The sequence below is a fragment of the Pseudomonas sp. 2995-1 genome, from assembly GCF_002742505.1.
Classification (GTDB): domain Bacteria; phylum Pseudomonadota; class Gammaproteobacteria; order Pseudomonadales; family Pseudomonadaceae; genus Aquipseudomonas; species Aquipseudomonas sivasensis.
Window position 1 is genome coordinate 115343 of the sequence record NZ_LJSA01000332.1, and the last position, 57671, is coordinate 173013.

Below are 57671 nucleotides of genomic sequence, written 5' to 3' on the forward strand. Positions count from 1 at the left end.
CCAGGCCGTTGACGTTGCCGAGCTTGCCCTGGTCGGTGCCGAAGCCCAACGCGGTGTAGCGTTTGACGTGTTCCACCGACTCGAAACCTTCGCGGGTGGCGAGTTCGATGGCGGCGGCGGTGACGTCGTTCTGCAGGTCGACAAATTGCTTCGGCGCCCGTGCGGTAGCTTTCTCGTGAGGCACTTGGAACAGCGCCAGGGTTGGCTCTTCCAGACGGCTCAAGGCTTTTGGCAGCGTACCTTCCACCGGGGCAAAACCGGCTTCGCTGGCCGCGCGTACGCCGCCTTCAAAACCATCCGCCAGGGAATCGCCAAGGCCGTAGACGCCATTGATGCCACCGACGCACACACGTTTCTGCGGTGCTTCGCCCGGTACAAAACCGAGGATGTCTTCGCGCCAGGTCGGCTTGCCACCCAGGTGCGAGGCCAAGTGGACCACCGGGCTGTAGCCGCCGGAGCTGGCCACCAGGTCGCAGTCCAGCCACTCGCCGGGGCTGGTGACTTTATGCGCCTTGACGTCGATCGCGGCGATACGCGCAGCGGTCACGCGCTTGGTGCCACGAGCCTCGATCACGGCGCTGCCGGTGAGGATACGAATACCTTTGGCGCGAGCTTCTTCAACCAGCGCGCCGCGTGGGTTGTGGCGCACATCAGCCACCGCCACCACTTGCAGACCGGCATCGAGCCAGTCCAGCGCAACGCGGTAAGCGTGGTCGTTGTTGGTCGACAGCACCAGCTTTTTACCCGGCGCTACGCCATAGCGACGCACGTAGGTGGAAACCGCACCCGCGAGCATATTGCCCGGCACGTCGTTGTTGCCGTACACCAGCGGACGCTCGCAAGCACCGGTCGCCAGGACCACACGCTTGGCACGCACGCGGTGGATGCGCTGGCGCACCACACCAATCGGCGCACGGTCACCCAAGTGATCGGTGAGGCGCTCGTGAATGGTCAGGAAGTTATGGTCGTGGTAGCCGTTGACGGTGGCGCGGGGCAGCAGCACCACGTCCGGCAGGGATTTCAGTTCGGCAATGACACTCGCGACCCATTCAGTGGCCGGCTTGCCGTCGAGGCTTTCGCGGGAATCGAGCAGCGAACCGCCGAACTCTTCCTGCTCATCGGCGATGATCACGCGGGCACCGCTGCGCGCAGCAGCCAGTGCAGCAGCGAGGCCGGCGGGGCCTGCGCCGACCACCAGCACGTCGCAGTGACGGTTGAAGTTGTCGTAGGTGTCCGGGTCGTTCTCGGTCGGCGAGCGACCCAGCCCTGCGGCCTTACGGATGTACTTCTCGTAGGTCATCCAGAACGATTGCGGGTACATGAAGGTTTTGTAGTAGAAACCCGGCGGCATCAGCTTGCCGCCGACCTTGCCGAGAATGCCCATCATGTCGTTGTTGACGCTCGGCCAGCCGTTGGTGCTGGTGGCGACCAGGCCTTGGTACAGCGCCTGTTGCGTGGCGCGCACGTTAGGGATTTGCGTGGCTTCGGTGGCGCCGATCTGCAGCACCGCGTTTGGCTCTTCAGCGCCCGCAGCAAAGATGCCCCGTGGACGCGAGTACTTGAAGCTGCGGCCAATGATGTCGACGCCGTTGGCCAGCAATGCAGCGGCCAGGGTATCGCCTTCAAAGCCTTTGTAGCTCTGGCCGTTGAAGCTGAAGGTCAGGACTTTATTCCGGTCGATCCGGCCACCGTTGGACAGGCGATTGATCTGGCTCATACCTTCTCTCCAGAGGCCTTGGCGGTGAATTGCGGCTTCTCACCGATCTTGTAGGTTTCAAGAATTTCGTAGGTCACGGTGTCGCGGGTCGCGTTGAAATATTGGCGGCAACCGGCGGCATGGATCCACAGTTCGTGATGCAGGCCGCGCGGGTTGTCGCGGAAGAACATGTAGTCGCCCCACTGCTCGTCGGTGCAGGCATTCGGGTCCAGCGGGCGCGGGATGTGCGCTTGGCCGGACGCGTGGAATTCCTCTTCGGAGCGCAGTTCGCCACAGTGAGGACAGAAGATATGCAACATAGGAAATTTCTCCTGTTAGTGGGCGACGGCCGCAGCGCCGTGTTCGTCGATCAACGCACCGTTGTGGAAACGGTCGATGGAGAAAGGTGCAGCCAATGGGTGCATTTCACCCTTGGCGAGACTCGCGGCAAACACGTTGCCTGAGCCCGGCGTAGCCTTGAAGCCACCGGTGCCCCAACCGCAGTTGAAGAACATGTTCGGCACTGGGGTCTTGGAGATGATCGGGCAGGCGTCCGGCGTGGTGTCGACGATGCCGCCCCACTGACGGTTCATGCGCACGCGCGACAGCACCGGGAACATCTCGACGATGGCCTGGATGGTGTGTTCGATCACCGGGTACGAGCCGCGCTGGCCGTAGCCGTTGTAGCCGTCGATACCGGCGCCGATCACCAGGTCGCCCTTGTCGGACTGGCTGATGTAACCGTGCACGGCGTTGGACATGATCACGCTGTCGATAATCGGCTTGATCGGCTCCGACACCAACGCTTGCAGCGGGTGGGATTCGATCGGCAGGCGGAAACCCGCGAGCGAAGCCATGTGGCCGGAGTTACCCGCCGTCACCACACCGACGCGCTTGGCGCCGATAAAACCCTTGTTGGTTTCCACACCGATGCACACGCCGTTTTCCTTGCGGAAACCGATCACTTCGGTCTGCTGGATCAGGTCCACGCCGAGTGCGTCAGCGGCGCGGGCAAAGCCCCAGGCCACGGCATCGTGACGGGCCACGCCGCCGCGACGTTGCACGGTGGCGCCAAGCACCGGGTAGCGGGTGTTCTTGGAGCAATCCAGGTACGGAATCTCGTCGGCCACTTGCTTGGCATTGAGCAGTTCGCCGTCCACGCCGTTGAGGCGGTTGGCGCTCACTCGGCGCTCGGAATCACGGATGTCCTGCAGGGTGTGGCACAGGTTGTAGACGCCACGCTGAGAGAACATCACGTTGTAGTTCAGGTCCTGGGACAGGCCTTCCCACAGTTTCATCGCGTGTTCGTACAGGTGCGCCGACTCATCCCACAGGTAGTTGGAACGCACGATGGTGGTGTTGCGCGCGGTGTTACCACCGCCCAACCAACCTTTCTCGACCACGGCCACGTTGGTGATGCCGTGCTCTTTCGCCAAGTAGTAGGCGGTCGCCAGACCATGCCCGCCGCCGCCGACGATAACCACGTCGTAGACCTTTTTCGGGGTCGGCGTGCGCCACATCTTCTGCCAGTTTTCGTGGTGGCTGAGGGAGTGCTTGAAGAGGCCGAAGCCCGAGTAGCGTTGCATAGTCATTACTCCAAAACCGCGCTCAGCGATAAACCGGGAAATCAGCGCACAGGGCAGACACGTGCTTGGCCACGTTGGCCTCGACGTCGGCATCGCCGAGGTTGTCGAGGATGTCGCAGATCCAGCCGGCCAACTCAACACACTGCGCCACTTTGAAACCGCGCGTGGTCACCGCCGGGGTGCCGATGCGAAGGCCCGAGGTCACGAACGGCGACTGCGGGTCATTCGGCACGGCGTTTTTGTTGACGGTGATGTGGGCGCGACCGAGGGCGGCATCCGCCTCTTTGCCGGTGAGGCCCTGACGGATCAGGCTGACCAGGAACAAGTGGTTATCGGTGCCGCCGGACACTACATCGTAGCCGCGTTTGATAAACACGCCGGCCATGGCCTGGGCGTTGTCGATCACCTGCTGCTGGTAGACCTTGAAGCCTGGCTCCTGGGCTTCCTTGAAGCACACGGCCTTGCCGGCGATCACATGCATCAGCGGGCCGCCCTGGGCGCCAGGGAACACGGCGGCGTTGAGTTTCTTTTCAATTTCTTCGTTGGCCTTGGCCAGGATCAAACCGCCACGTGGACCGCGCAGGGTCTTGTGGGTAGTGGTGGTGACCACGTCTGCGTAGGGCAGCGGGTTCGGGTACAGGCCGGCGGCAACCAGGCCGGCGACGTGGGCCATGTCGACGAACAGCAGCGCGCCGACTTTGTCAGCGATGGCGCGAAAGCGTGGGAAATCCAGGGTCTTGGAGTAGGCAGAGAAACCGGCCACCACCATTTTCGGCTTGTGCTCGACGGCCAGGCGCTCGACTTCGTCGTAGTCGATCAAGCCGGTATCCGTGTTGATGCCGTACTGCACCGCGTTGTAGAGCTTGCCCGAGGACGACACTTTGGCGCCGTGGGTCAGGTGACCGCCGTGGGCCAGGCTCATGCCCAGGATGGTGTCGCCGGCATTGATCAACGCCAGGTACACAGCGCTGTTGGCAGACGAACCGGAGTGTGGCTGCACGTTGGCGTAATCGGCGCCGAACAGTTGCTTGGCGCGCTCGATGGCCAGGGCTTCAACCTTGTCCACGTGCTCGCAGCCGCCGTAGTAGCGCTTGCCTGGGTAGCCTTCGGCGTATTTGTTGGTGAGGCCGCTGCCTTGAGCTTCCATCACACGCTTGCTGGTGTAGTTCTCCGACGCGATCAGCTCGATATGATCTTCCTGACGCTGCTCTTCGGCATTCATGGCCGCCAGCAGTGCGTCGTCATATCCCTGGATCTGGTCTTGTTTGCTGAACATCGCGTCTCTCCCAGCCTTTCGTATTGTTGAGGCCCGTCGCAGGGCCCTTTGATGCGATGGTAGGGCTGGCGCAGACAGGCCAAATGCCTACGGACGCCACGCAAAGGTGCGTTTACGACATTGCCGGAACAACACAGAACAAATGTGGGAGGGGGCTTGCTCCCGATAGCGGTGTGTCAGCCACAGCATGTGCAAGCTGATCCACCGCTATCGGGAGCAAGCCCCCTCCCACAATGGGTCAGGTGATGAACTTGCGAAGGAGTAGCAGCAGCAGGAAATGCGCGGGATAGAGCACATACGCCCAACGACGCATGGCCGGGGGCCCGGCGCTATTGGCATGTCGCAATAAGACCAAGCCCGCCAATGGCGCAATCAGGCATGCAGCCAACCCCAACAGCGCCACCGGCGTGCCGCTATTGAGCAGGATCTGCCACTGGTTGGCCGCGACGCAGACCAGGCCCGGCAACACACTGAAATACCAAGGCCGACTAAACACCAGCAGCATCGCCAATGGCAGCAATACACCAAAGAAACCGAACATTAAGTGGGATGAAAATACGGCCGCTATCGTGGCGGCGATCAACGCCAATCCTCGATCAATAAGCGCCTTCTGCTGCCATCCTCGGGCAACCAGCAAGCCCAAGGCCAAGGTCGGCAGCACATTCAACGTATCGGCATCGTCGATAAACATCCGGTACGGCACTTCGCTGATCACACTGAACAGCAGCAGCCAGCCCAGGTAACGCCAATGCCCAGTCACCGGTGCGTTTGCGACGCGGTGCAGGTTCGCCGCAATCGCCAGGCAAAACCACGGGAACGCCAAGCGCCCCGGTACGTAGAGGCCATCGAGGCTCAAGCCGACATAACGCAGGTGGTCGAGCACCATGCTCAGCAGCGCCAGCCACTTGAGCAAATCCAAAGCGCCATCACGGACACGTCCGACAGGTATCGTTTCAGTACCGTGCATAATTCCCCAGTGACTTTGCATTTACAGAGCGTGCGTACGCCCGACAATCTTGGTTAAAGTGCGCACCAACATCGACCACAGGAATGGGCCATGACCGACAAGAGCCAACAATTCGCCAGTGACAACTATTCGGGCATTTGCCCGGAAGCCTGGGCCGCCATGGAACAAGCCAACCAAGGCCATCAGCGCGCGTATGGCGATGATGAATGGACCCACCGCGCCGCCGACGGTTTCCGCAACCTGTTCGAAACCGACTGCGAAGTGTTCTTCGCCTTCAACGGCACCGCCGCCAATTCACTGGCGCTGTCCTCCTTGTGCCAGAGCTACCATAGCGTGATTTGCTCGGAAACGGCCCACGTCGAAACCGACGAATGCGGCGCGCCAGAGTTTTTCTCCAACGGCTCCAAACTGCTCGTAGCCCGCACCGAAAACGGCAAGCTGACCCCGGAATCGATCCGCGAGATCGCGCTCAAACGCCAAGACATCCATTACCCCAAACCGCGCGTAGTCACCCTGACCCAAGCCACTGAAGTCGGCAGCGTGTACACCCCGGAAGAAATCCGCGCCATCAGCGCCACTTGCAAAGAACTGGGCCTGAACCTGCACATGGACGGCGCGCGCTTTTCCAACGCCTGCGCCTTCCTCGGCTGCTCGCCAGCAGACCTGACCTGGAAAGCCGGTGTGGACGTACTGTGCTTTGGCGGCACCAAGAACGGCATGGCCGTGGGGGAAGCGATCCTGTTCTTCAACCACAAGCTGGCCGAAGACTTCGACTACCGCTGCAAACAGGCCGGCCAGCTCGCGTCGAAGATGCGCTTCCTGTCGGCGCCATGGGTGGGGCTGCTGGAAAACGACGCCTGGCTCAAACATGCACGCCACGCCAACCACTGCGCACAACTGCTGAGCAGCCTGGTGGCGGATATTCCGGGCGTGGAATTGATGTTCCCGGTACAGGCCAACGGCGTATTCCTGCAACTCTCGGAACCGGCCATTGCCGCGTTGACCGCCAAGGGCTGGCGCTTCTACACCTTCATCGGTAAAGGCGGCGCGCGATTCATGTGCGCGTGGGATACCGAGGAAGAGCGCGTGCGCGAACTGGCCGCAGACATCCGCGAAGTCATGGGCGCCTGACAATCACTCACTGATGTGCATAAAAATGTGGGAGGGGGCTTGCTCCCGATGGCGGTGGGTCAGCTTGCACATGCAGTGACCGACACTCTGCTATCGGGAGCAAGCCCCCTCCCACATGTGGACTGTGTTGTGCCTGCAGGAAGAGCGCGTGCGCGAACTGGCCGCAGACATCCGCGAAGTCATGGGCGCCTGACAATCACTCACTGATGTGCATAAAAATGTGGGAGGGGGCTTGCTCCCGATGGCGGTGGGTCAGCTTGCACATGCAGTGACCGACACTCTGCTATCGGGAGCAAGCCCCCTCCCACATGTGGACTGTGTTGTGCCTGCAGGAAGAGCGCGTGCGCGAACTGGCCGCAGACATCCGCGAAGTCATGGGCGCCTGACAATCACTCACTGATGTGCATAAAAATGTGGGAGGGGGCTTGCTCCCGATGGCGGTGGGTCAGCTTGCACATGCAGTGACCGACACTCTGCTATCGGGAGCAAGCCCCCTCCCACATGTGGACTGTGTTGTGCCTGCAGGAAGAGCGCGTGCGCGAACTGGCCGCAGACATCCGCGAAGTCATGGGCGCCTGACAATCACTCACTGATGTGCATAAAAAATGTAGGAGGGGGCTTGCTCCCGATGGCGGTGGGTCAGCTTGCACATGCAGTGACTGACACCCTGCTATCGGGAGCAAGCCCCCTCCCACATTTGGACCGTGTTGTGCCTGGAGGAAGAGCGCGTGCGAACTGGCCGCAGACATCCGCGAAGTCATGGGTGCCTGACAATCACTCACTGATGTACATAAAAAAATGTGGGAGGGGGCTTGCTCCCGATGGCGGTGGGTCAGCTTGCACATGCAGTGGCTGACACTCTGCTATCGGGAGCAAGCCCCCTCCCACATTTGGACGGTGTTGTGCCTGCAGGAAGAGCGTGCGCGAACTGGCCGCAGACATCCGCGAAGTCATGGGTGCCTGACAATGACTCACTGATGTGCATAAAAAATGTGAGAGGGGGCTTGCTCCCGATGGCGGTGGGTCAGCTTGCACATGCAGTGACTGACACTCTGCTATCGGGAGCAAGCCTCCTCCCACATGTGGACTGTGTTGTGCCTGGAGGAAGAGCGTGCGCGAACTGGCCGCAGACATCCGCGAAGTCATGGGCGCCTGACAACGACTCACTGATGTACATAAAAAATGTGGGAGGGGGCTTGCTCCCGATGGCGGTGGGTCAGCTTGCACATGCAGTGACTGACACCCTGCTATCGGGAGCAAGCCCCCTCTCACATTTGGACTGCGTTGTGCCTGCTTGAGCAATCAGAACTCGATACGCACATCCCCCTTCGGCACGCTGCAGCACGACAGGATGTAACCGTCGGCTTCGTCTTCCTCGGTGATCCCGCCGTTGTGGTCCATCTCGACCTCCCCGCCCAGCTTCATCACCTTGCACGTTCCGCAAATACCCATGCCGCAAGCTTTCGGGATCAACAGCCCAAGCTTGGCCGCCGCTGCGTGCACGGTCTCGCCCGGCGCCACGCGGATGCTCTTGCCTGACGAAATGAATTCCACCTGATGCAGGTCTGCCAAATCGATTTCCGGCGCGTCGGCCGCTTGTTCGGCTTGTTCCACCGCGTCGGCACGAGCTTCCGGCGGCGTAGCACCGAAGGATTCCTCGTGATAGCGCGCCATGTCGAACCCGGCCACTTCCAGCAGGCGCTTGACCGCGTTCATGTACGGCGTCGGGCCGCAGCAGAACACTTCGCGCTCCAGGAAGTCGGGCACCATCAGTTCGAGCATCTTGTGGTTCAGGTAGCCCCGATAACCGGCCCAAGGCTCGCCCAGACCGTGCTTCTCACATATCAGGTGCAGGCTGAAGTTATCGATCCGCGACGCCATGTGCTCCAGCTCGCGGTGGTAAATGATGTCTTTGGGCGAGCGGGCGCTGTGGATAAAGGTCATGTCGACATTGGCGTTGGTGTCGTAGAACCAACGCGCCATGGACATCACGGGAGTAATCCCCACACCGCCGCTGAGGTACAAGACTTTGGGGCTTGGGAAGTCGATGGCGTTGAACAACCCCACCGGTCCGTGTACCGCCAGCTCCTGACCTTCGTGCAGCGTGTCGTGCAGCCAGTTGGACACCTTGCCGCCCGGCACACGCTTGATGGTCACCGAGAAGCTGTAAGGCACCGAGGGCGAGCTCGAAATCGTGTACGAGCGCATGATCGGCTGGCCTTCGATTTCCAGCTCCAGGGTGACAAATTGCCCCGGCTTGAAAAAGAACAGGATCGGCTGGTCGGCCATGAAGCAAAAGGTGCGCACGTCCCAGGTTTCCTGGATGACTTTGACGCAACGGACGATGTGCCGACCATTGGCCCAGGTCTGGGTAGTTACTGGATTCAGGAAACTGTTGGACATGCTGATTCTCCACTGCCGATATTCGGCTTTATGGTGGCGATTCTGCGTAACGCGAGAACCACCCATTTACCTATCTGCGACATTCACATACTTATCGCGACCAGCCCCCAACGACAGGGGGTTGCGCGTCGGGATCAGATTGGGCCATGTCGCCCATGGATAAGGATCGTCGCAACGCCGGCCCCACACTCGCACCCAACAACTACGCTTTCTTTACGCCTTGCATAGCATCAACCGTAGCCACTATTCGCCGGCCACACAGAATGGCCATGAGGACACACACGATGGACGTCACCGCAACCTTAAGCTTGGGCGATCCGCTGGAACCCGCACGCAAGGCCACCGCGCAAATGCTGCAAGAGCGCGAGCGCACGTTTTCGCTGCCGCAGCCGTTCTACTCTGATGACCGGCTGTTTGATATCGACATGCAGGAGATTTTCCAGAAAGAGTGGTTGATCGCTGGCATGACCTGCGAAATTCCCGCCAAGGGCAACTACCTGACCCTGCAAATCGGCAAGAACCCGATCATCGTGATTCGTGGCGCCGAAGGCGTGGTGCATGCGTTCCACAACGTCTGCCGCCATCGTGGTTCGCGCCTGTGCACCAGTGACAAGGGCAAGGTCGCCAAACTGGTGTGTCACTACCACCAGTGGACTTACGAGCTGGACGGCCGCCTGCTGTTTGCCGGTACCGAAATGGGCGCCGACTTCGACATGAAGCAGTACGGTTTGAAGCCGGTGAACGTGAAGACCGCCGGTGGCTACATCTTCATCAGCCTGGCCGAGAACCCGCCGGCCATTGATGACTTCCTGTCGACCCTGAACCACTACATGGAACCGTACGACATGGAGAACACCAAGGTGGCGGTGCAAACCACCTTGATGGAAAAAGCCAACTGGAAGCTGGTGCTGGAAAACAACCGCGAGTGCTACCACTGCAACGCCTCGCACCCGGAACTGCTCAAGACCCTGCTGGAATGGGACGATGTCACCGACCCGCGTGCCGACCAGGCGTTCAAGGACCACGTGGCCGCCTCCGCAGCCGCTTGGGACGCGGAAAAAATTCCTTACGCCCACGCCAGCTTCGGCCTGCGCAACCGCATCGTGCGCATGCCGCTGCTCAAGGGCACTGTGTCGATGACGCTGGACGGCAAGCAAGGCTGCGCCAAGCTGATGGGCCGCATCAAAAACCCCGATCTGGGCTCGATGCGCATCCTGCACCTGCCGCATTCCTGGAACCACTGCATGGGCGATCACATCATCGTGTTCACCGTGTGGCCAATCAGCGCCCAGGAAACCATGGTCACCACCAAGTGGATCGTGCACAAGGACGCCGTCGAAGGCGTGGACTACGACGTGGAGCGCATGCGCCAAGTGTGGGACGCCACCAACGACCAGGACCGTCGCTTGGCCGAAGAGAACCAGCGCGGGATCAACTCCACCGCTTACCAGCCAGGGCCGTACTCCAAGACCTATGAGTTCGGCGTGGTGAACTTTGTGGACTGGTACAGCGAGCGCCTGCTGAGCAATCTGGGCGCTGCACCGGCGCCTTACCTCAAAGGCGTGGCTGCACACGAATAATCGATACCCGCAGCTCAACAAGGTGGGAGGGGGACAAGCCCCCTCCCGCACTTGAACCTCACACTGCTCAATATTTGATCAAATCTCTCGCAAGCCTCTGCCAGCGCGCCCTCCAGCCTTTACCAAACAACTTATCCACAAAGCCACCCACAGTAATTGTGGGCAACTGGCTTACTTGTCCAAAATTAACTGAAGAAAATCCGTGACTTATTCAACTCCACGGGTTTCGCCCTGCTTTGATCAATTTATGATCAATAGCCTGCAAGCCACGTAATACAAAGCCCACAGCGGTACGCAAACACCTTATCCACAGATCCGCCAACAGACTTTGGGGGCAACTCTGGCGACGCTGTGGAAAACCGCCTCAACCCTTCATAAACCGGGGCATCTACCGGTTTATCGGAACAAATAGGCCGAATTGATCAAAATACAACCAACTCACTGAGAGCCGCTGTTTATATGGCCTGTAGCTGATAGCGAACATCTTATCCACAGAACCGCCAACAGAGTTTGGGGGCAAGTCGAGAATGGGCAGCGTCCTTATCCACATCAAAACGCCTGTAAAAACCGCCACTTAGCCTGGTTGTTTTTCGTACAGCGCGCTGTAGGCCTTGATTTACAAGCTCTGTGGACAACCACAAACACCTTATCCACAGGCACGTGCACAGTGATTGTGGGTAACCACCGCTTATCGGCCAACTGTACAAAAAATACTCAGATTCAAAGTTCATCTACACTCACTTTTGCAGTTATATCCATTGGCCTGGGTTAATGCAGAAGTCCTTGGCGCGATAGAGGGAGATAGATCAGTGATAGGGCGGGGTCATTCCAGCCATCACTGCGCCAAAGGTTTTACGCTGATTGAATTACTACTGACGCTGGCCTTACTGGCCACGCTTTCGACAGTGGCTTATCCGCTGACGGCGTTGATGGGTAAACGCGACAGGGAACTTGACCTGCAACGCTCGTTGCGGGAAATACGCCGTGGGATCGACGCCTACAAAGAAGCCAGCGACGACGGACGTATTGAAAAAAGTATCAGCGACAGCGGTTATCCACCCTCCCTCCAAGCATTAGTCGAGGGGGTCACGGACAAGACCGATCTCAAAGGCAAAAAACTCTTCTTCCTGCGCCGCATCCCCCGCGACCCCGTCTGCGAGTGTCCGGAACTGTTGCCCGCGCAAACCTGGCAACTGCGCAGTTACAAGAGCACCGCTGATAACCCACAAGAGGGGGAAGATGTATTCGACGTTTCGTCCCGCAGCACTCGGGAGAGTTTGAATGGAACGTCATACAGCCAGTGGTAATCGGGGTTTTACCCTGATCGAGTTGCTGGTGGTGATGGCTATCATCGCCACCCTCATGACCCTCGTGACACCCCAGTATTTTCGCCAGCACGCCAAGGCCCAGGAAACCGTGCTGCGCCATAACCTGTCTTCCATCCGCCAGGCCCTGGACCAATACCGTGAAGACCACGGCAACAATCCCGAGTCCCTGCAAGCCCTGGTCGACCGGCGCTATTTGCGCGAAATCCCCATGGACCCGCTCACCGGCAAGCGCGACACCTGGCAACTGCAACCCTCCGACGAACAAGGCCTGGGCGACGTGCGCAGCGGTGCGCCCGGCAGCGCCCACGACGGGAGCGCCTATGCAGACTGGTAAACACAGCCAGGACGGCTCGGTGTTCATGGGCATGTTGGTGACAGTGGCCGTGGTGGCGGTGATGTTGATGGAAACAGGCACGCTGTGGTCCAGCGTGTTGCAGCGCGAGCGTGAGTTGGAACTGCTGGCGCGAGGCAATGAGATTCGGCGGGCGATCGGCCTGTACTACGCCGCCGGTAATACGTTCCCCAAGTCCCTCGAAGATTTGGTGCTGGACCGCCGCCAACCGACCATCAAGCGCTACCTGCGCCGGGTCTATGACGACCCGCTGACCGGCACCGCCGATTGGGGCGTGGTCCCGGGGCCGGGTGAAACGATCATGGGCGTGTTCAGCAACGCCAGCGGCACGCCGTTCAAGCAAAGCAACTTTGCGGTGATCAATCAGAGTTTTACAGGGCAAGGCAGTTATCAAGGGTGGGTGTTTCTGTACGGCCCTGGACAGAGTAACCCTCCAATCCCCAGCGCTCCCCGTGGAGACCAGCCCAACCAATGATGCCCTTGCACACACACTGATCGTTCCAGCCGTTCGGAACTTTTCTATCTGAATTGAGGCGGACTACAACATGAATAACCTACAGCGCTACACAAGGAACTTGATTAACTGGGTGCTCGCACTGGCAATTCTGATGCCGGCGCTGGCGATAGCCCATGGCGGCGTGGATACACCCATCGCACGACAGATCCACTGCAGAATGCTTCCGGACTTTTGGTCAGGTAGCAATAGTGACGCGGGGTGCGCAGCACTGGACGAAATAAGTGGGAGGTATCCAGGTCAACAATGGAATGAAGTCGCGCATTTGATCCGGGCGCCCGGTTATGAGGACCTGGAGACCGTCAAGCGAGAAGTGCCGGACGGCAAACTGTGCTCGGCAGCCGACAGCGAAAAAGACGGCCTGAACCTGGTGGGGAACGAATCGCCGCCGAAGGCGAAATGGGATTGGCACCGCACCGACGTGACGCCCGAAAACGGCAAAATGGACGTGCGCATCATCGGCACGGCGCCCCACGTGCCCAGTTTTGCGCGGGTGTTCCTGACCAAACCAGGCGTTGACCCGACCCGCGCGCCCTTGACCTGGAATGACTTGACCCTTATCCACACCGAGCAATTCACGGTCGCGCAAACCAACTGGGGCAACAAGCCACCGGCTATTTCGGCCTCGGGATACTTCAAAATGTCAGTACCGGTTCCGGCACAGCAGTCCGGCAAGGCGACGCTCTTCGTGCAATGGCAGCGCATAGATCCGGCCGGGGAAGGGTTCTACAACTGCAGCGACATTAACATCGTCGGGGGCGGTATTCCGGAGCGCTGGCGCGAGCTTGGCCAGTTCATCGACGCCGTCATGGGCGCCCTCAAACCCGGTGACGCCGTGCGCTTCCGCATCCTCGACAACACCCCGCGAGCCCAAGAGGTCGTCGATATAACCCTGCCCATCACGGCGGCCAATCTGGACGCGAAAATCTGGGGCCAACAACTGGCCAGTCAGATCAATGCGAGCATCGCCAAAGTCGGGGAAAAGCACGGCAACGACATTGCGTTCAACTCAGCCGACCCAAGCGCCAACTCAGTGTTCGTCCAGAACGAGGGTTACTCCAAGGCGATGTCCATCATTCCGGGTGGGGAAACGCCTGTTAACCCAGCGCCACCGGTTGCCCGTATTACCGGCCCCACTTCGTTGAAGTCCGGACAGGCATTTACCTTCAGTGGCACGGGCTCGACCGGTAGCAACGGGCAACTGCTCTACCAATGGGCGGTGCCTGGGATGACCGGGGCGCAGAACGCCGCCAACGTCAGCGGTACTGCCTACACCGTCACAGAGGCGACCCCGTTCAAGGCACGCCTGAATGTGCGCGACCAGCAAAACGGCAAGACCAGCCAGGCGGAGTTCGACTTCACGGTGACTCCGGACAGCGGCGGCGGAGAGTATCCGGCCTACGTAGAGGGCACACCGTACAAAGCCGGGGACACCGTGAGCAACCGCGGCAAGAACTATCGCTGCAAACCGCATCCTTATACCGCTTGGTGTGCGGGCGCGGCATGGGCTTATGCACCGGGGACCGGCACTGCATGGGACCAGGCTTGGGATGAGATGAAATAAGCCGACGCGCATATTCATTAACTCGATAACCCCAAGAGCCAAACGTTATAGGGCGCCTCACGGCGCCTTATATCGACGAACGCTACAGTTGTAGAGGTGTAATTCGAATAGCGATGCAGTACTACCGGCGGTGCCCGCTCAAACGCGGGCCGGGAGATGGCTACACAACCGCCGTGCCTTGGCACTCCCACAGGGTATCTCCATGTACAGTCGCACCTTTTTCCGCACCCGCTCCTGCGGTTTCACCTTGCTTGAGCTGCTGGTAGTCCTGCTGATCATCGCCCTGCTCGCCAGCTACGTCGGGCCGAAGATGTTTGATCGATTGGAACTGGCCAAGGTGCAAACAGCCCAGGGGCAGATGAAGTCCCTTGCCGATGCCTTGCATCAGTACCGCTTGGACAATGGCACCTACCCCGACGAAACACTCGGCCTGAATGCGCTCACGACGCGCCCCGCCAACGCGAACAATTGGCAGGGGCCGTACCTCAAGTCACTGCCGCCAGACCCATGGGGCAACCCTTACCTTTTCAAGAACCCCGGCACTGCGCCCAACGACGCAGAGATCATCTGCCTGGGCCGAGACGGCAAAGCCGGCGGTGAGAACACCTACGCCGACATCGTCTACGGGCTGTGACCCACCATGCGCCGCCTGCCGCTTGCCTTAACCCTGTTGTGCTGCATGGGCGTCGCCCAGGCCAACTGCTGGCAGTTGGCGGCGAGCCGTTACCACGTTGACCCGCTTCTGCTGTACGCCATCGCCAAGGTCGAGTCCGGCCTCAACCCACACGCGCGTAACGTCAACAGTGACGGCAGCCAGGACATCGGCCTGATGCAAATCAACAGCCGTCACTTGCCTGCGCTCGCGCAATGGGGCATCACCGAACAACACCTGATTACCCAGCCCTGCACCAGCGTGATGGTCGGCGCGTGGATCCTCGCCGGGTTTATCCGCGAACAGGGCTATGGCTGGCAGGCAGTCGGCGCCTACAACGCCGGGGCCAAATCGGATCGCCAGGCGCAGCGCTCGCGCTACGCCCGGGCGGTGTGGCGCTACTACGGTGAGTTACTGCAACAACGCCAACAACTGGCGAGGCAGGCACCATGATCGACGTCGACGCACGCATCATCCGCGACGGCCATTTGCAGTCCCTGCAACTGCACGCCGTGGACCTCTCCCAGGCGCGCCGGCAACTGCAGGCCGAGGGTGTGCAAGTCATCTCGCTCAAAGCCCGCCGCCAACTCAAACTGCCGAGTCGCCGCAGCACGTTCGCCCTTGGCCTGTTTATCCAGGAACTGGTGGTGCTGCTGGACGCCGGACTGGTGCTGGTGGAAGCGGTGGAAACCCTGCGCGACAAGGCGCCGCCGGGCGTCAACCGACAGGTCATGAGCGATCTGCTCGCCTCCATGTATGAAGGCAACTCACTGTCCAAGGCGATGCAGCTCAAGCCACAGACGTTTCCTTCGCTGTTGATCGCCACCGTGGCGTCCTCCGAGCACAGCGGCCAATTGGCCGTGGCCCTGCGCCGCTACCATCATTTCGAAGCGCATTTGGAAACCGTCAAAAAGCGCGTCAGCGGCGCCCTGATGTACCCCTTGGTGGTGCTCAGCGTGGGCGCGTTGATCCTGCTGTTTCTGCTGTTTTTCGTGATCCCGCGCTTCGCCTCGGTATTCGATGCGGTCACCGACCTGCCAGCCACCGCGCGCTTCATGGTGTGGTGGGGCGCGCTGGTGGACGCCCATAGCCTGGAGATGCTGGTCGGCCTGGTGCTGGTCATCGCTGCACTGGTGCTGATGTTTCGCAGCGCCGGGTTCAAGCGTCGCGCAGCGGGCCTGTTCTGGAAAATCCCCAGCCTGGGAGCCCAGCGCACGCTGTTTGTGCTCGCGCGGTTTTATCGCACCGCAGGCATGTTGCTGATGGGCGGAATGCCGGTGGTCACGGCGGTGGAATTGTCCGGCGCGCTACTGCCCGTGGAACGCCAAGGCGCCTTGCGCCAAGCCATGACCGATATCCAGGCCGGCCAACCCCTCTCTACCGCCCTCGCCCGCCATCAACTGACCACCGCCGTCGCCGAACGCCTATTGCGGGTGGGCGAGCAAAGCGGCGAATTGGCGGCCATGTGTGAGCGCATCGCGCAGTTTCACGATGAGGCACTGGAGCGCGCCATTGAACTGTTCAGCAAGGTGTTCGAGCCACTGTTGATGCTGGTGGTGGGCGGGCTGATCGGCTTGATCGTGTTCATGCTGTACATGCCGATTTTCGAACTGGCGGGTTCCATTCAGGGGTAACGCGATGAGTGAGCAGACACTGCAATGGCAAGCGCTTGCGGCACAACGAGGCATCCCCTTGTCCGATTACCTGCGGGAGGTCCTGGAAAAAGCACCCGACCAATTAAGCACTATCGCCCAGCCCCTCGGCCTGCTTGCCATCGCCCCGCAAACCCTCAGTGAAAACTGGCGTTTTGATCTGCTGGCATTGCCTCAGGCACTGATCCATAACGCGCTGCCTGTGGATAACCACGGTGAGCCCTGCCTGGTACTGGGCGACCCGTTCACCCTGGCCAGCCGACACTGGTTGCAGTCCTCCAAAACCTTGCGCCAATTACCCCTCGCCATGAGCCTGCCCGGCGCGGTGAAAGCTCAATTGACTCTGGCCGAAGCCAGCCAACGGGTCATGCAACCCTTCGGCAGCGACGATGAAAGCGCCCGTGTCATCCAGGCCGCCCAGGAAATCTCATTGAGCAGCATCGCCCGCGACGACAACCCGGTGGTGCGCCTGGTCAACTCCATGTTGTTCGATGCGCTGCAAAGCCGCGCCAGTGACATCCATGTGGAAACCACGCCCCAGGGCCTGGTGATCAAATACCGTATCGACGGCGTGTTGCAGCAGATGGGCCAGGCCAGCGGCCTGGACATGGCCGAGCAGGCACTGTCGCGGATCAAGGTGCTGTCGGAGCTGGACATCGGCGAGCGGCGGGTGCCCCAGGACGGACGCTTCAAGATGAAGATCCAGGGCCGCGAGGTGGATTTTCGTGTGTCGATCATGCCCAGCATCCACGGCGAAGATGCGGTGCTGCGGATTCTCGACAAGTCCCAGCGCGGCGAATCCCTGAGCTTGGAAACCCTTGGCCTGAGCGCCGACACCATCGCGCGCATCCGCGTATTGGCCAGCGAACCCTATGGCATGTTGCTGGTGACCGGCCCCACCGGCAGCGGCAAATCCACCACGCTGTACGCCGCCCTGTCAGAGACCAATACCGGCGAGAAAAAGATCATCACCATCGAAGACCCGGTGGAATACGAACTGCCCGGCGTGCTGCAAATTCCGGTCAACGACAAGAAGGGCCTGACCTTCGCCCGTGGCCTGCGCTCGATCCTGCGCCACGACCCGGACACGATTCTGGTGGGGGAAATCCGCGACGGCGAAACCGCCGGTATCGCGGTGCAGGCGGCGCTGACCGGGCACCTGGTGCTGTCGTCGGTGCACGCCAACAGCGCGTTCAGTGTGCTGGAGCGCTTTACCTATATGGACGTGGACCCGGCCAGTTTTGTCGAAGCCCTCAACGGCGTGGTCGCCCAGCGCCTGGTGCGGCGCATCTGCCCGGACTGCGGCGTCGACGCCGAGCCCGACCCCGATATTGTCCGCCTCGCCCAACTGCCTGACGCCCAACTCAGACAGGGCCACTACCGTGTGGGCACAGGCTGCGAGACCTGTCGCCACACCGGCTATCGCGGCCGGCTCGCCCTAGCTGAAGTGCTGACGCTGACCGACAGCATCAAGGAGGGCCTGCTCAACCGCAATTCGGCCTCCAGCCTGCGTGAACTGGCGCGTGAAGCCGGCCACGTATTTATCCGCGATATCGCCCTGGCCCATGCCGCCCAGGGCGATACCACGCTCAAGGAGATCCACCGTGTCATTTCCCTTTATTGAGCATGTGGTGTGGCTGCACAGCACCGGTGCCGAGTGGGCCGCGCGCCCGCGCTGGCGCGGTGCGCCGGTGTGGCGCGCGCAACATGAAGGCGTGCCCTTGGCCGCCTGCGCCGAGCTGTTGGAACAGGCGCCGCGCGGCCGCGTAGGGTTCCTGGACCGCGCCACGGTGCTGCTGGGATTTCCCCATGTGCATTACCTGATGCTGGGGTGGCAAACCGGGTTGTACAGCGCAGACGATTGGCAAGGATTCGCCGAGGCCACGTTCAGCCAACAAGCCGGCATCGACCCTGAGCAGTGGCAGATACACGTGGCGGACAGCGCCTTCGGCCATGAACGCCTGGCGGTCGCGATGCATCGGGAGCTGCTGCACGACCTGCGTGAGCTATTCAAGCTGCGTCGCCTGCCGCTGGTGACGTGTATGCCATTGCTGACAGCGGTGGCGCAGCGGTATTGGCGGCACTTACCCGCCGACTGTGTGCTGGTGGTGCCCGAAACCGAAAGCCTCAGTTGCCTCTATCGACAACAGGGTGTGATCGATCAGGTCTGCGTCATACCCACCCCACGCGGCAGCACCTTGAGCGACAACCTGTTCACCGCCGACCTGCTGGTGGAGCGGCATGCCGCTGCCACCTTGGTGGTCACCAACACCCCGGCGGAAAACCGGTTGGGGCCGGTGCACCCCTGGCTGGAGGAGTCGTCTGCATGAAATCCAGGCTCGCGACTGTCTGGCAGCACCTGCGTACGCCTCAAGGGCCACACGTGGATTTCCTACGCGCCAGCGCCACCCGCCGGCCGTGGGTGACTGTCCTATGGCTGGGCGCGGCCGCCCTGCTGTTCAACACCTGGCAGCACTGGCAACGCATGGAGCAACAGCAACAACAGACCGACGCATTGGAGCAGCACTTCATCCAGCTGACTCGCCGTCAGGAGCAGTTGATACAGGCCGCCATTCGCCTGTCGCCCACGCAAAAACAGCAGCTGTCCACCTTCGCCCAACAAAAGGCCACCCCCTTCGCACTGATGGATGCCGTGGCTCAGGCCTGGTCCCGAGACATCGCCTTGACCCGCGTCGAGATCAACACACAGGCCCAACTGATTCATCTGGACCTGGAAGCCAAAGTGCTGGGCGACGCCTTTCGATTTGCCGAGCGACTCAAGGCGCAACCCGGTGTACAGGTGAACCTGCAACAAAGCGCCCGCAAGGCCAACGACCCGCAACACCCGGTGCAGGTCAAACTCACCGTTGGCGCGGGGTAATGCCCATGCATGCCCTTACTCGCCACCTGCCGCGCCTGCGCTGGCAACTGACCCAGTGGCAACAGCGCCTGGGATTTTGGGGCCTGCTGGCGGTGGGGGCCATGATGGCGGCGCTGGTGATCGAAGTGACGGTGATCTACCCGGCAGGCATCAGCGACAACCTGCGCCGCCAGGAACTGCAGGCCGGCATCGATGAACAGCCTCAGGATGTGCAAGTCACCGAACCGGCGGTGGTCGAGCGCTTACCCAGCGCGCAGGACTTTGCCCCCCGCCTGGAAACGCTGCTGGGTGTGCTCAGCCGCTACGGCTTTGCCATCGAACAGACCACGCTGGCCTACTCCGCGCCCGGCGACACAGGGCTGCAACGGCTGGACGTGGAGATCCCGCTCTCCGGCCCCTACGCCTTATTGCGCAATGCCCTGGTCGACCTCTCGAACGAGCCCGCCGTGCGCATCGAGCGCGTGACCCTGGAACGCAAAGACATCAGCAGCGGCATGCTGGACATCAACCTCAAGGTCAGTGTGCTGGGGGTGGTGGAATGAAGCTGCCACTGTATTTGCGCGTGCTCCTGTTATTGACCCTGATCAGCTTTGGCTGGCTGTTCTGGCAGGACACGGTGGACAGCCCTGCCCCTGCATCGTCACCCGTGACGACGACGCCGCAGATCAAACCCACAGCGCCAGGGTCACCCTCAGCGCCAACCTTGGCTGAGACGGTCGACCTGTTCCCCACCCAAACCTGGACACCTGCGCCGCCCCCCATTCCAGTCGACACCGCACCGCCCAAACCACCTGCGCTGCCCTTCAGCGTGAGCGCGCAGTGGCGTTATGAGAACCAATCGAAAATCGTCGTGCTGCGCGGTAACGATCGCCAATACACGCTGTGCAACCGCTGCTCGGTGCCGGGGCGCATCGTGCCCGGCAAGATGCTCGACTCGCACTACCGACTGGACAAGCTGACCGACACGACCGTGGTGCTGACCTACATGCCGCTCAAGCATGTCAGCACCTTGCGGCTTGACACTCACTGACCAGGGCGGGACACGATCATGGCGATACGTACATGGATTTATTTGAGCCTGACCCTGGCTCTGCTCAGCGCGTGCCAGACCCAACGCGCAATCAAAGAAAGCGATGAGTTGCGCCAAAAGGGCGACATCATCCGCTCGGTGGAAGTGCTCCAAGCCGAAGCCAAACAAGACCCGGACGACGTGCAACTGCGCACCGCCAATTTCAGCAAACTGGAGTTGCTGGTGGCGCAATACAGCCGCGAGGCCAGTACCGCACTGATGCGTGGTGACGACGCGGCCGCCATCCGCGCCCTGGAAACCATCCTCAAATACGACCCCAGCAACCTCGGCGCACGCCAGGAAATCCAGAGCATCCAGGCGATGAAACAACTGCGCCCACAACTGGCGCAGGCCTACGAAATGAAACGCGCAAACCCAGTGGAGGCGCTCAACCTGGTGCGCCGGATCATCGCGCAAAAGCCCAACTACCGAGAGGCCCTGGACTTTCGCAATGCCCTGACCCGCGAGCTGGTCAGCGCCGACTACCTCAGCGCCGACCTTTCCGAGGCCATGCGCAAACCCCTGAGCCTGGAGTTCAGCGCCCAGAGCCTGACCACGATTTTCGAGACCATCGCGCGACTCTCGGGGGTCAACTTCGTCATCGACAAAGACGTCAATCCCAGCGCCTCGGCAAGCATGACCGCCAGCAGAACCACCGCCGAAGATGCGCTGAACCTGCTGCTGACCACCCAAGGGCTGGACAAGAAAATCCTTAACGCCAACACCATCCTGGTTTACCCCCGCCGCCCGGACAAAGAACGTGAATACCGTGAGTTGGCCGTCCGCACCTTCTACCTCAGCCATGGCGACCCCAAGGTCATCGCTGCCGAGATCAAGCAGGTGCTCAAGCCCAAGGAGGTGTTGGTAGACGAGCGCCTGAATGCGGTGATTGTGCGCGATGGGTTGGACACCCTCAGCGCCGTGGAAAAACTGGTGGAGGCCATCGACATTGCGCAGTCGGAAGTGACCATCGATATCCAGGTGCTGGAGGTCAGCCTGACCGACGAATTGAACCTGGGCATCCAGTACCCGGAAGGTATCGGCTTGTCGGTAGGCAACCTGGCCAACGTGCCCGCCGGGCTTGCGGGTATCCCCATCAGCGCGTTGCGCGGGATCAACGGTGACAACATCCTGCTGGATTCGGGCAGCACATCGGCGCGTATCAATATGCTGCAGCGCAGCGGCAACACCGTGACCCTGGCCAACCCCAGGGTGCGGGTGCGCAATCGTGAAGAAGCCCAGGTGAATATCGGCGACAAGATCCCGGTGGTGACCACCACTACCGCCAACCAAATCACCACCTCATCGGTGTCTTATCAGGACGTGGGGCTGCAGATCTCCGTCAAGCCCAATATCAGCCTGAGCGATGAGGTGAACCTGGAGCTGAACGTGGAAATGAGCCACATCACCAAGCGCATTCCCGGCTCGGAAAACGTGCCAGCCACCTTCGAACTGGGTTCACGTTCCACCAAGACCCTGCTGACCGCGCGCAACAACGAAACCCAGATCGTCTCGGGGCTGATACGCACCTCGGATATCGACGAAGGCTCGGGGCTGCCGTGGTTGAGCCAGATCCCGTGGATCGGCAAGAAGCTGTTCGGCACTAACCAGAACACGCAGCAGAAAACCGAGATCATCCTGCTGCTGACGCCGAGGATCGAACGCAACCTCGACCTGCCGATTTCCCAGATCAGCACCTTTCACAGCGGCACCGAAGCGCGCAGCTCAACCCAGGGCATGATCCTGCGCGACACCACCGACAAAATGATCCTCAAGCCGATGGGCGGCGACCCTACACCGGCCCTGCCACCGCCGATGCAACAGCCGGATGCCACCTGGCAGCCGCTGCCGCCACCGCTGCCGGAGCTGGTGCCGAAACCCGCGCCAGCCGCCCCTTAACCTCAGACCCTGATGGAGATAAAAATGTGGGAGGGGGCTTGCCCCCGATTGCGGTGGATCAATCAGCTCATCTGTAACTGAACCACTGCCATCGGGGGCAAGCCCCCTCCCACATTTGTTTTGCAGTGTTGGTGGGTTAGCGCACGACGCCTTCTTCTATGAGCAACTTGAGAATGGCTTGGGCGCCTTCCTCGGCGCTGACACCTTTGAGCACTTGCCCACCGCCACCACTGGCCTTGGCCGTAGCGGCTTTCATGCGGTCGGCGCCGCTTTTGGCTTTGATCACCTTGAGGCGTTTGGGACGAGGCTTGGCCGGTTGCAGCACCGCGCCTGTGAATAACTCATCGGCTTCAACTTCAACCTCATGGGCTGCCAACTCACCGCGTTGCGCCGGGCCATAGGCGCTCTGCCGAGGCTTGGGCGCGGCGTTATCCACAGTCGCCAAAAACGGCAAGCGCACCTTCAAGCGCCGCCGCTGCCCACGCGGCAAGGCTTGCAGCACATGAGCAACGCCGCCTTCGATGGACTCCACCTGAGCCAACCCGACAACCAGCGGCCAGCCCAATTGCTCGGCCAGCAGAAACGGCAGCATGCCCGAGCCTTCACCGGTTTCGGCCTGGCTGCCGGTGAGCACCACCTGGGCGCCTGCCTCGCGCAGATAATCACTGAGTACCGGCAAGGCATCGGCACCCTCCGGTTGTTCGAGTACATGCAGTTGCGGCAAGCCCATGCCCAAGTAGCTGCGCAAGGTGGGTTCGGCGATATTGCCCGCGTGCAGCACCTGCAACTTATCCCCAGCCATTTGCAGGCCGAGTTCAACGGCTCGCGCATCCTGCTCTGCCCGGCGCGGGCGCCCGGAGGTGGGGTGTGCGCCGATGGACACTAGGCTGATTACATTCGTGGTCATAGTCATGTCCTCAAGCCGCATCGCGCTTGGCGCCGTTGCGGTAGGCCTCGACCGCATCGATCAAGGCTTGCAGTATCGCGGCGCTTTCGCCGATCACCGACAGGTCGGCACGCTTGATCATGTCGCAACCCGGATCGAGATTGATCGCCACCACCTTGTCGCAGGCGCCGATGCCTTGCAGGTGCTGGATAGCCCCGGAAATCCCCACGGCCACATACACCCGTGCGGTGACCCAGGTGCCGCTGGCGCCGACCTGGCGATCGCGGGCCATAAAGCCGTCGTCCACAGCCACACGCGACGCGCCTTCGGTGGCGCCCAGGGCAGCAGCGGTCTGGTGGAACAGGTTCCAATCCTTCACGCCGTTGCCGCCAGAGAAAATAAACTCGGCCTCGGCCATGGGGATCGCCGCCGGGTCCACTGCCACCGCGCCGAGGTCTTCGATGCGCGGCAGGCTGCGTGCCAGGGTTGTGGATAACTCCACGGGCAAGACTTCATGACGTGTGTCGCTGACCGGATCGGCACATTCGACGGCGGCGAGGATCAGGCGCGGAAGTGGCCGCGCCAGGTCTTCCTGGCCAGCGCCGGCGCGGCCGATGCACGCGTCGCCCTTGATCTGCCACACCCGCGTGGCCGGGCGCTCCTTGAGGCTCGCGGCAAACCGCCGACCCAGCTCACCACCGCCGCTGCGGCTGTCGGGCAGCAACCAATGGCGTGGGTTGAACTGGTTATCCACAGCCCGCAAACCCTGCACGCGTTGTTCCGGTGAATAACCGTCGAATTCGTGGCCGTCCAGCACCAGCAGACGGTCGACACCGGCCGTGGCGAACGCGTTTTCCTTATGCTCGCCAAACACCACCGCCAACACCGCACCGTCGCTGCCGGCAAGTTGCCGAGCCAGGCCGAGCAGGTCGCGGTCGTGGCTGCTCAAGCGGCCGCCGACCATGTCCGGCACCACGTTGATATAGAACGCCGGCGCAGGCACCTGATGCAGCGGCAACTGCACTTCAATCGCCGCCGTACGCTTGGTCACGCCACCCTGCTGGGCGCCGCTGCGGTCGATGCGCTTGATGCCGTTGGGGCCGATAAAACCGACGCCATGTACGTTTTTGCGGATAACGCCGTTCGGCCCCATCCAGCTGTGTTGTACCGGCTGCATCGCCGCATGCAACGGGTGCAGGCGGTTACGGGCGATCCATTCGGCCCGTGGGTCGCGGCGGATAATGTCGCTCATCAGTGCACCTCCGCAGGTTCACGTTTGATGGGAGCTTTGGCTGGCGATGCCTCGTCAAGCAACGCATCGGCCACCAGCTCGGCGATATCCTTGATCAACGGACGCGGCTCGACCACACCTTCAAGCATCGCAGTGCATTGTGGACAGCCCACCGCCACCAGCTCGGCGCCGGTTTCGCGGATGTCGTCCATGCGCATGTCGGGGATACGTTGCTTACCGGGGATGTCGGTGATCGGCGCGCCGCCGCCACCGCCGCAGCAACGCGAGCGGAAGCCCGAACGTTGCATCTCCTTGACCTCAATCCCCAGCGCCCGCAGCACTTCGCGCGGCGCCTCGTATTCGCCGTTATAGCGGCCCAGGTAACAAGGGTCGTGGTAGGTCACGCTGTTGCCTTTATGCTGGCCCAGGTTCAGCGCGCCCTCGCCGATCAGCTCGGCCATGAAAGTGCTGTGGTGCTGTACGCGGTAGTTGCCGTTGAAGGCGCCGTACTCGTTTTTCAGCACATGGAAACTGTGCGGATCGCAGGTGACGATACGCTTGAAGCTGTACTTGGCCAGAGTCTGGATATTGCGCGTAGCCAGCAGTTGGAACGTCGCCTCATCGCCCAGGCGACGGGCAACGTCGCCACTGTCGCGCTCTTCCAGGCCGAGCACGGCGAAGTCGACCTTGGCGGCTTTAAGCACTTTGACGAACGCACGCAAGGTGCGTTGGTTGCGCATGTCGAAGGCGCCATCACCGACCCAGAACAGCACGTCAACGCTGCTTTTGTCGCTGAGCAACGGCAGGTTCAAATCCGCCGCCCAGTTCAGGCGACCGCCCGGTGCGAAACCGCCGGGGTTGTCGGTGGCGATCAGGTTTTCCAGGACTTCGGCGCCTTTGTTCGGCGTGGCGCCTTTTTCCAGGGTGAGGTGGCGGCGCATGTCGACGATGGCGTCCACGTGCTCGATCATCATCGGGCACTCTTCCACGCAGGCGCGGCAGGTGGTGCAGGACCACAGGGTTTCGGCGTCCACCAGGCCGTTGACGATCGGTTGATGCGGATTGCCGCTGTGTTCGCCAATGGCTTTGCCTGGGTATGGGCTGCCGGCGAATTTGGCATCGGTGCCGCCGGCCAGGCCGACCACCATATCCTGAATCAGCTTTTTCGGGTTCAACGGCTGGCCGGCGGCAAAGGCCGGGCACGCCGCTTCGCACTTGCCGCACTGCACGCAGGCGTCGAAGCCGAGCAGTTGGTTCCAGGTGAAATCCTTGGGTTTCTCCACGCCCAACGGCGCGGTTTTATCGCTGAGGTCCAGCGGCTTCAAACCGGTGGAACGACCACCGCCAAAACGTTCAGCGCGACGGTGCCAGGCCAGGTGCAGGGCACCGGCGAAGGCGTGTTTCATCGGGCCGCCCCAGGTCATGCCAAAGAACATTTCGGACACGCCCCACAGCACACCCACACTCAAGAGCGCAGCCAGCAACCAACCGCCGAAGTCCGCCGGCAGAATCCCGGCCACGGGCAAGGTCACCAGGAAGAAGCTCACCGAGAACGCCATCAGGCTTTTCGGCAGGCGCATCCATGGGCCTTTGGACAGGCGTGCCGGCGGGTTGCGCCGACGCAGGTAAACGAAGGTGGCGCCGACAAACATCAACACCGAGGCCAACAGCAAGGCGTAGCCGAGGATACGGTTTTGCAGGCCGAAGCCATGCACCAGAATCGCCAGCAGTGCCGACAGCACAAAGCCCAGGGCCGTGGCGACGTGGGTGTTGGCGATGTATTTGTCGCGGGCGACCACGTGGTGCAGGTCGACCATGTAGCGCTTGGGCATGGCCAGCAGGCCGCCCAGCAGGTCGACCTTGGACGCGCGGCCACGGCGCCACATGTTGACCCGGCGCAGGGCGCCGAGGACGGCAAGGCCCAGGGCGGCGAACAAGAGAATAGGCAGCAAGGTGTTCAACATGGTGAAGCTCCCACAGACCACACAAATCTAATGCGAAACTGACCCGAATGTGGGAGGGGGCTTGCCCCCGATGGCGGACTGTCAGTCGGTACAGTTGTCGCTGACCCACCGCTATCGGGGGCAAGCCCCCTCCCACATTTTTGGCCCTGTGGTGTCAGAAATCCTTGCACAGGCGCAGGGCGTCATAGATGGCAGCGTGGGTATTTCGCTGGGCCACACAGTCACCGATGCGGAACAGCAAGTACCCCTCGCCCGCCTCGCTCAGGCACGGCTGCGGCTTGATCGCGAACAGGGCTTCAACGTCAATCTGACCCTTGTTGCGCGAACCTTCCTTGAGCCCGTAGTAGATGGCTTCATCCGGACGCACGCCGTTCTCGACCACCACTTGGTCCACTACCCGCTCTTCTTTGGCGCCGGTGTATTCGTTCTCCAGCACCGCCACCAGCTTGTCGCCTTCGCGGTAGACCTTTTCCAGCATCATGTCGCCGGTCATGATCACTTCTTTCGGGTACATGCTGCGGTAGTAGGTCGGGAACGACGTACCGCCAATCGCCACGCCCGGCTTGATGTCGTCGGTGACGATTTCCACCTGGCTGCCTTTGTCGGCCAGGAAGTCAGCCACCGACATGCCGGTGAATTCGCAGATGGTGTCGTAGACCAGCACGTTCTTGCCCGGCGCGACTTTGCCGTCGAGCACGTCCCAGCTGCTCACCACCAGGCCTTCAGCCGCGCCCCAATGTTCGTTCTGCTCGATGTTCGGATGCCCGCCGACCGCCAGCACCACCACGTCTGGACGCAGGTCCAGGATGGTCTCGGCATCGGCCGCCACGCCCAGGCGCAGGTCGACTTTCAAGCGCGCCAGTTCCAGTTGGAACCAGCGCGTGATCCCCGCGATCTGGTCGCGTTGCGGAGCCTTGGAAGCAGTGGTGATTTGCCCGCCGATAAATTCTTTCTTCTCGAACAGGGTTACGTCGTGGCCACGTTCGGCTGCTACACGCGCAGCTTCCATCCCTGCTGGGCCGGCGCCGACTACGACGACCTTGCGTTTCGGTCCGGTGGATTTCTCGATGATGTGCGGCACGCCCATGTATTCACGGGACGTCGCGGCGTTCTGGATGCACAGCACATCCAGGCCCTGGTACTGGCGGTCGATGCAATAGTTGGCGCCGACGCACTGTTTGATCTGGTCGATCTGGCCCATCTTGATCTTGGCGATCAAGTGCGGGTCAGCGATGTGTGCACGGGTCATGCCGACCATGTCCACATAGCCGCCTTCAAGGATGCGCGTGGCCTGGTTCGGGTCTTTGATGTTCTGTGCGTGCAGCACTGGGACCTTGACCACTTCCTTGATACCGGCCGCCAGGTGCAGGAACGGCTCCGGCGGGTAGCTCATGTTCGGGATTACGTTGGCCAGGGTGTTGTGGGTGTCGCAACCCGAGCCGACGACGCCGATGAAATCGAGCATGCCGGTGTCGTCGTAATACTTGGCGATCTGCTTCATGTCCTCGTGGGACAGGCCGTCCGGGTGGAACTCGTCACCGCACAGGCGCATGCCCACGCAGAAGTCATCACCGACTTCCGCGCGTACGGCTTTCAACACTTCTAGGCCGAACTTCATGCGGCCTTCGAAGGTGCCGCCCCATTCGTCGGTACGCTTGTTGACCCGCGGGCTCCAGAACTGGTCGATCATGTGCTGGTGCACTGCCGACAGTTCCACACCGTCAAGGCCACCGGCCTTGGCACGCTTGGCGGCACTGGCGTAGTTGCCGATCACGCGCCAGATCTCTTCCGGCTCGATGGTCTTGCAGGTCGCGCGGTGCACCGGCTCACGTACACCGGACGGCGACATCAGGGTCGGCCAGTTAAAGCCGTCCCAACGCGAGCGACGGCCCATGTGGGTAATCTGGATCATGATTTTGGCGCCATGCTTGTGCATGGCGTCGGCCAGGTTCTGGAAGTGCGGGATGATGCGGTCGGTGGACAGGTTCACCGAACTCCACCATTCCTGGGGGCTATCGATGGCGACCACCGAGGAACCGCCGCAGATCGCCAGGCCAATACCGCCCTTGGCTTTCTCTTCGTAGTACTTCACATAGCGATCGGTGGTCATGCCGCCGTCGGTGGCATACACCTCGGCGTGGGCGGTACTGAGCACGCGGTTGCGGATGGTCAGTTTGCCGATCTGGATCGGCTGGAACATTGCTTCGAAAGCCATGGCACGGTCCTCGGCTTACAACGGCTTGACGGTGAACAAGCCGTCATCGTGGCCCTCTTCGGAGCCTCCGTAGACTTGTTCGGCCACAGTGCGGATCTTGCTGCCACGGGCCTCAAGAATCTGGTCCATCGCGCCGGCAAACCAGCCGGTGAACATGTAGTCCACTTTGCGCCCGACCTTGCCGTACACGTAGACAAATGCCGAATGTTCGAGCTTGACGCTGGCGGTGCCTTTATCCAGGTCGATGTCCTGGATTTTGAACAGGCCCCAGCCGCGTTGCGACAGGCGCTTCATGTAGTGTTCAAACACCGCGACGCCTTCCAGGCCGTGGCATTCAGCTTCTTTTTCACACCAGTGCCAAGCGGATTTGTAGCCTGCTTTGTAGAGGATTTCGGCGTAGGCGTCAGCGCCCAGGACTTCTTCGATGCCCATGTGGTTGTTGACGAAGAAATGGCGCGGCACGTACAGCATCGGCAGGGCGTCGGAGGTCCAGACACCGGTTTCGCTGTCGACTTCGATAGGCAATTGAGGGGCGATCTTGGCCATGGAAACTTAACTCCAGAAAATTCGTTTGTATGCCCTCGGCGCCGGATGGCCGAGGGTAAAGAAGTGTCAGCGGTGGCTTATTCGCCCCAGACGTCCTTGAGCACGTTGACCCAGTTCTCGCCCATGATCTTGCGCACCACGCGCTCGCTGTGGCCGCGCTTGAGCAGGGTTTCGGTGAGGTTGGGGAACTCGCCCACGGTGCGGATGCCCAGCGGGTTGATGATCTTGCCGAAGCTAGTCAGGCGGCGGGCGTAGCCCTTGTCATGGGTCAGCATTTCGAAGAAATCCTGGCCATGGCCCTGGGTGAAGTCGGTGCCGATGCCAATGGCGTCTTCGCCGACGATGTTCATGGTGTATTCGATGGCTTCGGCGTAGTCGTCGATGGTCGAATCGATGCCCTTGGCGAGGAACGGCGCGAACATGGTCACGCCGACAAAGCCGCCGTGGTCGGCGATGAACTTCAGCTCTGCATCGGACTTGTTGCGCGGGTGCTCTTTAAGACCGGAAGGCAAGCAGTGGGAGTAGCACACCGGCTTTTTCGATTCGAGGATGACTTCTTCGGAGGTTTTGGAGCCGACGTGGGACAGGTCGCACATGATGCCGACGCGGTTCATCTCGCCGACGATCTCGCGCCCGAAGCCCGACAGGCCGCCGTCACGCTCGTAGCAACCGGTGCCGACCAGGTTCTGGGTGTTGTAGCACATCTGCACCACACCAACGCCGAGCTGCTTGAAGATCTCGACGTAGCCGAGTTGGTCTTCAAACGCGTGGGCATTCTGGAAGCCGAAAATGATGCCGGTCTTACCCAGTTCCTTGGCGCGACGGATGTCGGCGGTGGTTTTCACCGGGATCACCAGGTCACTGTTCTCGCGGATCAGGGTCTGGCTCGCGACGATGTTATTGATGGTGGCCTGAAACCCTTCCCACACCGACACGGTGCAGTTGGCGGCGGTGAGGCCACCTTTGCGCATGTCCTCGAACAGGTCGCGGTTCCACTTGGCAATAATCAGCCCGTCGATAACGATGCTGTCGGCGTGCAATTCGGCTGGGCTCATCAGGCGTCCCCTTATTGGCGATTCATGCGCCGAATCGTCTGCCGGCGCTTTGGGGCCAGCATATGCCCAGGGGCAACCTGAGCCGGGTGCAAAAACGACAGGGGAATTGCCGAAAGCGTCAATCCGCGACAAAGGCCTACATGACAGCTCTGACTGGCGACTGTTCTTTGTCTTACGCTTGAGCCAGAATTCCCGCATCACCTGATATGAGACGGCGCAATGAAATCGATTTTCCTGGCTTTGGCACTCATCGCAACCGGCGTCCACGCGGCTGAAGACACCGACAGCACGCCGTGCGATGGCATCGAAAACGACAAGCAAACCCTGGAATGCGCCACTTACAACAAAACCACCGCCGAACAATTGTTGAAAGACAACTATCAGGGCCTGCTGGAACGCATGGGTTCTACCTATGGCAGCGACAAGACCAAGCTCGCCGACATTACCGCTCGTCTGAAGGACGCCCAGCAGAAGTGGGAAAAACTACGTGACGCCGATTGCGCGGTGGACACCTTCCCGGCAGTGACCGGCACCAAAGCCTATGCGATTGCGCAAAATGACTGCCTGGCGCGGATGAGTGATGAGCGGTCGGAGTTTTTGGAGTCGATTGGGCAGGAATGAGCGACAATCCCCGCCACTTTTACTCTGCGCCAAGGTTTTTCATGACTATCTGCGGCATCGAAATCAAAGGCAGCGAAGCCATCATCGCTGTCGCCTCCCGGGACAACCAGGCGCTGAGCCACGTCGCCCTGGCTACCAAGAAAATCGCCCTTGAAGACGATGATGAAGCGGCCAACGTCAAAGCCTTTGCCGCCCAGGTGAAGGCCTTCGTGCAGGCCAACGCCGTCACTCGCATCGCGATCAAGAAACGCAGCAAAAAAGGCGAATTCGCCGGTGGCCCGACCACGTTCAAGATTGAAGGGGTGTTTCAACTGCTGGAGGGGGTTGAGGTGACGTTGCTGTCGCCGCAGACCATCAATGCGCAGAACAAGAAGCACACCTTTGAACTGCCGGCGACGTTGAACAAGTATCAGCATGAGGCCTTCAAGACCGCGTGCTCCGCCCTGCTGAAGAAATAAGCCACGCCGAAATCCACTGTGGGAGGGGGCTTGCTCCCGATGGTGGCGGATCAGCTTGCTCATGCATTGGCTGACCTACCGCTATCGGGAGCAAGCCCCCTCCCACACTGGGTCTGGGGTGTCTTTAGTGGGGTGTATGGCGCTTGTGCCGCAGCCAATCGCCGAACGTTTTGTCTTCCAGGGCATAACCTCCCCGGCTCGACTTCCACACCAGCTCCTTATCGCGCAACGCATCGATACAGGCCTGAATGGTCTGGGTGCCCGGCACCACGTCGCTGCCCATGTCCTCCAGCGCCTTGCTGACCGCTATCAGTGTGCTGTCGGTAAACGGCGCAAAAGGTTCGTTGTTGTGTGAGCGCTCCACCATCACCTCCAACACCGCACGCTGCGGGATCGTCAGGGCGTTCCAAGCGCTTTCGAATTCGGTCCATACACCCGCGCGCAGCAGTTCGGCGCGACTGTGCAGCAGTTCGCCCAGATTGCTGGCCTCGCCCAACTCCAACGCCACTTCGCCGATGATCGTGCGCAGCATTTCGGGACGGCGACCGACCAACTCGAAGGCTTCGTCGATATCCGCAGCACTGAATTGATTGTCCTGAGCCAAGTGCGCATTGAGGTGCACGGTGTAGGCCTGGGTGAACTCTTTGCCCAGCAATGGAAACGGCGTAATGCTGGAGCCGAAAAACGGTTGGCTTTTGCCCAGCACCAAATGGGCTAGTTTGTCGCGATTGGAGCCCGTGAACACGAGATGCAATCCGCTGCCCTCCTCGTCACGGCCCTGGTTGAGTTGGTCCCGGGCAGCTTTGAGCGCGAACATCGCGTTGATACCCGAATCGCTGGTCAATGCGTGCTGCGCTTCGTCTATCACCAGCACGACGGTTTTTTGCGCAACGCTGTGGAGCAATTCCAAAGCTTGGGTCAACGTGGCGCCGACCGGCAATTGCGGCTTGCTGAAATCCCAGGACAGGGTACGCAAAAAGCTGAGCTTCTCGATCCCGATATTCTTGGCCAGCTTACGAATGCCCTTTTCATAGGGAACCAGCGCAGCGGCTATGGCGCTGGCGATCAACTCGGCGGGGTCCTTTTCCTTGTCGGCCCACAAATCCACGTACACGGTCAGCCAGCCCCGAAGCTGACACTCCGGGATCAGGTCTTCGCGTAAAAAAGTACTTTTACCGGTGCGGCGCGGCGCTGCGAGAAACAGGCCGGAAGTGAAATCCTGAATACCGGCCCCCACAAGACCATCGGCAATGCTGCGCGCCAGGACTGGGCGGCGGAACACGAAACCGCTGTTCTTGGACATGGTTTTATACTCAATTATGGAAAGGACTATAAATTATAGCCACGAGTATAATTGACTATAGTTGCCCGTCAAACCACCTCCCGTCGCCGATCCTCCCTCGGGCACTTCGCAAACCTAGCGCGATAGCTGCGCGTGAAATACGACGGCGACTCAAACCCACAGGCAATGCTGACTTCCAGCACGCTCAAATCGCTCTGGCGCAGTAACTGCCGGGCCTTTTCCAGGCGCAGGCCTAGGTAGAAGTTGCTGGGCGTGTCATTCAGATGCAGGCGAAACAGCCGCTCCAACTGGCGCCGAGTCACCTTGATCGCTTCGGCCAGGGCCAAGGTGCTCAAGGGCGGTTCGGTGTGTTGCTCCATTTCGCCGATCACGTGCACCAATTTTTTGTTGTTGATGCCGTAGCGCGTAGCGATCTGCATGCGCTGGTGGTCTTTGCGTGGGCGGATGCGGCCGAGTACGAATTGTTCGGAGACTTGAATCGCCAGTTCCGGGCCGTGGGCCTGGGCGATCAGGTCGAGCATCAGGTCGATGGACGCGGTGCCGCCGGCGCAGGTGATGCGGCGGCGGTCGATCTCGAACAGCTCCTGGGTGACGGTCAGGTGAGGATAGGACTCCTTGAACGCGTCGATGGCTTCCCAATGCAGGGTCAGGCGATGGCCGTCAAGCAGGCCGGCTTCGGCGAGGACGCAGGCGCCGGTATCAATGGCGCCAAGGGTCACGCCGTCGTGGTCGAGGCGACGCAGCCAGTGTTCCAGGGCGGGGGTGGCGAACTGCAGCGGTTCAAAGCCGGCCACCACCAGCAAGGTCGCCCCTTTTTTCAGCGGCTCCAGCCCGGCGTCCGCGTTGACCGACATGCCATTGCTCGCCAACACCGCGCCGCCATCGGCACTCAGCACATGCCAGCGGTACAGCTCGCCACGAAAGCGGTTGGCCACCCGTAGCGGTTCCAGCGCGGAGATAAAACCAATGGCCGAAAACCCCGGCATCAGCAGAAAGTAGAAATCCTGGGACATGGTGGCGCTCTCGTCGGACGGGCAGCGTGGCACTGTGATACTCCCGTTCAGGGGCGGATTCAAGGGGGCAGGTCGCTGCAGTGCAAGAGGTGGTCGCCGCCGTGCGTTTTGCTGGCCCCTGGCTTGCGTAACTTGGCTGCACGGCGCACAAAGACGCCGGCCCCCACAATAACGACCTGCCGAGGGATCCACCATGAATCGACTGATCAGCCGCTGCGTGCTTGCACTCAGTGCCAGCGCTATTTTGAGCACCAATGTGATGGCAGCGGATGCCGCTTCATGCCAGAACGTGCGCATGGGCGTGGTGAACTGGACCGACGTCATCGCCACCAGCGCCATGACCCAAGTACTGCTCGACGGCCTCGGCTACAAGACCAAACAAACCAGCGCCTCCCAGCAAATCATCTTCGCCGGCATCCGCGACCAGCGCCTGGACTTGTTCCTGGGGTACTGGAACCCGCTGATGACCCAGACCATCACGCCATTCGTCGACGCCAAACAAGTCAAAGTCCTCGACAAGCCAAGCCTGGAAGACGCCCGCGCCACCCTCGCCGTGCCGACTTACCTGGCGGACAAGGGCCTGAAAACCTTCGCCGATATCGCCAAATTCGAAAAAGAACTGGGTGGCAAGATCTACGGCATCGAGCCGGGTTCGGGGGCTAACACCCAGATCAAGGCGATGATCGCAAAGAACCAGTTCGGCCTGGGCAAATTCCAACTGGTGGAATCCAGCGAAGCCGGCATGCTAGCCGCCGTCGACCGCGCCGTTCGCCGCAAGGAAGCCGTGGTGTTTTTTGGCTGGGCGCCGCACCCGATGAACGTCAACGTGGCGATGACTTACCTCACCGGCAGCGACGACGCCCTGGGCCCGAACGAAGGCATGGCGACCGTCTGGACCGTCACTTCGCCGACCTACGCCGAGCAGTGCCCCAATGTGCACAAACTGCTGACCAACCTGACCTTCACCGCGGCCGACGAGAGCCGAATGATGCAGCCGTTGCTGGATCACAAGGACGCTATCGAGTCGGCCAAGCAGTGGCTCAAGGATCACCCTCAAGACCAGGCTCGCTGGCTGGAAGGCGTGACCACCTTCGATGGCAAACCGGCCGCCGCCAACCTGCAATTGACCGGCAAGTAACACCCTTTCAACCACTGCTTCGCAGCCAGACACGGCTGCGAACGGCATCACCACGCCTGTAAGGAACCGTCTCATGAATCACGACGTCATCATCACCTGCGCACTTACCGGTGCTGGCGACACGACCGCCAGAAGCCCACACGTGCCGGTCACCCCCAAACAAATCGCAGCCGCAGCGGTTGAAGCCGCCAAGGCCGGCGCCACCGTGGTGCACTGCCATGTGCGTGACCCCGAAACCGGCAAGTTCAGCCGCGACGTGGCGCTGTATCGCGAAGTGATGGAGCGCATCCGCGAGGCGGACATCGACATCATCGTCAACCTCACCGCCGGCATGGGCGGCGACCTGGAGATCGGCGGCGGCGAGAACCCGATGGAGTTCGGCCCCAATACCGACCTGGTCGGCCCGCTGACGCGCCTGGCCCATGTGGAAGAACTGCTGCCGGAAATCTGCACCCTGGACTGCGGCACCCTGAATTTTGGCGATGGCGACACCATTTATGTGTCCACCCCTGCGCAGTTGCGCGCCGGTGCCAAACGCATTCAAGAGTTGGGTGTAAAAGCCGAACTGGAAATTTTCGACACCGGCCACCTGTGGTTCGCCAAGCAGATGATCAAAGAGGGCCTGCTCGACAACCCGCTGTTCCAACTGTGTCTGGGCATCCCATGGGGCGCGCCGGCCGACACCACCACCATGAAAGCCATGGTCGACAACCTGCCCGCCGACGCAGTGTGGGCGGGCTTCGGCATCGGCCGCATGCAAATGCCGATGGCGGCGCAAGCGGTACTGCTGGGCGGCAATGTGCGGGTAGGCCTGGAAGACAATCTGTGGCTGGACAAGGGCGTGCTGGCGACCAATGGGCAGTTGGTAGAACGGGCCAGTGAGATCCTCAGCCGCTTGGGCGCGCGAGTCATGACCCCCGCAGAGGGCCGGGCAAAGATGGGCCTCACCAAACGCCGCTGATCAACATGTGGGAGGGGGCTTGCCCCCGATGGCGGAGGATCAGCACCAGCTGTATCGACTGACACACCGCTATCGGGGGCAAGCCCCCTCCCACAGGGGATTACCAACCTCTTTAGGAATGTGCCATGAGCTTTATCACCGAAATCAAAACCTTCGCCGCGCTCGGCAGCGGTGTCATCGGCAGTGGCTGGGTATCCCGCGCCCTCGCCCACGGCCTTGATGTAATCGCCTGGGATCCGGCCCCCGGCGCCGAAGCCGCCCTGCGCAAACGCGTTGCCAACGCATGGGGAGCGCTTGAGAAAAAAGGCCTCGCACCCGGCGCATCCCAAGACCGCCTGCGCTTTGTCGCCACCATTGAAGAGTGCGTAAAAGACGCTGACTTCATCCAGGAAAGTGCCCCAGAACGCCTGGAGCTGAAGCTGGAATTGCACAGCAAGATCAGCGCAGCAGCCAAGCCCAATGCATTGATCGGCTCCAGCACCTCAGGCCTGTTGCCGAGCGAGTTTTACGAGGGCTCGACCCACCCTGAGCGCTGCGTGGTCGGCCACCCGTTCAATCCGGTTTACCTGCTGCCATTGGTGGAAGTGGTCGGCGGCAAAAACACCGCGCCCGACGCTATTCAAGCCGCGATCAAGGTGTACGAATCCCTCGGCATGCGCCCGTTGCATGTGCGTAAGGAAGTACCGGGCTTCATTGCCGATCGCCTGCTCGAAGCGCTCTGGCGTGAAGCGTTGCACCTGGTGAATGACGGCGTGGCGACCACCGGCGAAATCGACGATGCCATCCGCTTTGGCGCAGGGTTGCGCTGGTCGTTCATGGGCACCTTCCTGACCTACACCCTCGCGGGCGGCGATGCGGGGATGCGGCATTTCATGGCGCAGTTTGGTCCGGCACTGCAGTTGCCGTGGACGTATCTGCCGGCGCCCGAGCTGACTGACAAATTGATTGATGATGTGGTGGATGGCACTAGCGATCAGTTGGGTACACACAGCATTTCGGCACTGGAACGCTATCGTGATGATTGCCTGTTGGCGGTGCTGGAAGCGGTAAAAACCACCAAAGCCAAGCACGGTATGGCTTTCGCCGAATAACCCATGTGGGAGGGGCGGTGCGACGAATCGACTTGCCCCCGATAGCATTGGATCAGTCAAGAAATCTGGCAACTGACACACCGCTATCGGGGGCAAGCTCCTCCCACATTTTGACCGAGTACTGATCCGGGAGTTTTCCATGCCTGCACTGACGACCTACACCACAGCAATCCTCCCCGAGTGGGTCGACTACAACGGCCACCTGCGCGACGCGTTCTACCTGCTGATCTTCAGCTACGCGACCGACGCGCTGATGGACACGTTGGGCCTGGACAGCGAAAACCGCGACGCCAGCGGCCACTCGCTGTTCACCCTGGAACTGCACCTGAACTACCTGCACGAGGTGAAACTCGGCGCCGAGGTTGAGGTGCATACCCAACTGATCGCCCATGACGCCAAGCGCCTGCACCTCTATCACAGCCTGCATCTTGTGGGCGAAGAGCGGGCGCTGGCGGGTAACGAACAGATGCTCTTGCACGTCGATCTGGCCGGCCCGCATTCGGCGCCGTTTACCGAGCCGACGCTGGAAAAAATCATCGCTGTCAGCGCTGCACAGGCTGACCTGCCCAAGCCTGCCCTGCTTGGCCGTGTCATCGGTTTGCCGGTCAGACAATAAGCAAAAAAAACCCCGATCCAATGTGGAGTGGATCGGGGCAGAGTGCCTTGTGTGAGCCGTACATCCCGAGGGTGACCAAACCGTCAAGCTGTGTGCCTGGGTTCAGTGTGCCGATAAGTGCGGTTGGCAAATGGCCCGAAAACGACACGCTCATAGCCATCTGAGGCATTCACGCATTCTGCCCTTGCCGACCGCATGGGCGGCTACCAGAATCCCAGTCAGACCTCGCTCCCCTCACCAGGATAAACGTCATGATGCATGCGGATTTGATTGACCAGGATGACCTGCTGGGCCAACTGCGCTCACTGGGTTTCGACGTGTCCAGCGGCGCCACCGCTGAGCAGGCCTGCGAGTGCGCCGTGCGCGGTTTGAGCGAAGCACGGGCTAAAGCGCTCAAGGGCATGGTGGAACAGATGTACAGCGGCAGCGCGACGATCCTGCCGGCGGTGCGTCAGGCGATTGATAAGCAGCTGTTGCCGGCTTTGGTGCAGTTCAAGCAGAACTCTGGTGTCTGATAGAACGCTATTGAGAGCAAGTCGAATCGTCGCACCGCCTCTCCCACACTTGGAATCCATTCCCATGTGGGAGGGGGCTTGCTCCCGATGCAGTCAACTCGGTCTAAAGCCGCACGCTCGCAAAAGTCGACTCATTGCGCGCCTGACTCAACGCCGACATCGGCCCGGCCAACGGTGACAACACCAGCGCCTGCGGAATCGGCATCATCGCCACCTGCTGGGTGGTGTTGGAACCGACGCGCTCATCCCGTGGCGGAATGCCGAAGTATTCGCGGTAGCACTTGGAGAAGTGCGGCGTAGACACAAACCCGCACACCGAGGCCACTTCGATGATCGACATCGGCGTTTGCTTGAGCAACTGCCGTGCACGGATCAGGCGCAGTTTGAGGTAGTAGCGCGACGGCGAGCAGTGCAGGTATTTCTGGAACAGGCGCTCCAACTGGCGCCGCGACACGGCGACGTACACCGCCAGTTCGTCCAGGTCGATAGGCTCTTCCAGGTTGGCTTCCATCAACGCCACAATTTCCTGCAGCTTCGGCTGGTTGGTGCCCAGCATGTGCTTGAGCGGCACACGCTGGTGATCCTGTTCGTTGCGGATGCGCTCGTACACAAACATCTCGGAGATCGCTGCCGACAGTTCGCGGCCATGATCGCGGCTGATCAGGTGCAGCATCATGTCCAGCGGCGCGGTGCCGCCGGAGCTGGTGAAGCGATTGCGGTCGAGGGTGAACAGGCGTGTGCTCATGGCCACGCGCGGGAAGGCTTCCTGCATCGACGCCAGGCATTCCCAGTGCACGCTGCAATCAAACCCATCAAGCAGGCCGGCACAAGCCAGAGCCCAACTGCCGGTGCAGACGGCGCCAAGACGGCGGGACTGGCGCGCCTGGCTTTGCAGCCACGACACGTGTTCACGGGTAACGGTGCGCTGAATACCCACGCCGCCGCACACGATGACGGTGTCCAGGGCCGGAGCTTTGTGCATGGAGGCATCGGGGGTGATTTGCAGACCGTCGCTGGCCCAGACCTGGTTGCCGTCGACACTCAGGGTTGTCCAGCGATACAACTCGCGACCGGACAATTGGTTGGCCATGCGCAGCGGTTCCACGGCTGACGCCAGGGAAATCAGCGTGAAATTGTCCAACAGCAAAAAGCCGATGGATTGAGGCGCACGGTTCTGGGGTTGGGCCCCTGAGTTGAACGACGTCATCGCGGTATCTCCTCACACTAAGCGGGTGTTGGCCTCAGGCGAGGCTCTTGTTATGGCGGTCGGCCTCAGGAAGGCGACGCTTTAAATAGATAGAGCAAATGCCATGCCTAAAATTGAATGGCTATTCAATAACTCCTGAAAACGACCTGATGACGCGTCTATATAAGCCCGCGCAGGAAGTGCGGAATATGGCCGAAAAGGGACGTAGGAGCAGCACTGCTCAAGGGGTGTGAGCAGTTCGGTAGCACTTGTGGGAAGGCGCTTTCAGCGCGTAGGAAAAGTCTGTCACCACACGCACAGGTGACGAGTGGTCGGAGGGAAAATCGTTCGGGAGCTACTTATCTGTTTGCGACGCGCTAAAAGGTGGCGATTTTGGTTGGAGTGTTCACTTGTAGTGAGCGGGCTTGCTCCGCGCTGGGTGGCGAAGCCGCCCCAAAATCAGGCGACCGGGTTTTATCTGAAACTATGTGGTGCCTTTATTGATTGGGGCGGCTTCGCCACCCAGCGCGGGGCAAGCCCGCTCACCACAAAAGCACGCTCACCACAAAAACCCGGCTCACCACAAAAGCCCTGTTCATCACTAAGGCCCTGTTCATCACAACAAGCTCATCAGCACTCCACCGCACTGACCGCCAACCCACCCCGCGATGTCTCTTTGTACTTGTCATGCATATCTGCCCCGGTATCGCGCATGGTGCGGATTACCCGGTCCAGGGAAATAAAGTGCTGACCGTCGCCACGCAAGGCCATTTGCGCCGCGTTGATCGCTTTTACCGCCGCAATCGCATTGCGCTCGATGCACGGCACTTGCACCAACCCGCCCACGGGATCGCAGGTCAAGCCGAGGTTGTGTTCCAGGCCAATTTCGGCGGCGTTGCACAGTTGCTCCGGCGTAGCGCCAAGAATCTCGGCCAGTCCGGCCGCGGCCATGGCACACGCAGAACCCACTTCCCCCTGGCAACCGACTTCGGCACCCGAGATTGAGGCGTTCTTCTTGCACAGAATCCCTACCGCCGCAGCACTGAGCAGGTAGTCGACCACGTTGGCTTCAGTGACTTCGTCGCTGAACTTCATGAAGTAGTGCAACACCGCCGGAATAATCCCCGCCGCGCCATTGGTAGGCGCGGTGACCATGCGCCCACCCGCGGCGTTTTCTTCGTTGACCGCGAGGGCGAACAGGTTGACCCACTCCATGGCGCTCAACGTCGAGCCAATCACATTGGGCTTGTTCAACTCCTGCAGGCTGCGGTGCAACTTGGCCGCGCGGCGACGCACGTTAAGGCCGCCAGGCAGGATGCCTTCGTGCTTGAGGCCCTGCTCCACGCACGCCTGCATGGCGTGCCAAAGCTTCATCAGGCCGTTGCGGATTTCTTCTTCGGAGCGCCAGACCTTTTCGTTGGCCAGCATCAACTCGGCAACGCGCAGGTTGTGGGTCTTGCACAACTGCAACAACTCCACCGCGCTGGAAAAGTCATAGGGCAACTCGGTGCGGTCCATATCCGCCACGCCGCTTCGGGCCTGGGCTTCATCCACCACGAAACCACCGCCCACTGAGTAGTAGGTGTCGCGGTGCAGCTCCCCATCATCACCAACTACCACCAAGGTCATGGCGTTGGGGTGGAACGGCAGGTTCTCATCGAGCAGACGCATGTCCCGTGCCCATACAAACGGCACCGGCAAACGCCCGTCCAGCAGCAGTGTGTCGGTCTCGCGCAGGGTGTGGATGCGCAGGCCGATCTGCGACGGATCAATTGCATCCGGCCACTCGCCCATCAGGCCCATGATGGTTGCGGTGTCGCTGCCGTGGCCGATGCCGGTGGCCGACAACGAGCCGTACAGCTGAACTTCGACGCGCCGTACTTGTTCCAACAATTCACGTTCACGCAGTGCTTGGACGAACAACGCCGCGGCGCGCATGGGGCCGACGGTGTGAGAACTAGAAGGCCCGATGCCGATCTTGAACAGGTCGAAAACGCTGATAGCCATTAACGTGGAACTCCTCGATAAGCACGGGCCGGACTTGAACAAGCTGCTACGCTCAGATCGCCCAGATGGCGGCATCATCAAGGTTTTATCTGCCGTCACGGCGTCTCACACCGACGCACCCATGCTCACCAGCGTCGCTCGCGTGCGATCGCCTGTTTTGGCCGTTTTCAGCGGCGCAGATGGGCAAAAACTGCGGTTTTGCCTTGGGAAAAACCTGTAAGCGACGTCACCGACACTGGATGCGACCCTCCCTGTACTGGATACGACGCCCCCTGTAGGCGTCAGATTTTCACTGGTACATGATCAGTCTCGACTCGTTTGCAAGGCACCGTGGCAGAGCTGTTGTCGCACGCTCCAACCGCAACACTTATAAAGCGCGGCGAAGGCCGCCAGAAAAAACACAGGAGTCTACCCAGATGAAAGGTTCACCCTCGTTGTTGTTGGCCGCCATGCTGAGTCTTCCCGTCATGGCGCACGCTGCAGAACCGGAACAGTGCAAGACCGTCAACTTCTCCGATGTCGGCTGGACCGACATTACCGTCACTACCGCGACCACCAGCGAAATCCTCAAGGGCCTGGGCTACAAGCCGCGCACCACGATGATTTCGGTACCGGTGACTTACAAGTCCCTGGCCGACGGCAAGAATATGGATATTTTCCTCGGCAACTGGATGCCGACCATGGAAAACGACATCAAGCAGTACCGTGATGCCGGCACCGTGGAAACCGTGCGCGCCAACCTGGAGAACGCCAAGTACACCCTGGCGGTCCCCGAGGCGCTGTACAACAAAGGTCTGAAAGACTTCGCCGATATCGCCAAATTCAAGGATGAGTTGGGCGGCAAGATCTACGGCATCGAGCCGGGCAACGACGGCAACCGCACCATCCAGACGCTGATCGATAAAGACGCCTTCGGCCTGAAAACCGCCGGCTTCAAAGTGGTCGAATCCAGCGAAGCCGGAATGCTCTCGCAGGTGGAACGCGCCTCCAAGCGCGACCAGGCCATCGTGTTCCTAGGCTGGGAACCGCACCCGATGAACACCCGTTTCAAGATGAAGTATCTGACCGGGGGTGACGATTCGTTCGGCCCCAACTACGGCCAGGCCACCATCTACACCAACGTCCGCAAGGGCTATACACAGGAATGCAGCAACGTTGGCCAACTGCTGAAAAACCTGTCGTTCACCTTGAACATGGAAAGCACCCTGATGGGTAACGTCCTTGACGACAAGATGAAGCCCGACGCCGCCGCCAAGGCCTGGCTGAAAAAGAACCCAGAAGTACTCGACACCTGGCTTGCAGGGGTCACCACCGTCGATGGCAAACCAGGTCTGGAGGCCGTCAAAGCGTATCTCGCCAAGTAATACTGCTGACCCCGGGGCGGTACGCTGCCCCGGGATGTATTCCCTCTTCGCATGTGGACATTCACTACCATGCTGACTGAACAGAAAATCCCACTAGGCCAGTACATCGCTGCCTTCGTCGATTGGTTGACCCAACACGGTGCCAACTACTTCGACGCAATCGCATCGACACTGGAAACGATGATCCACGGCGTGACGTTTGCGCTGACCTGGTTCAATCCGCTGGCATTGATCGGTCTGATTGCGCTGCTGGCTCACTTTATTCAACGTAAATGGGGACTGACGGTTTTTGTCATCGCCTCCTTCCTGCTGATCCTCAACCTGGGGTACTGGCAGGAAACCATGGAGACCCTGGCGCAGGTGCTGTTCGCCACCCTGGTCTGCGTGGTCATCGGTGTGCCGCTGGGCATTGTTGCCGCGCACAAACCGATGTTCTACACCATGATGCGGCCGGTGCTCGATCTGATGCAGACCGTACCGACCTTCGTCTACCTCATCCCTACCCTGACCCTCTTCGGGCTGGGTGTGGTGCCTGGGTTGATCTCCACGGTGGTATTCGCCATTGCCGCGCCGATCCGCCTGACCTACCTGGGTATCCGCGATGTACCGCAAGAGTTGATGGACGCCGGCAAGGCCTTTGGCTGCTCGCGCCGTCAGTTGCTCTCGCGCATTGAACTGCCCCACGCCATGCCGAGCATTGCCGCCGGCATTACCCAATGCATCATGCTGTCGCTGTCGATGGTGGTGATCGCCGCGCTGGTAGGCGCCGATGGCCTCGGCAAGCCAGTGGTCAACGCGCTGAACACCGCCGACATCGCCCTGGGCTTTGAAGCGGGCCTGGCAATTGTGTTGCTGGCCATCATGCTCGACCGCATCTGCAAACAACCCGACGCCAAAGTAGGGGGTGATGCATGAGCATTATCCGATTCGACAATGTCGACGTGATCTTCTCCAAAGACCCACGCGAAGCACTCAAGCTGCTCGACCAGGGCATGCATCGCAACGAGATTCTGAAAAAGACCGGGCAGATTGTCGGCGTTGAAAAAGCCAGCCTGGATATCGAGAAAGGTGAAATCTGTGTGCTGATGGGCCTGTCGGGCTCCGGCAAATCGAGCTTGCTGCGTTGCATCAACGGCCTTAACACCGTGAGCCGTGGCCAGCTGTTTGTGGAGCATGAAGGTCGCCAGATCGACATCGCTTCCTGCACCCCTGCCGAGCTGAAAATGATGCGCACCAAGCGCATCGCCATGGTGTTCCAGAAGTTTGCCCTGATGCCTTGGCTGACGGTGCGTGAAAACATCAGTTTCGGCCTGGAAATGCAGGGCCGTCCGGAGAAAGAACGGCGCAAGCTGGTGGACGAGAAACTTGAGCTGGTGGGCCTGACCCAGTGGCGCAACAAGAAGCCGGACGAACTCTCCGGCGGTATGCAGCAGCGTGTTGGCCTGGCCCGTGCGTTGGCGATGGACGCCGATATTCTGCTGATGGACGAACCCTTCTCCGCCCTCGACCCGCTAATCCGCCAGGGCTTGCAGGACGAGTTGCTGGAACTGCAACGCAAGCTGAGCAAGACCATCGTGTTCGTGAGTCACGACCTCGACGAGGCGCTCAAGCTGGGCAGCCGCATCGCGATCATGAAAGACGGCAAGATCATTCAGTACAGCGTGCCGGAAGAGATCGTACTCAACCCCGCGGACGACTATGTGCGTACCTTCGTCGCCCACACCAACCCGCTGAACGTGCTGTGCGGCCGCAGCCTGATGCGCACGCTGGACAACTGCACGCGAGTGAACGGCTCGGTGTGCCTCGATCCAGGCGGTGACTCGTGGCTGGACCTGGCCGAGGGCAACACTATCCAGGGCGCCCGTCAGAATGGCGTGGTGATGAACCTGCAGAACTGGGCACCGGGGCAAGCAGTAGAAGGCCTGGGTCGGGTACCGACGCTGGTGGATTCGAATATCGGCATGCGTGATGCGCTGCAGATTCGTTACCAGACAGGGAACAAGCTGGTGTTGCATGACAACAACCAGGTGGTGGGGATCCTGGGCGACAGTGAGCTCTACCACGCCCTGCTGGGCAAAAACCTGGGCTAGCAAACACCGCAAACGCCATTGGAGAAACTGGGTCAAACATGTGGGAGGGGGCTTGCCCCCGATAGCGGTGGATCAGTAACAGATGAACTGACTGACACACTGCAATCGGGGGCAAGCCCCCTCCCACATTTTTTGCCTCAGTGGTGTCAGTGACAACACCACCGGGCTTTCAAAGCATCAGCTATAGACACGGCCAAGGAGCTGCCGATGGCTTTCAAACTGATCGAGCACGTCCCGGGTGATCTGTTCCTGGGCGAAGCCCATCAGGTCGTATTCCTGAGGCCCGTTGTGCAGGTACACCTCGGCACGGTAATAGCGGGTGCGTTCTTCTTCAGGCAGGTCGCTCGGCGCCGACGAGTAAGCATCCAGGCTCACTTCATAAACGAACGGGTTGCCCTCTTCCATCTCGATCCGCACACCGATGCAACGCTTGGACTTGCCCAACAGCGTCTGCACTTCCAACCCTTGCTCACGCAACGCGACCGCCGCCTCTTCCAGCGCTGGCGTGACGTGCTTGTCCATGAAGCGCTGCACAGTGCCCTGGCTCGGTTGCAGGTCGAGTGCCGTCAAACGCTCGCTGAAACCACGACGCCCGCGTTCAGCCAGTTGCGCCTGCTCCTGTTCGATCGCCGCGTCCTGGCGCATGGCCTTGTGCAGACCGAACATGAAGAAAATCAGCACCACCGAGAACGGCAGCCCCGCCAACACCACCATGGTTTGCATGGCTTCGAAGTTGCCGGCAAACAGCAGGCCGATGGTCACCAGAGTGATCACCACCGACCAGAAGATCCGCAGCCAGTGCGGCGCATCTTCATCCACGTTGCCGCCTTTGCAGGAAAGGTTGGCCATCATCACCGCGCCGGAATCCGCCGGGGTCAGGAACAGCACAAAGCCTACGAAGATCGACACACCAATGACGATTTTCGACGCTGGGTAGTGCTCCAGCAGTTGGTAGATGGCCATGGACGGTTGTTCCAGCGCCGTCTTGCCCAACTCCACCGCCCCTTGGTTCAGCACCAGGTCCAGCGCCGAGTTACCAAAGATCGACAGCCACGCCAGGGTAAAGCCCAGCGGGATCAGCAGCACGCCGGCCACCAGTTCACGCACCGTGCGACCACGGGAAATACGCGCGATGAACATACCTACAAATGGCGCCCAGGAAATCCACCAGGCCCAGTAGAACAGCGTCCACAGGCCCATCCAGCGCTCGGTTTTTTCACCGTCGCCTTCATACACATACAGGTCAAACGTCTTCAGCACGATGCCGTTGAGGTAATCACCGGTGTTCTGCACCAGGCCATTGAGCAGGTGCAGGGTCGGGCCGAACAGCAGCACGAAGATCAGCAAACCGCTGAACAGCACGATGTTGAGGTTGGACAGGCGACGAATGCCATTCTCCACACCCGACACGGCAGCGACGGTGGCGACGGTGCTCATCACGATGATCACGATGAGCAGGTTGGTGTTGCTGTGTTCCATGCCGAACAGGTTTTCCAACCCGGACGACACCTGCAACGAACCGATCCCCAGGTTGGTTACCAGGCCCAGCAGGGTCACGAACATGCCGAAACCGTCCACCGCGTGGCCCGCCGCGCCTTTGACCCAACGCTCGCCCATCAGCGGGTACAACGCCGAACGCAACGCCAGCGGCTGGTTATGGCGATACGCAAAGTACGCCACGGCCAGGCCGACCAAGGCGTAGATCGCCCAGCCATGCAAGCCCCAATGCAGGAAGGTCAGTTGCAACGCCTGGCGAGCGGCGCCATTGCTGGCGGCCGCGCCTTCAGGTGGGTTGAAGTAGTGATCCAACGGCTCCGAGGCGCCGAAGTACAGCAGCGAGATGCCGATGCCCGACGAGAACAACATGCCGGCCCAGGCGCCGTAGCTGAAGTCCGGGGTGTCGTCCTTGCTGCCCAGTTTCAACTTGCCGTAGGACGAAAACGCCAGGCCGACTACGAATACGAGATAGGCGGCGATGACCACCATGTAGTACCAGCCGAAGCTTTTGGAAAGCCACGCCTGGGCTACGCCGAGCATGCGCCCGGCCTCCTGCGGGGCGATGATCAGAATGGCAGTCAACAACAGAATCAGCGCGGTGGAGGTGTAGAACACCCAACCGTTGACCCGCACCTTTTCCGGCGGGGTCTTTATAAGAGAGGCAGAACTCATGGCGCAGATGCTCCGGGCAGTGCGAGAGAGAAACACAAGGCAACGGTTATCCCAGGCCATCGATTTTTCGGCAGTCGACGGACGGGTGTTATAAAGACACCCCGAAAATTCCTGCGCCCCGTCGATGCGGTGCCAGGCGCTTATGCGGCCTGTTTCAAGGGTTTCCCAGGTGTCAGATGTCGCCGCCCTCACGTAGGAAATACCTGTAGGCAGCGACCATTTGTCGCAGAGCTTATTCTTTGTTGATTGAACGTTCAATCAAAACAAAATAGACTGGCCTTCAAGTCGACGAACGTTCATCGCCCGTCGGCAGGCCTAAGGAGAGGTGCTACATGCCCAAGGTCGGTATGCAACCCATACGCCGCCAACAGTTGATCGAAGCCACGTTGACGGCCATCGATCAGGTCGGAATGGGAGATGCCAGCATTGCGCTGATCGCCCGTTTGGCCGGCGTTTCGAACGGCATCATCAGTCACTATTTCAAGGACAAGAACGGCCTTATTGCAGCGACGATGCGCTACCTGATGAACGCGTTGATTGAGAACGTCCACGAACGCAGGCTTGCGCTCACGGACGACAGCCCACGGGCACACCTTCAGGTGATCATCGAGGGCAACTTCGATGCCAGCCAGGTCAACGGCCCGGCAATGAAAACCTGGTTGGCCTTCTGGGCCACCAGCATGCACCACCCGTCATTGCACAGGTTGCAGCGGATCAACGATCAACGTCTGTATTCCAACCTGTGCTGCCAGTTCCGCCGAACGCTGCCGCTGCCGCATGCACGCAAAGCAGCCCGAGGCCTGGCGGCGTTGATCGACGGTTTGTGGTTGCGCGGCGCCCTGTCGGGAGACGCTTTCGACACGGCGCAAGCGCAACGGATCGCTTACGAATACATGGATTTCCAATTGGCCAAGCAGGTGAGTTAGAGCCCTTATAAACGCTCAACCCCTGAACGTCTGCCGCTCAGTGTTGCCACACCCTTATGGCCCACTTAGCGGCGGGTAACGCCAACCACTTATGCACTTGCGAGGACTTTATGGCCCGTTTCGACCTGCAAAAACTCTACATTGACGGCGGCTACAGCGACGCTGGCAGCGATGCCACCTTCGAAGCCATCAACCCGGCTAACGGTGAAGTTCTCGCCCAAGTGCAACGCGCAACGAAAGAAGACGTTGAACGTGCCGTGGTCAGCGCTGAAAAAGGCCAGAAAATCTGGGCCGCCATGACCGCCATGGAGCGTTCGCGCATCCTGCGTCGTGCCGTCGACATCCTGCGCGAGCGCAACGACGAGCTGGCCGCCCTGGAAACTCTGGACACCGGCAAATCCTTCTCCGAAACCAAGTACGTCGACATCGTCACCGGCGCTGACGTATTGGAATACTACGCAGGCCTGGTGCCAGCCATCGAAGGCGAGCAGATCCCACTGCGCGACACCTCGTTTGTCTACACCCGCCGCGAACCGCTGGGCGTGGTCGCCGGTATCGGCGCGTGGAACTACCCGATCCAGATCGCCCTGTGGAAATCCGCACCGGCCCTGGCTGCCGGTAACGCGATGATCTTCAAGCCAAGCGAAGTCACTTCGCTGACCACCTTGAAACTGGCCGAGATCTACACCGAGGCTGGCGTTCCAGCTGGCGTGTTCAACGTACTGACCGGCAGCGGCCGTGAAGTCGGCACCTGGCTGACCGAGCACCCACGCATCGAGAAAGTCTCGTTCACCGGCGGCACCGACACCGGCAAGAAAGTCATGGCCAGCGCGTCGAGCTCTTCGCTCAAAGAAGTGACCATGGAACTGGGCGGCAAGTCGCCGCTGATCGTGTTCGAAGACGCCGACCTGGATCGTGCGGCCGACATCGCGATGATGGCCAACTTCTACAGCTCCGGTCAGGTCTGCACCAACGGCACTCGTGTGTTCGTGCCTAAGCACCTGCAAGCGGCGTTCGAAGCCAAGATCGTTGAGCGTGTTGCGCGCATCCGCGTTGGCGACCCGCAAGACGACAACACCAACTTCGGTCCGCTGGTCAGCTTCGCCCACATGGAAAGCGTGCTGGGCTACATCGCCAAAGGCAAAGAACAAGGCGCCCGCCTGCTGTGCGGCGGCGACCGCCTGACCGACGGCGACTTCGCCAAAGGCGCATTCGTGGCACCGACTGTCTTCACCGACTGCACCGACGACATGGTGATCGTGCGTGAAGAAATCTTCGGCCCGGTGATGAGCATCCTCACCTACGAAACCGAAGAAGAAGTGATCCGCCGCGCCAACGACACCGACTTCGGTCTGGCCGCCGGCCTGGTCACCAAAGACCTGAACCGCGCTCACCGCGTGATTCATCAACTGGAAGCGGGTATCTGCTGGATCAACGCTTGGGGCGAGTCCGACGCAAAAATGCCGGTCGGCGGCTACAAGCAATCGGGTGTTGGCCGTGAGAACGGCATCAGCTCGCTGAATAACTTCACCCGCATCAAATCGGTACAGGTTGAGCTGGGCGATTACGCCTCGGTGTTCTAAGACCCGAGCCTTGCGTTGCCTTTGAGGCCGCCATCAGGGGCGAGCCCCCTCCCACCTTTGACGGTGTGAACCCGATCACATGTGGGAGGGGGCTTGCCCCCGATGAGGCCCGACCTGACCACACATCAAAGAGGGTGCATTCAATGTCCCAAGAATACGACTACATCATTGTGGGTGCCGGCTCCGCCGGTAATACCCTGGCGACCCGTCTGACCGAAGACGAAGGCGTCACCGTCCTGCTGCTGGAAGCCGGCGGCCCCGACTACCGCCTCGACTTCCGTACCCAAATGCCCGCCGCCCTGGCGTTCCCACTGCAAGGCCGCCGCTACAACTGGGCCTACGAGACCGATCCAGAGCCACACATGGACGGCCGTCGGATGGAATGCGGTCGCGGCAAGGGCCTGGGTGGCTCTTCGCTGATCAACGGCATGTGCTACATCCGCGGCAACGCCATGGACTACGACAATTGGTCGAAGCTGCCAGGTCTGGAAGACTGGAGCTACCTCGATTGCCTGCCGTATTTCCGCAAGGCTGAAACCCGCGACATCGGCCCGAACGACTGGCATGGCGGCGATGGCCCGGTCAGCGTGACCACGCCTAAAGCCGGCAATAACCCGCTGTTCCACGCCATGGTTGAAGCGGGCGTGCAGGCCGGTTACCCGCGTACCGAAGACTTGAACGGCTACCAGCAGGAAGGCTTCGGCCCGATGGACCGTACCGTCACGCCTAACGGCCGTCGCGCCAGCACCGCGCGCGGTTACCTGGACACGGCCAAGAAGCGTTCGACCCTGACCATCGTCACCCACGCCCTCACCGACAAAGTCTTGTTCGAAGGCAAGCGTGCCGTTGGCGTGCGTTACCTGATCGGTGCCGCCGAAGAGCGCGTTGAAGCCCGTGCGCGTAAAGAAGTGCTGGTGTGCAGCGGCGCAATCGCTTCGCCGCAACTGCTGCAACGCTCCGGCGTGGGCCCGGCCAAATTGCTGGAAAGCCTCGACATCCCCGTGGTCCATGACCTGCCTGGCGTCGGCGAAAACCTGCAGGACCACCTTGAGCTGTACCTGCAATATGCGTGCACTCAGCCGGTGTCGCTGTACCCGTCGCTGCTCTGGTACAACCAGCCGGCTATCGGTGCCGAATGGCTGTTCAACGGCACCGGTATCGGCGCCAGCAACCAGTTCGAAGCGGGCGGTTTTATCCGTACCCGTGAAGAATTCGAATGGCCGAACATCCAGTACCACTTCCTGCCGGTAGCGATTAACTACAACGGCAGCAACGGTGTGAAAGAGCACGGTTTCCAGGCACACATGGGCTCCATGCGCTCGCCGAGCCGTGGCCGCGTGCAGCTGAAGTCGAAGAACCCACGGGACTACCCGAGCATCCTCTTCAACTACATGGCCACCGAACAGGACTGGCAGGAATTCCGCGACGGCATTCGCCTGACCCGTGAAATCATGCAGCAGCCGGCCCTCGATCAATACCGTGGCCGCGAAATCAGCCCGGGCATCGACGTGCAAACCGATGAGCAGTTGGACAAGTTCATCCGCGAGCACGCCGAAACTGCGTTCCACCCGTCCTGCTCGTGCAAGATGGGCACCGACGAGATGGCCGTGGTGGATGGCGAAGGTCGCGTGCATGGCATGCAAGGTCTGCGTGTGGTCGATGCCTCGATCATGCCGATCATCACCACCGGTAACCTGAACGCGCCGACGATCATGATCGCCGAGAAAATCGCCGACAAGATCCGTGGTCGCCAGCCGCTGCCGCGCAGCACGGCGGATTACTACGTGGCAGGCGATGCGCCGGTGCGTGGCAAGCCGCTGCGTGAAGTGGGGCCGACTGCGCAGTAACTGATTCACTGCGGTGCCTTCATCGGGGGCAAGCCCCCTCCCACATTTGAATGTATTCACAAATCAAGTGTGGAAGGGGGCTTGCCCCCGATAGGGCCCGATAGGGCCCGATCAGGCACTGCAAACCTTACCTCTACACTTTCCTTGATCAGCCCCCAGCCCAGGCCTACTCTGTTTGCCTGCCCGCGCTGAGCTGCCCACAAGGAAGGCCCCATGTTCGAACACCACGCCACACTCAAACGGCATTTCAGTGCCCTGCGCACTACCGCCGATTTCTTCTCCCTACGCTACGTTCGCGAATCCGGCCAGTACCTGTCGGTGCGCAAGAACGTCGCCGAACCGCCACACTTGAGCAACGACGAAGGCGCCATGCTCACCGTGCGTCTCAACGGTGTCGAAGCCTACGCCGCGACCAACGACATTTCCCTTGCCGGCCTGCAAGCCGCCCTTGAGCGCGCCGAACAGCAAGCCCGGCAAATCAAGCCTCACGCCCTGCTGGATGTGCGCGACCAACACGTCTCCAGCGACATCGCCGACTATCTGTCGCCTGACCTCGACCAAGCCTTCCCGTCCCTAAGTGACTGCTATCACCTGCTTGGCGACGAATCGGCCGCCGTGCCCAAGGACGAGCGCCTGGTCAGTTGGGACGTCAGCCTGGGTCTGACCCACGTCGAGCAGATCTACCTCAATACTGCCGGCGCCGAGCTGCGCCAGGCCCAGCGTTTTGTGTTCCCTGGCGTCAACGTTACAGCCTTTGACGGCAACGACAGCCAGACCCGCACCCTCGGCGGCAGCAACTTTGGCCAGCAAGGCGGCTTTGAGGTGATCAACCGTTTCGGCCTGGTCGGCGCGGCCCCGCGCATTGCCGACGAAGCCCTGCAACTGCTGCTGGCGCCGAACACGCCCCAAGGCCCGCGCGACCTCCTGCTGATGCCTGACCAGATGATCCTGCAGATCCACGAGTCCATCGGCCACCCGCTGGAACTGGACCGTATTCTCGGCGACGAGCGCAACTACGCCGGCACCAGTTTTGTGAAGGCCAGCGACTTTGGCCACCTGCAATACGGCTCCAAGCTGCTCAATGTGACGTTCGACCCGAACATTCCCGAACAGCTCGCCAGCTACAGCCATGACGACGACGGCACCGCCGCCAGCAAGCAATTCCTGATACGCGAAGGGCTGTTGATCAAGCCGCTGGGTGGGGCGCTGTCGCAATTTCGATCCGGCATGAGCGGCGTGGCCAACAGCCGCGCCAGCAGTTGGAACCGCGCGCCGATCGACCGCATGGCCAACCTGAATATCGAAGCCGGCGACAAGAGCCTGGCGCAACTGATTGGCGGCATCGAAAACGGCATCCTGATGTCGACGAACCGTTCATGGTCCATCGACGATGCGCGCAACAAATTCCAGTTCGGCTGCGAATGGGGCCAGTTGATTGAAAACGGAGAGCTCAAGGGCGTGGTGAAGAACCCCAACTACCGAGCTATTTCCGCGCAGTTCTGGCGCAAGCTCAGCGCCGTGGGTGACGCCAGCACCACCAAGGTGCTGGGCACGCCGAACTGCGGCAAGGGCGAACCCAACCAGGTGATCCGTGTCGGCCACGCCTCACCCGCGTGTGTGTTCAGCAACATTGACGTATTTGGGGGAGATGCCTGATGAATACCTTCAAGGCATTGGTGGAGTGGCTCAAGCAGGCCATCACCGAAAAGGAACAATTTCACCTGAGCTATGCGGCCGAGGCGTCCGAGTTCGTGCGGTTCAACCACGCCAAGGTGCGCCAGGCCGGACAAGTGCAACAGGCCAGCCTCAACCTGAAACTGATCAACGATGGCCGCCACGCCGACCTCGCTATCACCCTGGCCGGCACGCCTGAGCTGGACCGCCAGCGCCTCGCCGATGGCCTGCAACAACTGCGCGAAACATTGCCGTTGCTGCCCCATGACCCGTATCTGTTGCTCAACCACGATGCCTGGCACAGCCACAACGAACAGGCCCAGCCGCTGCCCGATCTGGCCCTCGTGCTGGAGGACATCAGCCAGTCCACTGACGGCGTGGACTTGGTTGGCATCTACGCCGCCGGGCCGATCAGCCGTGGCTTTGCCAGTTCCGATGGGGCATTCGGCTGGCACCAGGCCAATAGCTTCAACTTCGACTTCAGCCTGTTCCATGCCAACGGCGAAGCGGTAAAGGCCAACTATGCCGGGCACACCTGGGACAGCGCCGAGTTCGCCCGCCGCTTGCAACAGGCCCGCAACCAGCTTGAGTTCCTCGGTCGACCGTTGCACACCCTGGCGCCCGGGCAGTATCGCGCCTACCTCGCCCCGGCGGCGCTGGAAGAAATCATCAGCATCATCACTTGGGGTGGTTTCTCCGCACAGGCCATCGCCAGCAAAGGCAGCTCACTGCAAAAGCTGTACGCGGGCGAGCAACACCTCAGCCCGCTGGTAACAGTGAACGAACACGTCAGCGGCTCCCTGAGCCAGGCGTTTTCCAGCGAGGGCTACCCGCGCGGCGATGTCACGTTGATCAACGCGGGCAAGGCCGAAGGCCAACTGGTTAACTCGCGCAGTGCCGCCGAATATGGTCTCAGCACCAACGGCGCCAGCAGCGACGAATCCCCCAGTGCCTTGCAGATGGCAGCGGGCAGCCTGGCCGAAGCTGACATCCTCAAACAACTCGGCACCGGGCTGTACATCAGCAACCTGTGGTACCTGAACTATTCAGACCTGCCCGCCGCCCGCCTCACCGGCATGACGCGCTTCGCCACGTTCTGGGTGGAAGACGGCGAGATCAAGGCGCCGGTCAGCACCATGCGGTTTGATGACAGCGTCTACAGCCTGCTCGGCTCGCAGTTGGAAGCCCTCACCGCTGAGCGCGAGTTGCTGCTGTCGGCCAGCACCTACGGACAGCGCAACACTGCATCCAACCTGTTGCCGGGGGCTTTGGTAAAACGCCTGACCCTGACTCTCTAAACATCAAATGCCTGTGGGAGGAGCCCCTCCCACAGTGTTTTGTGCTGATTTCAGACATCCCGGTTTCGGCCCTTCCTACCGTAAATTCTCTTCCTGCCCGTTTGCACGGGCGGCCTGTTGTCGCCTGCAAAAAACCTCGCTATAACAGCTAGTGGCATACCGCCACATACTGGAAGTACTGCGATGAACCATGGAAGTTTCGTCATACAAAAGCTGTTCAAACACTACAACGTTCACATGGAGCAACTGGGTCACGACCCGCAAAAGAAAACGGTACTGATGGTCAATGGCGCGCTCTCCACCACCCGCTCCTTCGCCCGCACCAGCAAATGCCTGGCCGAGCATTTCAATGTGCTGCTCTTCGATTTGCCATTCTCCGGCTATTCCCGCGAGCACAACACCGACCTGGACCTAGTGACCAAGGACGACGAAGTGCAGATGCTGCGCGCCCTGGTGGAACGCTTCGAGGTCAACCACCTGGTATCGGCCTCCTGGGGTGGCATCTCCACGCTGCTGACCCTCGCGCACAACCCGCCGTCCATCGAAAGCTCGGTGGTGATGGCCCTGGCGCCCAACCTCAACCAACCCATGCTCGACTACGTGGAGCGCGTGCGCGTGCTGATCGAGGCCGATGACAAATCCGCTGTCGGCCACTTGCTCAACGAGACGGTCGGCAAATACCTCTCGCCCCGGCTCAAACGAAATAACCACCGTCACCTGTCGACCATGGCCACCACCGAGTACCGCCAGGCGCGCTTCCATATCCATCAGGTACTCGGTCTGGGTGACGGCAACTACCTGCCAGCACTGCGGCAGATTGAAACGCCGGTGCACTTCCTCAACGGCGCCCTGGACGAATACACCCCGGCCGCCGAAGCCCAGCTGTTCAAGCATTACGTGGCCCGCAGCAGCTTTGCAGTGGCCGAGCACACCGGTCATTTGCTTGATCTGGAGTCCCGCGAGGCCGCGTTATCGGTGCACCGCGCGCTGCTGAATTTTTTGGTGGGCGAGCACGCGGTGTTGTCGGACTTAGACGAACCGCCAGTGGGAAAAAGCGCGACGAATGGCGCATAATCGCCAACACATAGCCTGCTAACAAAAGGGTTCCCATGCCGAATCGCGTCCCGCTCGATGACAAGACCGCCCGCTGGCTCCCCTGGGTGGTGGCGATTGCCTTCTTCATGCAGTCGCTGGACGGGACGATTCTGAATACGGCGCTGCCGGCAATGGCGCGGGACCTCGCCGAGAACCCGCTGCGTATGCAAGGTGTGGTGATCGCCTACATGCTCACCGTCGCCCTGCTGATCCCGGCGTCCGGCTGGATTGCCGACCGCTTCGGCACTAAGAAAATCTTCTTTGGCGCGATCATGCTGTTCAGCATCGGCTCCTTGCTGTGCGCCTTGTCCAGCAGCCTGACCATGCTGGTGGGTGCGCGGGTGATCCAAGGCTTGGGCGGCGCGCTGATGCTGCCGGTCGGAAGGCTGGTCGTTCTCCGTGCTTACCCGCGCTCCGAGCTGGTGCGGATCATGGGCTTCATCACCATTCCTGGCCTGCTCGGCCCATTGCTCGGCCCGACCATGGGCGGCTGGATGGTGCAATACCTAACCTGGCACTGGATCTTCCTGATCAACCTGCCGGTGGGCATGATCGGCTGCTACGCCGTGTGGAAATTCATCCCCGACCTGCGCGGTAGCGAGCGCACACGCTTTGATGGCCTCGGCTTTTTGCTGTTCGGCGCGGCGATGGTGTTGATCACCATCGCTATGGAAGGCCTGGGCGAACTGCACCTTCCGCACCTGCGGGTGATGTTGCTGCTGTTCGGAGGGCTGGCGTGCCTGGCGGCGTATTGGCTGCGGGCCGGGCATATCGACAATGCGCTGTTCTCGCCGGTGCTGTTCAAGACGCGCACGTTTGCGGTGGGCATTCTGGGCAACCTGTTCGCCCGCTTGGGCAGCGGCGCGCTGCCGTTCCTGGTGCCGCTGTTGTTGCAGGTAGCGCTGGGTTATTCGCCATCGCAAGCCGGTATGAGCATGCTGCCACTGGCGGCGGCGGCTATGTTTGCCAAGTCCGTGGCGCGTCCGTTGATCGAGCGCCTGGGTTATCGCATCGTGCTCACCGGCAATACCCTGGCGCTGGGGATGATGCTCGCCAGCATGGGCCTGGTTACGGAACAGACGCCCTACCCTTTGCTGCTGGGCATGCTCGCGGTGCTGGGGGCGATCAACTCCCTGCAATTCACCGCCATGAACACCGTGACCCTGATCGACCTCGACGACGCTCAGGCCAGCAGCGGCAACAGTTTGCTTTCGGTGGTGGCGCAACTGTCTCTGAGCCTGGGCGTGGCCTGCGCCGGTGCGCTGCTCGGCGGCTTCACTGCCGAATCGGGCAATGATGGCGTGGAAAGTGTGCTGGGCGCCTTCCAGTTGACCTTCCTCACCGTGGGCATCATGGCGATGCTGGCGGCGGCGATCTTCCTGCAACTGTCGCCAACAGACGGCAAACGGGTGGTCAACCCAGACCAACATATCGAGCATTAAGCGGCGTCTCGTCTAGAACTTGCGGGGAAATTCCCACAGGGCTGGTACACTGCGCGACATTTTGTTTTGCAGAGCCAGTCCCGTGACTACCATCGCCACCGCTTTTAATACTTTGCCCCTGTCCGCCGCCATGCTGGCTAACCTCGACTCGCTGGGTTATGTCGAGATGACGCAGATCCAGGCGCAAAGCTTGCCGGTGATCCTCAAAGGGCTGGACCTGATTGCCCAGGCCAAGACCGGCAGCGGCAAGACCGCTGCATTCGGTATCGGCCTGTTGAACCCGATCAACCCGCGCTACTTCGGCTGCCAGGCGCTGGTGATGTGCCCGACGCGTGAACTGGCCGACCAGGTCGCCAAAGAAATCCGTCGCCTGGCCCGCGCCGAAGACAACATCAAGGTCCTGACCCTGTGCGGCGGCGTGTCCCTCGGTCCGCAGATCGCCTCCCTTGAGCACGGCGCCCACGTGATCGTCGGCACCCCGGGCCGCATCCAGCAACACCTTCGCAAAGGTTCGCTGGTGCTGGACGGCTTGAACACCCTGATCCTCGATGAAGCCGACCGCATGCTCGACATGGGCTTCTACGACGCGATCGAAGACATCATCAGCAAGACCCCACCACGCCGCCAAACCCTGCTGTTCTCGGCCACCTACCCGGTGAGCATCAAGCAGTTGGCCTCGAAGTTCATGCGCGCGCCGCAGCAAGTGAAAGCCGAAGCGTTCCACTCCGACGACCAGATCGAGCAGCGTTTCTACGAGATCTCCCCGGAAGAACGCATGGACGCCGTGACCAAGGTGCTGGCGCATTTCCGCCCGGCTTCCTGCGTGG

Annotated in this window: 50 protein-coding genes (2 of these 50 running past the window's edge); 33 read left to right on the top strand and 17 right to left on the bottom strand. The window is 60.8% G+C overall.

The window, feature by feature from the left end:
- The 5 genes from AOA61_RS09490 to AOA61_RS09510 form a co-directional block, all read right to left on the bottom strand.
- Positions 1 to 1717: the 5' portion of a sarcosine oxidase subunit alpha gene (locus AOA61_RS09490; protein WP_032883975.1), read on the bottom strand. Its footprint begins 1301 nt before the window's first position; only the first 1717 of its 3018 coding nucleotides appear in the window; it begins with the start codon at positions 1715 to 1717; its stop codon lies off the left edge, out of view.
- Positions 1714 to 2016: a sarcosine oxidase subunit delta gene (locus AOA61_RS09495; RefSeq protein WP_003194855.1), complete on the bottom strand. Its 303-nt coding sequence runs from the start codon at positions 2014 to 2016 to the stop codon at positions 1714 to 1716. The genes AOA61_RS09490 and AOA61_RS09495 overlap by 4 nt, the downstream gene beginning before the upstream one ends.
- Positions 2017 to 2031: 15 nt before the next feature.
- Positions 2032 to 3282 (bottom strand): sarcosine oxidase subunit beta, encoded by a 1251-nt coding sequence (locus tag AOA61_RS09500; protein ID WP_010207084.1) that lies wholly within the window; start codon positions 3280 to 3282, stop codon positions 2032 to 2034.
- A 22-nt stretch (positions 3283 to 3304) separates the two neighbouring features.
- Entirely contained in the window at positions 3305 to 4558 is a 1254-nt protein-coding gene (gene glyA / locus AOA61_RS09505) for a serine hydroxymethyltransferase (protein WP_032883977.1), read from the bottom strand.
- Positions 4559 to 4796: 238 nt separating this feature from the next.
- Complete coding sequence (locus AOA61_RS09510) at positions 4797 to 5525, bottom strand: TraX family protein (RefSeq protein WP_032883979.1); 729 nt, start codon at positions 5523 to 5525, stop codon at positions 4797 to 4799.
- Positions 5526 to 5615: 90 nt separating this feature from the next.
- On the opposite strand from AOA61_RS09510, the gene AOA61_RS09515 reads away from it, so the two are divergent.
- Positions 5616 to 6656, top strand: coding sequence for a low specificity L-threonine aldolase (locus AOA61_RS09515; protein ID WP_032883981.1), 1041 nt, complete (start codon positions 5616 to 5618; stop codon positions 6654 to 6656).
- Between the two features lie 1302 nt (positions 6657 to 7958).
- Here the strand turns inward: AOA61_RS09515 and gbcB are convergent.
- Entirely contained in the window at positions 7959 to 9059 is a 1101-nt protein-coding gene (gene gbcB, locus AOA61_RS09520) for a glycine-betaine demethylase subunit GbcB (protein WP_032883983.1), read from the bottom strand.
- A gap of 284 nt (positions 9060 to 9343) precedes the next feature.
- Between gbcB and gbcA the strand changes: the two genes are divergently transcribed.
- The 14 genes from gbcA to AOA61_RS09595 all read left to right on the top strand — a co-directional run bounded on the left by gbcA (position 9344) and on the right by AOA61_RS09595 (position 22550).
- A complete protein-coding gene (gbcA, locus tag AOA61_RS09530) occupies positions 9344 to 10639 on the top strand; it encodes a glycine-betaine demethylase subunit GbcA (protein WP_032883986.1) in 1296 nt (431 codons plus the stop codon).
- Positions 10640 to 11451: 812 nt separating this feature from the next.
- Entirely contained in the window at positions 11452 to 11946 is a 495-nt protein-coding gene (locus tag AOA61_RS09535) for a prepilin-type N-terminal cleavage/methylation domain-containing protein (RefSeq protein ID WP_032884512.1), read from the top strand.
- Positions 11921 to 12301 (top strand): type II secretion system protein, encoded by a 381-nt coding sequence (locus AOA61_RS09540; protein ID WP_032883989.1) that lies wholly within the window; start codon positions 11921 to 11923, stop codon positions 12299 to 12301. Before AOA61_RS09535 ends, AOA61_RS09540 begins: the two co-directional genes overlap by 26 nt.
- Positions 12288 to 12794 carry a type II secretion system protein gene (locus tag AOA61_RS09545; RefSeq protein WP_178075193.1) on the top strand — a complete coding sequence of 169 codons (507 nt, stop codon included), beginning with the start codon at positions 12288 to 12290 and terminating at the stop codon, positions 12792 to 12794. The genes AOA61_RS09540 and AOA61_RS09545 overlap by 14 nt, the downstream gene beginning before the upstream one ends.
- A gap of 70 nt (positions 12795 to 12864) precedes the next feature.
- Positions 12865 to 14397 (top strand): lytic polysaccharide monooxygenase, encoded by a 1533-nt coding sequence (locus tag AOA61_RS09550; RefSeq protein ID WP_099601662.1) that lies wholly within the window; start codon positions 12865 to 12867, stop codon positions 14395 to 14397.
- 202 nt (positions 14398 to 14599) lie between these two features.
- A complete protein-coding gene (gene gspG / locus AOA61_RS09555; protein WP_032883993.1) occupies positions 14600 to 15031 on the top strand; it encodes a type II secretion system major pseudopilin GspG in 432 nt (143 codons plus the stop codon).
- 6 nt (positions 15032 to 15037) lie between these two features.
- Positions 15038 to 15502, top strand: a complete 465-nt coding sequence (locus AOA61_RS09560; RefSeq protein ID WP_032883995.1) for a transglycosylase SLT domain-containing protein — start codon at positions 15038 to 15040, stop codon at positions 15500 to 15502.
- A complete protein-coding gene (locus AOA61_RS09565) occupies positions 15499 to 16683 on the top strand; it encodes a type II secretion system F family protein (RefSeq protein ID WP_032883996.1) in 1185 nt (394 codons plus the stop codon). The genes AOA61_RS09560 and AOA61_RS09565 overlap by 4 nt, the downstream gene beginning before the upstream one ends.
- 4 nt (positions 16684 to 16687) lie before the next feature.
- On the top strand, positions 16688 to 18325 hold the full coding sequence (locus tag AOA61_RS09570) for a GspE/PulE family protein (RefSeq protein ID WP_032883997.1): 1638 nt from the start codon (positions 16688 to 16690) through the stop codon (positions 18323 to 18325).
- Positions 18306 to 19031: a hypothetical protein gene (locus tag AOA61_RS09575; RefSeq protein WP_095185083.1), complete on the top strand. Its 726-nt coding sequence runs from the start codon at positions 18306 to 18308 to the stop codon at positions 19029 to 19031. The genes AOA61_RS09570 and AOA61_RS09575 overlap by 20 nt, the downstream gene beginning before the upstream one ends.
- Positions 19028 to 19582 (top strand): hypothetical protein, encoded by a 555-nt coding sequence (locus AOA61_RS09580; protein ID WP_095185084.1) that lies wholly within the window; start codon positions 19028 to 19030, stop codon positions 19580 to 19582. Before AOA61_RS09575 ends, AOA61_RS09580 begins: the two co-directional genes overlap by 4 nt.
- A 5-nt stretch (positions 19583 to 19587) precedes the next feature.
- Positions 19588 to 20124, top strand: coding sequence for a hypothetical protein (locus AOA61_RS09585; protein ID WP_032884514.1), 537 nt, complete (start codon positions 19588 to 19590; stop codon positions 20122 to 20124).
- Entirely contained in the window at positions 20121 to 20612 is a 492-nt protein-coding gene (locus AOA61_RS09590; protein ID WP_099601663.1) for a hypothetical protein, read from the top strand. Before AOA61_RS09585 ends, AOA61_RS09590 begins: the two co-directional genes overlap by 4 nt.
- Before the next feature lie 18 nt (positions 20613 to 20630).
- Positions 20631 to 22550, top strand: coding sequence for a secretin N-terminal domain-containing protein (locus AOA61_RS09595; protein WP_099601664.1), 1920 nt, complete (start codon positions 20631 to 20633; stop codon positions 22548 to 22550).
- A 136-nt stretch (positions 22551 to 22686) separates the two neighbouring features.
- On the opposite strand, the gene AOA61_RS09600 is transcribed toward AOA61_RS09595, so the two are convergent.
- The 6 genes from AOA61_RS09600 to AOA61_RS09625 form a co-directional block, all read right to left on the bottom strand.
- Entirely contained in the window at positions 22687 to 23457 is a 771-nt protein-coding gene (locus AOA61_RS09600; protein WP_032884002.1) for an electron transfer flavoprotein subunit beta, read from the bottom strand.
- Between the two features lie 10 nt (positions 23458 to 23467).
- On the bottom strand, positions 23468 to 24688 hold the full coding sequence (locus tag AOA61_RS09605; RefSeq protein WP_032884004.1) for an electron transfer flavoprotein subunit alpha/FixB family protein: 1221 nt from the start codon (positions 24686 to 24688) through the stop codon (positions 23468 to 23470).
- The gene (gene dgcB, locus AOA61_RS09610) at positions 24688 to 26631 is read right to left on the bottom strand and encodes a dimethylglycine demethylation protein DgcB (RefSeq protein WP_099601665.1); all 1944 of its coding nucleotides are present in this window, start codon (positions 26629 to 26631) and stop codon (positions 24688 to 24690) included. The genes AOA61_RS09605 and dgcB overlap by 1 nt, the downstream gene beginning before the upstream one ends.
- A 154-nt stretch (positions 26632 to 26785) precedes the next feature.
- Positions 26786 to 28846: a dimethylglycine demethylation protein DgcA gene (gene dgcA / locus AOA61_RS09615; RefSeq protein ID WP_099601666.1), complete on the bottom strand. Its 2061-nt coding sequence runs from the start codon at positions 28844 to 28846 to the stop codon at positions 26786 to 26788.
- Between the two features lie 15 nt (positions 28847 to 28861).
- A complete protein-coding gene (locus AOA61_RS09620) occupies positions 28862 to 29392 on the bottom strand; it encodes a DUF5943 domain-containing protein (protein ID WP_005792152.1) in 531 nt (176 codons plus the stop codon).
- Between the two features lie 77 nt (positions 29393 to 29469).
- Positions 29470 to 30447, bottom strand: a complete 978-nt coding sequence (locus AOA61_RS09625) for a dipeptidase (RefSeq protein ID WP_032884008.1) — start codon at positions 30445 to 30447, stop codon at positions 29470 to 29472.
- A 219-nt stretch (positions 30448 to 30666) separates the two neighbouring features.
- Here AOA61_RS09625 and AOA61_RS09630 point away from each other — a divergent pair, with 219 nt between their 5' ends.
- Positions 30667 to 31068, top strand: coding sequence for a lysozyme inhibitor LprI family protein (locus tag AOA61_RS09630; protein WP_032884009.1), 402 nt, complete (start codon positions 30667 to 30669; stop codon positions 31066 to 31068).
- A 41-nt stretch (positions 31069 to 31109) separates the two neighbouring features.
- Positions 31110 to 31526, top strand: coding sequence for a DUF3010 family protein (locus AOA61_RS09635; protein WP_099601847.1), 417 nt, complete (start codon positions 31110 to 31112; stop codon positions 31524 to 31526).
- Between the two features lie 124 nt (positions 31527 to 31650).
- Here the strand turns inward: AOA61_RS09635 and AOA61_RS09640 are convergent, their stop codons facing one another.
- Entirely contained in the window at positions 31651 to 32829 is a 1179-nt protein-coding gene (locus AOA61_RS09640; protein WP_099601667.1) for an AAA family ATPase, read from the bottom strand.
- A gap of 68 nt (positions 32830 to 32897) precedes the next feature.
- Positions 32898 to 33842, bottom strand: a complete 945-nt coding sequence (locus AOA61_RS09645; protein WP_164444906.1) for a GlxA family transcriptional regulator — start codon at positions 33840 to 33842, stop codon at positions 32898 to 32900.
- Between the two features lie 193 nt (positions 33843 to 34035).
- Between AOA61_RS09645 and AOA61_RS09650 the strand changes: the two genes are divergently transcribed.
- From AOA61_RS09650 to AOA61_RS09670, 5 genes are all read left to right on the top strand, one after another.
- Positions 34036 to 34980, top strand: a complete 945-nt coding sequence (locus tag AOA61_RS09650) for a choline ABC transporter substrate-binding protein (RefSeq protein WP_032884015.1) — start codon at positions 34036 to 34038, stop codon at positions 34978 to 34980.
- A 73-nt stretch (positions 34981 to 35053) separates the two neighbouring features.
- Positions 35054 to 35941, top strand: a complete 888-nt coding sequence (locus tag AOA61_RS09655; protein ID WP_032884016.1) for a 3-keto-5-aminohexanoate cleavage protein — start codon at positions 35054 to 35056, stop codon at positions 35939 to 35941.
- 125 nt (positions 35942 to 36066) lie between these two features.
- Complete coding sequence (locus AOA61_RS09660; RefSeq protein WP_099601668.1) at positions 36067 to 37032, top strand: L-carnitine dehydrogenase; 966 nt, start codon at positions 36067 to 36069, stop codon at positions 37030 to 37032.
- Between the two features lie 139 nt (positions 37033 to 37171).
- Entirely contained in the window at positions 37172 to 37648 is a 477-nt protein-coding gene (locus AOA61_RS09665; RefSeq protein WP_095185094.1) for a thioesterase family protein, read from the top strand.
- Positions 37649 to 37899: 251 nt separating this feature from the next.
- A complete protein-coding gene (locus tag AOA61_RS09670) occupies positions 37900 to 38163 on the top strand; it encodes a hypothetical protein (RefSeq protein WP_032884020.1) in 264 nt (87 codons plus the stop codon).
- 103 nt (positions 38164 to 38266) lie between these two features.
- Here the strand turns inward: AOA61_RS09670 and AOA61_RS09675 are convergent, their stop codons facing one another.
- Together AOA61_RS09675 and AOA61_RS09680 are read right to left on the bottom strand one after the other, a co-directional pair.
- Positions 38267 to 39370: a GlxA family transcriptional regulator gene (locus AOA61_RS09675; RefSeq protein ID WP_032884022.1), complete on the bottom strand. Its 1104-nt coding sequence runs from the start codon at positions 39368 to 39370 to the stop codon at positions 38267 to 38269.
- Between the two features lie 609 nt (positions 39371 to 39979).
- Entirely contained in the window at positions 39980 to 41356 is a 1377-nt protein-coding gene (locus AOA61_RS09680; RefSeq protein ID WP_099601669.1) for an L-serine ammonia-lyase, read from the bottom strand.
- Between the two features lie 416 nt (positions 41357 to 41772).
- On the opposite strand from AOA61_RS09680, the gene AOA61_RS09685 reads away from it, so the two are divergent.
- The 3 genes from AOA61_RS09685 (at position 41773) to choV (ending at position 44810) form a co-directional block, all read left to right on the top strand.
- Complete coding sequence (locus AOA61_RS09685; RefSeq protein WP_032884025.1) at positions 41773 to 42720, top strand: choline ABC transporter substrate-binding protein; 948 nt, start codon at positions 41773 to 41775, stop codon at positions 42718 to 42720.
- 69 nt (positions 42721 to 42789) lie between these two features.
- Positions 42790 to 43635 (top strand): choline ABC transporter permease subunit, encoded by an 846-nt coding sequence (choW, locus tag AOA61_RS09690; protein ID WP_003194913.1) that lies wholly within the window; start codon positions 42790 to 42792, stop codon positions 43633 to 43635.
- Positions 43632 to 44810 carry a choline ABC transporter ATP-binding protein gene (gene choV / locus AOA61_RS09695; protein WP_032884027.1) on the top strand — a complete coding sequence of 393 codons (1179 nt, stop codon included), beginning with the start codon at positions 43632 to 43634 and terminating at the stop codon, positions 44808 to 44810. The genes choW and choV overlap by 4 nt, the downstream gene beginning before the upstream one ends.
- A gap of 177 nt (positions 44811 to 44987) precedes the next feature.
- Here choV and AOA61_RS09700 read toward each other — a convergent pair whose 3' ends face one another.
- Complete coding sequence (locus AOA61_RS09700; protein WP_241150146.1) at positions 44988 to 46922, bottom strand: BCCT family transporter; 1935 nt, start codon at positions 46920 to 46922, stop codon at positions 44988 to 44990.
- 389 nt (positions 46923 to 47311) lie between these two features.
- Here AOA61_RS09700 and betI point away from each other — a divergent pair, with 389 nt between their 5' ends.
- The 8 genes from betI to dbpA all read left to right on the top strand — a co-directional run.
- Positions 47312 to 47905 (top strand): transcriptional regulator BetI, encoded by a 594-nt coding sequence (gene betI / locus AOA61_RS09705; protein ID WP_032884029.1) that lies wholly within the window; start codon positions 47312 to 47314, stop codon positions 47903 to 47905.
- 110 nt (positions 47906 to 48015) lie between these two features.
- Positions 48016 to 49488 carry a betaine-aldehyde dehydrogenase gene (gene betB, locus AOA61_RS09710; protein WP_032884031.1) on the top strand — a complete coding sequence of 491 codons (1473 nt, stop codon included), beginning with the start codon at positions 48016 to 48018 and terminating at the stop codon, positions 49486 to 49488.
- A 143-nt stretch (positions 49489 to 49631) separates the two neighbouring features.
- Positions 49632 to 51335, top strand: coding sequence for a choline dehydrogenase (gene betA, locus AOA61_RS09715; protein ID WP_032884032.1), 1704 nt, complete (start codon positions 49632 to 49634; stop codon positions 51333 to 51335).
- A 213-nt stretch (positions 51336 to 51548) separates the two neighbouring features.
- Positions 51549 to 52991, top strand: coding sequence for a TldD/PmbA family protein (locus AOA61_RS09720; RefSeq protein ID WP_099601671.1), 1443 nt, complete (start codon positions 51549 to 51551; stop codon positions 52989 to 52991).
- Complete coding sequence (locus AOA61_RS09725) at positions 52991 to 54307, top strand: TldD/PmbA family protein (RefSeq protein WP_095185097.1); 1317 nt, start codon at positions 52991 to 52993, stop codon at positions 54305 to 54307. The genes AOA61_RS09720 and AOA61_RS09725 overlap by 1 nt, the downstream gene beginning before the upstream one ends.
- Positions 54308 to 54490: 183 nt before the next feature.
- Positions 54491 to 55381: an alpha/beta fold hydrolase gene (locus AOA61_RS09730; protein ID WP_032884035.1), complete on the top strand. Its 891-nt coding sequence runs from the start codon at positions 54491 to 54493 to the stop codon at positions 55379 to 55381.
- Between the two features lie 35 nt (positions 55382 to 55416).
- Positions 55417 to 56844 (top strand): multidrug transporter subunit MdtD, encoded by a 1428-nt coding sequence (gene mdtD, locus AOA61_RS09735; RefSeq protein ID WP_032884036.1) that lies wholly within the window; start codon positions 55417 to 55419, stop codon positions 56842 to 56844.
- A gap of 130 nt (positions 56845 to 56974) precedes the next feature.
- Positions 56975 to 57671 carry the 5' portion of an ATP-dependent RNA helicase DbpA gene (gene dbpA, locus AOA61_RS09740; RefSeq protein WP_233897098.1) on the top strand. The gene runs 641 nt beyond the window's last position, so only the first 697 of its 1338 coding nucleotides appear in the window; its start codon is at positions 56975 to 56977; the stop codon falls past the right edge of the window.

Coding starts and splice junctions, on each gene's coding strand:
- AOA61_RS09540 (WP_032883989.1), top strand. CDS start 11,921: ATGGAACGTCATACAGCCAGTGGTAATCGGGGTTTTACCCTGATCGAG.
- AOA61_RS09640 (WP_099601667.1), bottom strand. CDS start 32,829: ATGTCCAAGAACAGCGGTTTCGTGTTCCGCCGCCCAGTCCTGGCGCGC.
- choV (WP_032884027.1), top strand. CDS start 43,632: ATGAGCATTATCCGATTCGACAATGTCGACGTGATCTTCTCCAAAGAC.
- AOA61_RS09515 (WP_032883981.1), top strand. CDS start 5,616: ATGACCGACAAGAGCCAACAATTCGCCAGTGACAACTATTCGGGCATT.
- AOA61_RS09730 (WP_032884035.1), top strand. CDS start 54,491: ATGAACCATGGAAGTTTCGTCATACAAAAGCTGTTCAAACACTACAAC.
- dgcB (WP_099601665.1), bottom strand. CDS start 26,631: ATGTTGAACACCTTGCTGCCTATTCTCTTGTTCGCCGCCCTGGGCCTT.
- AOA61_RS09585 (WP_032884514.1), top strand. CDS start 19,588: ATGCATGCCCTTACTCGCCACCTGCCGCGCCTGCGCTGGCAACTGACC.
- AOA61_RS09670 (WP_032884020.1), top strand. CDS start 37,900: ATGATGCATGCGGATTTGATTGACCAGGATGACCTGCTGGGCCAACTG.
- AOA61_RS09660 (WP_099601668.1), top strand. CDS start 36,067: ATGAGCTTTATCACCGAAATCAAAACCTTCGCCGCGCTCGGCAGCGGT.
- gbcA (WP_032883986.1), top strand. CDS start 9,344: ATGGACGTCACCGCAACCTTAAGCTTGGGCGATCCGCTGGAACCCGCA.
- AOA61_RS09595 (WP_099601664.1), top strand. CDS start 20,631: ATGGCGATACGTACATGGATTTATTTGAGCCTGACCCTGGCTCTGCTC.
- AOA61_RS09600 (WP_032884002.1), bottom strand. CDS start 23,457: ATGACCACGAATGTAATCAGCCTAGTGTCCATCGGCGCACACCCCACC.
- AOA61_RS09620 (WP_005792152.1), bottom strand. CDS start 29,392: ATGGCCAAGATCGCCCCTCAATTGCCTATCGAAGTCGACAGCGAAACC.
- AOA61_RS09720 (WP_099601671.1), top strand. CDS start 51,549: ATGTTCGAACACCACGCCACACTCAAACGGCATTTCAGTGCCCTGCGC.
- AOA61_RS09495 (WP_003194855.1), bottom strand. CDS start 2,016: ATGTTGCATATCTTCTGTCCTCACTGTGGCGAACTGCGCTCCGAAGAG.
- AOA61_RS09635 (WP_099601847.1), top strand. CDS start 31,110: ATGACTATCTGCGGCATCGAAATCAAAGGCAGCGAAGCCATCATCGCT.
- AOA61_RS09680 (WP_099601669.1), bottom strand. CDS start 41,356: ATGGCTATCAGCGTTTTCGACCTGTTCAAGATCGGCATCGGGCCTTCT.
- gspG (WP_032883993.1), top strand. CDS start 14,600: ATGTACAGTCGCACCTTTTTCCGCACCCGCTCCTGCGGTTTCACCTTG.
- betI (WP_032884029.1), top strand. CDS start 47,312: ATGCCCAAGGTCGGTATGCAACCCATACGCCGCCAACAGTTGATCGAA.
- betA (WP_032884032.1), top strand. CDS start 49,632: ATGTCCCAAGAATACGACTACATCATTGTGGGTGCCGGCTCCGCCGGT.
- AOA61_RS09665 (WP_095185094.1), top strand. CDS start 37,172: ATGCCTGCACTGACGACCTACACCACAGCAATCCTCCCCGAGTGGGTC.
- betB (WP_032884031.1), top strand. CDS start 48,016: ATGGCCCGTTTCGACCTGCAAAAACTCTACATTGACGGCGGCTACAGC.
- mdtD (WP_032884036.1), top strand. CDS start 55,417: ATGCCGAATCGCGTCCCGCTCGATGACAAGACCGCCCGCTGGCTCCCC.
- AOA61_RS09590 (WP_099601663.1), top strand. CDS start 20,121: ATGAAGCTGCCACTGTATTTGCGCGTGCTCCTGTTATTGACCCTGATC.
- choW (WP_003194913.1), top strand. CDS start 42,790: ATGCTGACTGAACAGAAAATCCCACTAGGCCAGTACATCGCTGCCTTC.
- AOA61_RS09625 (WP_032884008.1), bottom strand. CDS start 30,447: ATGAGCCCAGCCGAATTGCACGCCGACAGCATCGTTATCGACGGGCTG.
- AOA61_RS09630 (WP_032884009.1), top strand. CDS start 30,667: ATGAAATCGATTTTCCTGGCTTTGGCACTCATCGCAACCGGCGTCCAC.
- dgcA (WP_099601666.1), bottom strand. CDS start 28,846: ATGGCTTTCGAAGCAATGTTCCAGCCGATCCAGATCGGCAAACTGACC.
- AOA61_RS09550 (WP_099601662.1), top strand. CDS start 12,865: ATGAATAACCTACAGCGCTACACAAGGAACTTGATTAACTGGGTGCTC.
- gbcB (WP_032883983.1), bottom strand. CDS start 9,059: ATGTCCAACAGTTTCCTGAATCCAGTAACTACCCAGACCTGGGCCAAT.
- AOA61_RS09645 (WP_164444906.1), bottom strand. CDS start 33,842: ATGTCCCAGGATTTCTACTTTCTGCTGATGCCGGGGTTTTCGGCCATT.
- AOA61_RS09675 (WP_032884022.1), bottom strand. CDS start 39,370: ATGACGTCGTTCAACTCAGGGGCCCAACCCCAGAACCGTGCGCCTCAA.
- AOA61_RS09725 (WP_095185097.1), top strand. CDS start 52,991: ATGAATACCTTCAAGGCATTGGTGGAGTGGCTCAAGCAGGCCATCACC.
- AOA61_RS09500 (WP_010207084.1), bottom strand. CDS start 3,282: ATGCAACGCTACTCGGGCTTCGGCCTCTTCAAGCACTCCCTCAGCCAC.
- AOA61_RS09510 (WP_032883979.1), bottom strand. CDS start 5,525: ATGCACGGTACTGAAACGATACCTGTCGGACGTGTCCGTGATGGCGCT.
- AOA61_RS09570 (WP_032883997.1), top strand. CDS start 16,688: ATGAGTGAGCAGACACTGCAATGGCAAGCGCTTGCGGCACAACGAGGC.
- AOA61_RS09650 (WP_032884015.1), top strand. CDS start 34,036: ATGAATCGACTGATCAGCCGCTGCGTGCTTGCACTCAGTGCCAGCGCT.
- AOA61_RS09545 (WP_178075193.1), top strand. CDS start 12,288: ATGCAGACTGGTAAACACAGCCAGGACGGCTCGGTGTTCATGGGCATG.
- glyA (WP_032883977.1), bottom strand. CDS start 4,558: ATGTTCAGCAAACAAGACCAGATCCAGGGATATGACGACGCACTGCTG.
- AOA61_RS09565 (WP_032883996.1), top strand. CDS start 15,499: ATGATCGACGTCGACGCACGCATCATCCGCGACGGCCATTTGCAGTCC.
- AOA61_RS09580 (WP_095185084.1), top strand. CDS start 19,028: ATGAAATCCAGGCTCGCGACTGTCTGGCAGCACCTGCGTACGCCTCAA.
- AOA61_RS09605 (WP_032884004.1), bottom strand. CDS start 24,688: ATGAGCGACATTATCCGCCGCGACCCACGGGCCGAATGGATCGCCCGT.
- AOA61_RS09685 (WP_032884025.1), top strand. CDS start 41,773: ATGAAAGGTTCACCCTCGTTGTTGTTGGCCGCCATGCTGAGTCTTCCC.
- AOA61_RS09560 (WP_032883995.1), top strand. CDS start 15,038: ATGCGCCGCCTGCCGCTTGCCTTAACCCTGTTGTGCTGCATGGGCGTC.
- AOA61_RS09655 (WP_032884016.1), top strand. CDS start 35,054: ATGAATCACGACGTCATCATCACCTGCGCACTTACCGGTGCTGGCGAC.